The 48,178-nt window shown below is 49.1% G+C and carries 44 protein-coding genes, 2 tRNA genes, 1 pseudogene and 1 other annotated feature; of the genes and pseudogenes, 36 read left to right on the forward strand and 11 right to left on the reverse strand.

The window, feature by feature from the left end:
* The 11 genes and pseudogenes from RTV33_RS10000 to RTV33_RS10050 form a co-directional block, all read left to right on the forward strand.
* A pseudogene (locus tag RTV33_RS10000) lies at positions 1-592 on the forward strand (tRNA uridine-5-carboxymethylaminomethyl(34) synthesis enzyme MnmG); the annotation flags it as partial.
* On the forward strand, positions 573-1,286 hold the full coding sequence (gene rsmG, locus RTV33_RS10005; RefSeq protein ID WP_312643906.1) for a 16S rRNA (guanine(527)-N(7))-methyltransferase RsmG: 714 nt from the start codon (positions 573-575) through the stop codon (positions 1,284-1,286). The pseudogene RTV33_RS10000 and the gene rsmG, both read left to right, overlap by 20 nt.
* Positions 1,287-1,482: 196 nt before the next feature.
* Positions 1,483-2,337 (forward strand): ParB/RepB/Spo0J family partition protein, encoded by an 855-nt coding sequence (locus tag RTV33_RS10010; RefSeq protein ID WP_312643908.1) that lies wholly within the window; start codon positions 1,483-1,485, stop codon positions 2,335-2,337.
* 246 nt (positions 2,338-2,583) lie between these two features.
* Entirely contained in the window at positions 2,584-3,348 is a 765-nt protein-coding gene (locus RTV33_RS10015) for an AAA family ATPase (protein WP_312643911.1), read from the forward strand.
* Between the two features lie 14 nt (positions 3,349-3,362).
* A complete protein-coding gene (locus RTV33_RS10020) occupies positions 3,363-4,232 on the forward strand; it encodes a ParB/RepB/Spo0J family partition protein (protein ID WP_312643913.1) in 870 nt (289 codons plus the stop codon).
* Between the two features lie 113 nt (positions 4,233-4,345).
* Positions 4,346-5,617, forward strand: a complete 1,272-nt coding sequence (serS, locus tag RTV33_RS10025; RefSeq protein ID WP_312643915.1) for a serine--tRNA ligase — start codon at positions 4,346-4,348, stop codon at positions 5,615-5,617.
* A gap of 35 nt (positions 5,618-5,652) precedes the next feature.
* Positions 5,653-6,387: an acyl-ACP thioesterase domain-containing protein gene (locus tag RTV33_RS10030; RefSeq protein ID WP_312643917.1), complete on the forward strand. Its 735-nt coding sequence runs from the start codon at positions 5,653-5,655 to the stop codon at positions 6,385-6,387.
* A gap of 12 nt (positions 6,388-6,399) precedes the next feature.
* Positions 6,400-6,918, forward strand: a complete 519-nt coding sequence (locus RTV33_RS10035) for a flavin reductase family protein (RefSeq protein WP_312643918.1) — start codon at positions 6,400-6,402, stop codon at positions 6,916-6,918.
* 232 nt (positions 6,919-7,150) lie between these two features.
* Positions 7,151-8,626: an IMP dehydrogenase gene (gene guaB, locus RTV33_RS10040; protein WP_312643919.1), complete on the forward strand. Its 1,476-nt coding sequence runs from the start codon at positions 7,151-7,153 to the stop codon at positions 8,624-8,626.
* 183 nt (positions 8,627-8,809) lie between these two features.
* A tRNA-Met gene (locus RTV33_RS10045) sits at positions 8,810-8,886 on the forward strand.
* Positions 8,887-8,927: 41 nt separating this feature from the next.
* Positions 8,928-9,002, forward strand: a tRNA-Glu gene (locus tag RTV33_RS10050).
* A 107-nt stretch (positions 9,003-9,109) separates the two neighbouring features.
* Here the strand turns inward: RTV33_RS10050 and RTV33_RS10055 are convergent.
* The 3 genes from RTV33_RS10055 to RTV33_RS10065 all read right to left on the reverse strand — a co-directional run bounded on the left by RTV33_RS10055 (position 9,110) and on the right by RTV33_RS10065 (position 14,001).
* Positions 9,110-9,514: a hypothetical protein gene (locus RTV33_RS10055; protein WP_312643920.1), complete on the reverse strand. Its 405-nt coding sequence runs from the start codon at positions 9,512-9,514 to the stop codon at positions 9,110-9,112.
* A 146-nt stretch (positions 9,515-9,660) separates the two neighbouring features.
* Positions 9,661-11,511, reverse strand: coding sequence for a glycoside hydrolase family 13 protein (locus tag RTV33_RS10060; RefSeq protein ID WP_312643921.1), 1,851 nt, complete (start codon positions 11,509-11,511; stop codon positions 9,661-9,663).
* Positions 11,512-11,607: 96 nt separating this feature from the next.
* Positions 11,608-14,001: a glycogen/starch/alpha-glucan phosphorylase gene (locus RTV33_RS10065; protein ID WP_312643922.1), complete on the reverse strand. Its 2,394-nt coding sequence runs from the start codon at positions 13,999-14,001 to the stop codon at positions 11,608-11,610.
* A gap of 411 nt (positions 14,002-14,412) precedes the next feature.
* Between RTV33_RS10065 and RTV33_RS10070 the strand changes: the two genes are divergently transcribed.
* The 15 genes from RTV33_RS10070 (at position 14,413) to RTV33_RS10140 (ending at position 29,797) form a co-directional block, all read left to right on the forward strand.
* Complete coding sequence (locus RTV33_RS10070; protein ID WP_312643923.1) at positions 14,413-14,763, forward strand: cell division protein ZapA; 351 nt, start codon at positions 14,413-14,415, stop codon at positions 14,761-14,763.
* Entirely contained in the window at positions 14,764-16,884 is a 2,121-nt protein-coding gene (locus RTV33_RS10075; RefSeq protein WP_312643924.1) for a DUF3656 domain-containing protein, read from the forward strand.
* Positions 16,885-16,907: 23 nt separating this feature from the next.
* On the forward strand, positions 16,908-17,546 hold the full coding sequence (gene udk, locus RTV33_RS10080) for a uridine kinase (protein ID WP_312643925.1): 639 nt from the start codon (positions 16,908-16,910) through the stop codon (positions 17,544-17,546).
* Between the two features lie 44 nt (positions 17,547-17,590).
* On the forward strand, positions 17,591-18,043 hold the full coding sequence (dut, locus tag RTV33_RS10085; RefSeq protein ID WP_312643927.1) for a dUTP diphosphatase: 453 nt from the start codon (positions 17,591-17,593) through the stop codon (positions 18,041-18,043).
* A 49-nt stretch (positions 18,044-18,092) separates the two neighbouring features.
* Positions 18,093-18,362: a DUF4321 domain-containing protein gene (locus RTV33_RS10090; protein WP_312643928.1), complete on the forward strand. Its 270-nt coding sequence runs from the start codon at positions 18,093-18,095 to the stop codon at positions 18,360-18,362.
* A 71-nt stretch (positions 18,363-18,433) separates the two neighbouring features.
* Positions 18,434-19,003 carry a Maf family protein gene (locus RTV33_RS10095; protein ID WP_312643929.1) on the forward strand — a complete coding sequence of 190 codons (570 nt, stop codon included), beginning with the start codon at positions 18,434-18,436 and terminating at the stop codon, positions 19,001-19,003.
* A gap of 157 nt (positions 19,004-19,160) precedes the next feature.
* Positions 19,161-20,183 carry a rod shape-determining protein gene (locus tag RTV33_RS10100; protein WP_312643930.1) on the forward strand — a complete coding sequence of 341 codons (1,023 nt, stop codon included), beginning with the start codon at positions 19,161-19,163 and terminating at the stop codon, positions 20,181-20,183.
* 206 nt (positions 20,184-20,389) lie between these two features.
* Positions 20,390-21,346, forward strand: a complete 957-nt coding sequence (mreC, locus tag RTV33_RS10105; protein ID WP_312643931.1) for a rod shape-determining protein MreC — start codon at positions 20,390-20,392, stop codon at positions 21,344-21,346.
* Positions 21,343-21,864, forward strand: coding sequence for a rod shape-determining protein MreD (locus RTV33_RS10110; RefSeq protein ID WP_312643932.1), 522 nt, complete (start codon positions 21,343-21,345; stop codon positions 21,862-21,864). The genes mreC and RTV33_RS10110 overlap by 4 nt, the downstream gene beginning before the upstream one ends.
* A 111-nt stretch (positions 21,865-21,975) precedes the next feature.
* The gene (locus RTV33_RS10115) at positions 21,976-23,994 is read left to right on the forward strand and encodes a penicillin-binding transpeptidase domain-containing protein (protein ID WP_312643933.1); all 2,019 of its coding nucleotides are present in this window, start codon (positions 21,976-21,978) and stop codon (positions 23,992-23,994) included.
* Between the two features lie 131 nt (positions 23,995-24,125).
* Complete coding sequence (locus tag RTV33_RS10120) at positions 24,126-24,863, forward strand: P-loop NTPase (RefSeq protein WP_312643934.1); 738 nt, start codon at positions 24,126-24,128, stop codon at positions 24,861-24,863.
* A gap of 55 nt (positions 24,864-24,918) precedes the next feature.
* The gene (locus RTV33_RS10125) at positions 24,919-25,338 is read left to right on the forward strand and encodes a methylglyoxal synthase (protein WP_312643935.1); all 420 of its coding nucleotides are present in this window, start codon (positions 24,919-24,921) and stop codon (positions 25,336-25,338) included.
* Positions 25,339-25,402: 64 nt separating this feature from the next.
* Positions 25,403-25,637 (forward strand) — a binding site (T-box leader).
* 100 nt (positions 25,638-25,737) lie between these two features.
* Positions 25,738-27,048, forward strand: coding sequence for a histidine--tRNA ligase (gene hisS, locus RTV33_RS10130; protein ID WP_312643963.1), 1,311 nt, complete (start codon positions 25,738-25,740; stop codon positions 27,046-27,048).
* Position 27,049: 1 nt separating this feature from the next.
* Positions 27,050-28,846 carry an aspartate--tRNA ligase gene (gene aspS / locus RTV33_RS10135; RefSeq protein ID WP_312643936.1) on the forward strand — a complete coding sequence of 599 codons (1,797 nt, stop codon included), beginning with the start codon at positions 27,050-27,052 and terminating at the stop codon, positions 28,844-28,846.
* Between the two features lie 225 nt (positions 28,847-29,071).
* Positions 29,072-29,797 carry an AAA family ATPase gene (locus RTV33_RS10140; RefSeq protein WP_312643965.1) on the forward strand — a complete coding sequence of 242 codons (726 nt, stop codon included), beginning with the start codon at positions 29,072-29,074 and terminating at the stop codon, positions 29,795-29,797.
* An 81-nt stretch (positions 29,798-29,878) separates the two neighbouring features.
* Here the strand turns inward: RTV33_RS10140 and nifJ are convergent, their stop codons facing one another.
* Positions 29,879-33,427: a pyruvate:ferredoxin (flavodoxin) oxidoreductase gene (gene nifJ / locus RTV33_RS10145; RefSeq protein WP_312643937.1), complete on the reverse strand. Its 3,549-nt coding sequence runs from the start codon at positions 33,425-33,427 to the stop codon at positions 29,879-29,881.
* 218 nt (positions 33,428-33,645) lie between these two features.
* Here nifJ and RTV33_RS10150 point away from each other — a divergent pair, with 218 nt between their 5' ends.
* From RTV33_RS10150 to aroF, 3 genes are all read left to right on the forward strand, one after another.
* Entirely contained in the window at positions 33,646-33,801 is a 156-nt protein-coding gene (locus RTV33_RS10150) for a hypothetical protein (RefSeq protein WP_312643938.1), read from the forward strand.
* A gap of 159 nt (positions 33,802-33,960) precedes the next feature.
* Positions 33,961-35,292: a hemolysin family protein gene (locus RTV33_RS10155; RefSeq protein WP_312643939.1), complete on the forward strand. Its 1,332-nt coding sequence runs from the start codon at positions 33,961-33,963 to the stop codon at positions 35,290-35,292.
* Positions 35,293-35,490: 198 nt separating this feature from the next.
* Positions 35,491-36,501 carry a 3-deoxy-7-phosphoheptulonate synthase gene (gene aroF, locus RTV33_RS10160; RefSeq protein ID WP_312643940.1) on the forward strand — a complete coding sequence of 337 codons (1,011 nt, stop codon included), beginning with the start codon at positions 35,491-35,493 and terminating at the stop codon, positions 36,499-36,501.
* A 50-nt stretch (positions 36,502-36,551) separates the two neighbouring features.
* On the opposite strand, the gene RTV33_RS10165 is transcribed toward aroF, so the two are convergent.
* The 6 genes from RTV33_RS10165 to RTV33_RS10190 form a co-directional block, all read right to left on the reverse strand.
* Positions 36,552-36,737: a hypothetical protein gene (locus tag RTV33_RS10165; protein WP_312643941.1), complete on the reverse strand. Its 186-nt coding sequence runs from the start codon at positions 36,735-36,737 to the stop codon at positions 36,552-36,554.
* Positions 36,738-36,810: 73 nt separating this feature from the next.
* The gene (locus tag RTV33_RS10170; protein ID WP_312643942.1) at positions 36,811-37,509 is read right to left on the reverse strand and encodes a PHP domain-containing protein; all 699 of its coding nucleotides are present in this window, start codon (positions 37,507-37,509) and stop codon (positions 36,811-36,813) included.
* Entirely contained in the window at positions 37,509-37,841 is a 333-nt protein-coding gene (locus RTV33_RS10175; RefSeq protein WP_312643943.1) for a DRTGG domain-containing protein, read from the reverse strand. The genes RTV33_RS10170 and RTV33_RS10175 overlap by 1 nt, the downstream gene beginning before the upstream one ends.
* 61 nt (positions 37,842-37,902) lie before the next feature.
* Positions 37,903-39,228: a [Fe-Fe] hydrogenase large subunit C-terminal domain-containing protein gene (locus tag RTV33_RS10180; RefSeq protein ID WP_312643944.1), complete on the reverse strand. Its 1,326-nt coding sequence runs from the start codon at positions 39,226-39,228 to the stop codon at positions 37,903-37,905.
* A gap of 40 nt (positions 39,229-39,268) precedes the next feature.
* The gene (locus tag RTV33_RS10185; RefSeq protein WP_312643945.1) at positions 39,269-39,697 is read right to left on the reverse strand and encodes an anti-sigma regulatory factor; all 429 of its coding nucleotides are present in this window, start codon (positions 39,695-39,697) and stop codon (positions 39,269-39,271) included.
* Positions 39,694-40,047: a DRTGG domain-containing protein gene (locus RTV33_RS10190; protein WP_312643946.1), complete on the reverse strand. Its 354-nt coding sequence runs from the start codon at positions 40,045-40,047 to the stop codon at positions 39,694-39,696. The genes RTV33_RS10185 and RTV33_RS10190 overlap by 4 nt, the downstream gene beginning before the upstream one ends.
* 391 nt (positions 40,048-40,438) lie before the next feature.
* On the opposite strand from RTV33_RS10190, the gene RTV33_RS10195 reads away from it, so the two are divergent.
* The 6 genes from RTV33_RS10195 (at position 40,439) to RTV33_RS10220 (ending at position 46,749) form a co-directional block, all read left to right on the forward strand.
* The gene (locus tag RTV33_RS10195) at positions 40,439-40,933 is read left to right on the forward strand and encodes an NAD(P)H-dependent oxidoreductase subunit E (RefSeq protein ID WP_312643947.1); all 495 of its coding nucleotides are present in this window, start codon (positions 40,439-40,441) and stop codon (positions 40,931-40,933) included.
* 6 nt (positions 40,934-40,939) lie between these two features.
* The gene (locus RTV33_RS10200; RefSeq protein WP_312643948.1) at positions 40,940-41,497 is read left to right on the forward strand and encodes an ATP-binding protein; all 558 of its coding nucleotides are present in this window, start codon (positions 40,940-40,942) and stop codon (positions 41,495-41,497) included.
* Positions 41,494-41,865, forward strand: a complete 372-nt coding sequence (locus tag RTV33_RS10205) for a (2Fe-2S) ferredoxin domain-containing protein (protein WP_312643950.1) — start codon at positions 41,494-41,496, stop codon at positions 41,863-41,865. The genes RTV33_RS10200 and RTV33_RS10205 overlap by 4 nt, the downstream gene beginning before the upstream one ends.
* A gap of 13 nt (positions 41,866-41,878) precedes the next feature.
* The gene (gene nuoF / locus RTV33_RS10210; RefSeq protein WP_312643952.1) at positions 41,879-43,666 is read left to right on the forward strand and encodes an NADH-quinone oxidoreductase subunit NuoF; all 1,788 of its coding nucleotides are present in this window, start codon (positions 41,879-41,881) and stop codon (positions 43,664-43,666) included.
* Positions 43,667-43,684: 18 nt separating this feature from the next.
* Entirely contained in the window at positions 43,685-45,427 is a 1,743-nt protein-coding gene (locus tag RTV33_RS10215) for an NADH-dependent [FeFe] hydrogenase, group A6 (RefSeq protein WP_312643954.1), read from the forward strand.
* 392 nt (positions 45,428-45,819) lie between these two features.
* A complete protein-coding gene (locus tag RTV33_RS10220) occupies positions 45,820-46,749 on the forward strand; it encodes a CPBP family intramembrane glutamic endopeptidase (RefSeq protein ID WP_312643956.1) in 930 nt (309 codons plus the stop codon).
* 53 nt (positions 46,750-46,802) lie between these two features.
* Here RTV33_RS10220 and sleB read toward each other — a convergent pair whose 3' ends face one another.
* Complete coding sequence (gene sleB, locus RTV33_RS10225) at positions 46,803-47,516, reverse strand: spore cortex-lytic enzyme (RefSeq protein ID WP_312643958.1); 714 nt, start codon at positions 47,514-47,516, stop codon at positions 46,803-46,805.
* A 173-nt stretch (positions 47,517-47,689) separates the two neighbouring features.
* Between sleB and RTV33_RS10230 the strand changes: the two genes are divergently transcribed.
* Positions 47,690-47,995 (forward strand): hypothetical protein, encoded by a 306-nt coding sequence (locus RTV33_RS10230; RefSeq protein WP_312643960.1) that lies wholly within the window; start codon positions 47,690-47,692, stop codon positions 47,993-47,995.
* Positions 47,996-48,178: the final 183 nt, after the last annotated feature.

The raw sequence follows: 48,178 nt of genomic DNA on the forward strand, positions 1-48,178 counted from the left end.
CTTAATTTTACGGCAGGACAATGCAGACATCCGCCTTATCCCCATTGGGCATGAGGTAGGGCTGATTTCAGAGGAGCGGTATCAGCGCTATCTGCGCAAGCAGGAGCAAAAGAATGCTGAGATTAAGAGGCTTGAGAACACCGTCATTCCGCCAAGCAAGGAGCTCAACGAAATGCTTGTTTCACGTGAAACAGCCGCAGTGATTACCGGTGTACATCTTGCAGACTTGATTCGCCGCCCTCAAATTACCTACAACGATCTTGCACCGTTCGATAAAGAGCGGCCGATACTCGGGACCGATGTGGTGGAGCAGGCAGAGGTTGAAATTAAATATGCGGGTTACATTAAAAAACAGCTGGCCCAAGTAGAAGAAATGCGCCGTCTGGAGTGCAAGCCGCTGCCGCATAACATCGATTATAAAGCGATTGCAGGCTTACGGTTGGAGGCACGCGAAAAGCTGGAAAAGGTACAGCCGATTAATGTAGGGCAGGCATCGCGTATTTCGGGGGTAAGCCCCGCAGATATTTCGGTACTGCTGATTTATTTGGAGCAGCGGGGAGGAAAAAGAGAACATGAACATACCCAAGGATAGTTTAAAGAGCCAAGCTGCCGAATACGGCATTGATTTAACCGAGGAGCAGCTTGATAAACTGGAGTGCTATGCAAATACCTTGGTAGAGTGGAATGAAAAGATTAACCTGACCGCAATTACACAGCCAAATGAAATTGCCACGAAGCATTTTTTAGACAGCTTATTGCTGCTGCATGCCATAGAACTGCCGCAGAATGCCTCGCTGATTGATGTAGGCACCGGTGCCGGATTTCCTTCTGTACCCTGCAAGCTTGTGCGAAGTGATATCAATTTGACACTGCTCGATAGCCTCAATAAACGCATCAACTTTTTAAATGCCTTATGCGAGGCGTTGGAAGTAAAGTCTACCAACATCCATGCCAGGGCAGAAGAGGGCGGACGAAACCCCGGCCTTCGTGAGCAGTTTGATGTTGCAACGGCGCGTGCAGTGGCAAATTTGCGCGAGCTTGCAGAATATTGCCTGCCGTTTGTAAAGGTTGGCGGCTTATTTGTGGCCCTAAAAGGTTACGAAATTGACGATGAGTTGGATACAGCAAAAAAGGCAATCAAAGAGCTTGGCGGAAAGGTGCTAGAGGTAAAGAAATATATTTTACCCGATGACAGCAAAAGGTCAATTATTGTTATCAAAAAAATATCGCAAACTCCGGCAAAATATCCGCGACAATCCGCTAAAATATCAAAATCTCCACTTTAATAGAGTGAAAAGCATCAGTATTTGACGAATATTGGTGCTTTTTTTGGATGTAAAATACTGGAAATACATGTAAACCTGTGCTATATTATAGCTACAGACGGCATACAAGGCTTAAACACCTCTGTAAAACCTTCCGTCAGTTTTACAAAGGGGACAAGCCTTGTATGCTGCGGCAGTTGAATTAGGAGGTGGCGCTTTGATTTTTACCAAAAATCGCAGCGGCGAGCAGGTGGTTCTGTTGCCGGTTGAGTGCGTTGTCCCTAATCCAGCGCAGCCCCGTACTGTTTTTGACAGTGCAGAGTTGGACAAGCTCGCCCAGAGTATCCGACAAAACGGGCTTCTGCAACCAATTACCGTTCGCAAGCTTTCCAACGAGCGTTATGAACTGATTTCGGGAGAAAGAAGGCTCAAAGCCTGCAAACAGCTTGGAATGGACAAAATAAAGGCAATTGTCGCAAATTTAGATGATAAGCAATCTGCGGTATTTGCTCTTATTGAAAATCTGCAGCGCGAGGACCTCAACTTTTTTGACGAAGCGCGGGGAATTTACGAGCTGATTTACCAGTGGAGCATTACACAAGAAGAAGCGGCATCTAAGCTTGGAATGGCACAGTCTACTTTGGCAAACAAACTGCGTATTTTACGTTTACCGGCCGAGGTTCAGCAAAGGATTGCAGAAAGTGGGCTTACCGAGCGCCATGCACGAGCGCTGCTTAAGCTAAAAATTTCCGAGCGCCAACAGGCGGCCATTGAGATAATTACAAAGAAAAGCTTAAATGTTGCCCAAACAGAACGCATGATTGATGACATGCTGGCCGGAAAGCCTAAACCACCTAAGAGGCTGCTGATTGTTAAAGATTTGCGAATCTTTATCAACACAATAGACCGCGCAATCAGCACCATGAAGCAGGCGGGTATTGATGCGGTGGTGGATCAGAATGATTACAACGATTACATTGAATACACCGTCAAAATCCCCAAAACATCTGCTTACCAACAAAAAAGGCGGCCGCCAAATAACAGCACTACCCTTTTTAAGGTTAGTATATAGATGTTCCCCTAGCTGATTGCCAAGAAGCCACCCGAGAGGGTGGCTTCTTGGCGTATAAAAAATATGTTTCCCCAAAAAGATGAGTGCAACAAGAAACTGCTGAAATGTTTAACAGCAATGTTTCACGTGAAACATTGCAAAGTGTGCGGTTAGATTGGTGTGCATTGGCGGAAAACGTTGAAATATCCTGAAATTGTGCTATAATCAAAAGGTATAGTAGGTAATATTGAGTGAAGAGGTAAAAAAATGGGAAAGATTATAGCAATGGCAAACCAAAAGGGCGGCGTTGGTAAAACAACCTCAGCTGTCAATATTGCGGCATGGATTGGTTTGTTCGGAAAAAAAGTGCTTTTGGTGGATATTGACCCGCAGGGAAACACCACCAGTGGGCTGGGCGTTAACAAACGTGAGGTAAAGAAGTCTACTTACGAGCTGCTTATTGGAGATGCCAAGGTTCAGGATGTAATTGTACACTCTGCCTTTCAGAATGTGGACGTGCTTCCCTCAAATATCGACCTTGCAGCGGCAGAGATTGAGCTGGTAGAGCTGGAAAACCGAGCAAGCCGGTTGAAAAATGCACTGGCAAGCATCAAAGCGGGCTATGATTTTATTTTTATTGATTGCCCTCCGTCACTCGGGCTGATTACGCTCAACGCACTGACCGCATGCGATACACTGATTGTACCGATTCAGTGTGAGTATTACGCACTGGAGGGGCTGTCTCAGCTGATGTCCACAGTGCGCAATGTAAAGCGCCTGTACAACCCCCAGATTGAAATTGAAGGCGTATTGCTCACAATGTACGATGCACGACTGAATCTTACCATCCAAGTGGTGGAGGAGGTTAAAAAATATTTCCCCCAAAAGGTATACAAAAGCGTGATACCGCGCAATGTGCGGCTTTCAGAGGCCCCAAGCTTTGGGCAGCCGGTGGTGTATTTTGACCGCACCTCAAAGGGTTCGCAGGCTTATGAAGAGCTTGCAAAAGAGATTATGAACAAAAACAAATAAAGGAGGCAGCTGCCGTGGCAGGAAGAAAAGGTGGTTTGGGCAAAGGGCTTGACGCTTTGTTTGCAGACAATAATACCACCAGCAGCAATGTGCTGACGCTACGCATCTCCGAGATAGAGCCGAACAAGGCACAGCCGCGTAAAGATTTTGATGAGGCTGCTCTTGCCGATTTGGCAGATTCCATTCGCGAACATGGCGTCATTCAGCCACTTTTGGTGCGCCCGTTGCCTACGGGTAGCTATCAGCTGGTTGCGGGGGAGAGGCGTTGGCGTGCATCACGCATGGCGGGGCTTACAGAAGTGCCCGTTGTTGTGCGCGAAATGGACGACATGGAGACAATGGAAATAGCGCTGATTGAGAACCTGCAGCGCGAAGACTTAAACGCAATTGAAGAATCGCTCGGATATAGGGCGCTGGCAGATCAATACAACATGACACAGGAGCAGATTGCAAAAAGCGTTGGAAAATCAAGGCCTGTAATTGCAAACTCCCTTCGACTGCTAAATTTGCCCTCAAAAGTAGTGGATATGGTGCGCCGTGATGAAATTTCGGTAGGGCATGCACGATCTTTGCTCTCACTCGAGAATAAAAAAGCAATAGAAGAAATGGCCGACCGTATTGTAAAGCAGAATTTGACGGTTCGTGACGTTGAAAAACTCACCAGTTTGCAAAAAGCAGGGAAAGAGGCCACTGTGCTCAAGGCAAAACCTTTGGTGCGTGATACTTTTTACGAGGAACTGGAGCTTGCGGCTACCCAAGAGTTTGGGAGAAAAGTAAAGATAAACCACAAAAAGGACAAAGGCAAGCTGGAGATCGAGTTTTTCAGCAAGCAGGATCTTGCCGACATAATGGAAAGGCTTACCGGCGAAAAACTAAACTGGTAGCGGTAATGCTCAATAAAACGGTATAAAAATATTTAAAAAACCTAAATGGAACGCCAATAAAAGCAATAAAGAGTTTTAAGAGAAACAAACTTACAAAAGGAAGTGCGCGCAAAATGTTAGATATCAAAAGAATCAGAACCAACCCCGATGAGGTAAAAGAGGGAGTAAAACGCCGTGGTAAGGATTTGGATAGCGTTGTGGACGAAATCCTTGAGATTGACGTTAAACGCCGTGAGATCAGCACCAAGGCAGACAATATGAAATCGCAGCAGAACAAGGCGTCCAAAGAAATTCCTACATTAAAAAAAGAGGGAAAAGACACCACAGCGCTGATGGCTGAGATGAAGCTGCTTTCGCAAAGCATCAGTGAGTGCGACGCGGAAATATCCGTATTAGAGGAAAAACAGCGCGAGTTGCTGCTTTCTATCCCCAATATTCCGCATGAATCGGTACCCGCAGGCACAGACGACAGCGAAAATAAAGAGATTCGCACTTGGGGTACTCCGCGCGAGTTCCCCTACGAGCCAAGACCACATTGGGACATCGGCTCAAACCTCGACATCCTCGATCCGGAGCGTGCCGCTAAGGTTACCGGAAAGCGTTTCCACTTCTACAAAGGGCTTGGTGCACGCCTTGAGCGCGCCGTCATCAACTTCTACCTTGATAACCACACAGCAAACGGCTACGTTGAGGTGTTGCCCCCCTTTATGGCAAATACCGCATCCATGACCGGAACAGGACAATTGCCGAAGTTTGGCGAGGACATGTTTAAGTTGGAGGGACTGGATTACTATCTGATTCCAACCGCCGAGGTGCCGGTTACCAACCTGTACCGCGATGAGATTCTCGACGGCGCCAAGCTGCCCATTAAGCACTGTGCATATTCCGCCTGCTTCCGTGCCGAGGCGGGTTCTGCGGGCAGAGATACTCGCGGTCTTATCCGCCAACACCAGTTCAATAAGGTGGAACTGGTGAAATTCAGCCACCCCGAGAACAGCTATGAGGAGCTGGAAAGCCTCACTCATGATGCAGAAACCAAGCTGCAGATGCTGGGCCTGCCGTATCGGGTGGTTGCTCTGTGCGGCGGCGATTTAGGCTTCTCCAGTGCGAAAACCTACGATATTGAGGTTTGGATGCCTTCCTACGGCAGATATCTTGAAATTTCGAGCTGCTCCAATTTCGAGGATTATCAAGCGCGCCGTGCCAACATCAAATTTAAAGACAGCCCCAAGGACAAAGCTCAGCTGGTGCACACCTTGAACGGTTCGGGCCTTGCCATAGGTAGAACGGTTGCCGCAATTTTGGAAAACTATCAGAATGATGACGGCAGTGTCACAGTTCCCGAGGCGCTCAGACCGTACATGGGTGTAGATTTAATTAGATAATATACTAAACGTATAAAAAGTGGTGAAACAGACAGATGCAAAACTATGAATTCCATAAAAAAATTAAGCTGACCTACCCTGAATGTGATATTCGCAACCAGATTAAGCTGAGCGGCATGATGCGCCATATTCAGGAGGTAAGCGGAGAACACCTTGAAGAGCTTGGATTAAGCCATGTCATGCTATGGAACGAGGGCTTTGTATTTTTGCTCACCAAGGTGGCGTTGCAGGTGAAACGCCGCCCTGGCGCACTCGAAAAGCTGACGATTGTTACCAAACCGCGAGCACCTAAGGGCGTGCAGAGCATGCGTGATGTGTATTTTTACGATGAAGCAGGGGAGGAGATTATCTACGCGCAAACAGCGTGGGTACTCACCGACCCCATTGAGCATAAGATTCGCCGCCCCAACGAGTTGCCGTACACCATTCCGCTTGAGCCTGTGGCAGTAGATTATGAACTGCTGAGAGCAAAAAACAAACGCCCCAAGGACGCACAGCCGGTGGGAAAGCGCGTCGTTCGTTACAGTGACATTGACTGCAACATGCATATGAACAATGCGGTTTATTCTGATATTGTCTGTGACTATCTGCCGCTTGAGCAGCACCGCAGCCGCGATGTTGCGCAGTATAACATCAGTTTTGTGGGTGAGGCTAAATTTGGCGATGAGCTCACGGTTTTTCGTGCACAGCTTGATGAAAACACCTATTACATCGGCGCAGACCGCCCCGCGGGGGACAGCTGCTTTGAATGTATCATTAAATTTAAATAGGGGGAAGCTCGAATGTTGGATATTACGGCGCTTTTTAAACTCAGTTACGGAATTTATCTGATCACCGCGCACGACGGCGACAAAAATGCGGGGTGTCTTGTAAATACAGTGTTCCAGATTACCGCCGAGCCTGTTCGTGTGGGTGTGAGCGTTTCGAAAGAAAACCAAACCCACTGCTATATTAGGGCAGGCGGCACTATTGCGGTAAATGTGGTGGATGAGAAGGCGGCAAGCCCGCTTTTGGGTAAATTCGGTTATCGCACTGGCAGAGACATCGACAAGTTTGCCGAGACCAAATGCCATAAAGATATCCACGGAGATATGTATATTGACGAGGGTGTTGTGTCACAGTTCAGCTGTAAAGTGGTAAAAGAGGTGGATATGGATACACACACCATCTTTATTTGTGATGTAGTAGATTCCAACATTGTTTGTGACGGGGCACCGATGACCTACAACTATTACCGAGAGGTAAAAAAGCTGCAATCCAGCAAGTTTGCGCCAACCTATGTCAACCTCGCCAAGCATTAAAGCTTCCGCGGCAGGGCAGAATAAATCTGTCCTGCTGCTTATTTTTTGTTTATTTTTCAGATTATAGCCCGCAACCTCATATCTTTCCACAACACCAACAAAAGCATGTGAAAAAGTTTGAAAATTCTCTTCTGAAAAATCCTTGCTTAGCAGAGTAATAAGTGATAGAATAGAAAAAATATCAACGTGGAGACTGTGTAGAAAGAAATGATTCTTATAGGAGGAAGAGCTGATGCTGAATACAAACTATGGTGAGAAATTTGTTAAAGAGGGCTTAACCTTTGACGATGTTTTGCTAATTCCTGCGAAATCAGATGTTCTGCCCAAGGACATTAATGTTTCAACTAAATTGGCAAAAGACATTTACCTCAACTCTCCGCTGATGACCGCGGCGATGGATACCGTAACCGAATCGCTGATGGCGATTGCGATTGCGCGTGAGGGTGGTATCGGTATCATCCATAAAAATATGTCCATTGAAAAGCAGGCGGATGAAGTGGACAAGGTAAAGCGTTCGGAGAATGGGGTTATTGTCAACCCGTTTTACCTTTCTCCCGAGCATTTTGTGTTTGATGCAGATGAATTGATGAGCAAATATCGTATCAGCGGTGTGCCAATTGTAGACGAAGACAATAAGCTGGTAGGAATTTTGACCAACCGAGACTTACGCTTTTTGAGCGATTTTAACTTAAAGATAAAAGAGGTTATGACCAAAGAAAACCTCATTACCGCTCCGGTAGGAACCGATTTAAAGGGTGCGCAAGAAATTTTGCGCATGCACAAGATTGAAAAGTTGCCCATTGTGGATGAAAAGGGAAGACTCAAAGGGCTTATTACCATTAAAGATATTGAGAAGGCTGTACGTTACCCAAACTCGGCACGCGATAAAAACGGCAGATTGCTGTGTGGTGCCGCCATTGGTGTTACCAGTGATGTACTTGACCGCGCAAAAGCTCTGGTCGATGCGCAGGTGGACGTGCTGGTACTGGATTCGGCGCATGGGCATAGCCACGGTATTTTGGATTGCGTGCACAAAGTCAAAGAGGCATTCCCTGATGTAGCGCTGATTGCAGGCAATATTGCCACTGCAGAGGCGGCGGAAGACCTCATTAAGGCGGGTGCGGACGCAATCAAAGTCGGCATTGGGCCCGGTTCTATCTGCACCACCCGTGTTGTCGCAGGCATTGGTGTACCTCAGATCACCGCAATTTACGATGCTGCCTGTGTTGCACAGAAATATAATATTCCCGTCATTGCAGATGGCGGTATTAAATACTCGGGTGATATCGTCAAAGCGCTTGCGGCAGGTGCTTCGGCCGTAATGCTTGGTTCACTGCTGGCAGGGTGTGAAGAAGCGCCCGGCGACAGCGAAATTTACCAGGGCAGACGCTTTAAGGTTTACCGTGGCATGGGTAGCCTTGGTGCAATGGCTTGCGGCAGCAAGGATCGTTACTTCCAAGAGGACAACAAAAAGCTGGTACCCGAGGGCGTTGAGGGACGCGTGCCGTACAAGGGCCCTGTTGCCGATTCAGTATTCCAGTTGCTCGGCGGAATTAAATCCGGTATGGGCTACTGCGGCTGCCCGTCTATTTCCGATATGCACACAAAGGCGCAGTTTGTGCGCATTACAGGGGCGGGTTTAAAAGAGAGCCACCCGCACGATATTTATATCACCAAAGAGGCACCAAACTACTCGATTAACCCTTGATTTTAGTATAAAACTTAATTTTAATACTAAAAGTATAACAAAAAACAAAATTCCCCGCCGATTATATTGGTTAACGGCGGGGAACCATAATTTTGTAGAAAAAAGCGTAAAAAGCATTGACAACACTGGGTGTATGTAGTATAATTAATTTCGCCTGATAAAACAGGCAGGTATCATTTTTATGGCGGCATAGCTCAGTTGGCTAGAGCATTCGGTTCATACCCGAAGTGTCGTAGGTTCAAATCCTATTGCCGCTACCATTTTAATAAATACCCTGCAAAGGGTTTTTATATATAAGTGAGGCCCGTTGGTCAAGCGGTTAAGACACCGCCCTTTCACGGCGGTATCACGGGTTCGATTCCCGTACGGGTCACCAATTATAAAAGCAACCGTTTTTAAGCGGTTGCTTTTTTCATGCATAAAAAAGCATGTAGCTATAGCTTATAGCCACATGCGAATATGTAAACTTTATTACGCGGTGAATTATGCAGTGCGGTCATCAATTTTCTTTACCTTAATATCAATGCCGTCCACCCAGTCATACAGTACATTGACCTGCCTTTTCACATCTTTGACGTCGCTCTTTATCACATCAATATCACCTTGCATGGCGTCAAGGCGTTGCTCCACACCGCTAAAGCGTTGCTCCATACCGTCAAGGCGTTGCTCCATACCGCTAAAGCGCTTCTCCACACCGTCAAAGCGTTGCTCCATACCGTCAAGGTGTTGCTCCATACCGTCAAGGTGTTGCTCCATACCGTCAAGGCGTTGTTCCACACCGTCAAAGCGTTGTTCCACACCGTCAAAGCGCTTCTCTATACCGTCGAGACGTTCACCAATGGGGTTTAGCATGGCTTGCATGGCCTGCAAAATTTCTTTCTCTGTCATAACACTCCACCACCTTGCGGGTATTATAACATAGCTTGTATTTTGACTTCAAGTGTGGACTACGATTAATTTTCCCTCTTGCTAGACGGGCGAATAAAAACCCTCGCCGGTTTTCAACGGTGAGGGTTTTTATTGTTGAAAAGTATTTAGATTTTACCGATAATGAACGATTGGGCGGCAAGTATACCATCGGAGAAGTTTCCTGCAAGCACCTCGGGTTCAAAAGGCAGTGTAAGCCTGCGGCTGCCATCACCGCGGTTTACCACAACAAGCAGCCCCTCACCGTTCCTCATGCGGGTAAACGCATAAACGTCATTGTCAAAAATAGTTGGTACAAAGGGTGCGTCGGCAAGTAGGGCACTGTACTCTCGGCGCAGTGCACATAGAGTTTTGGTAAACTCCAGCAGTTCGCTATCGCCGCTTTCCCACGGGTAGGTGCAGCGGTTGAACGGGTCGCGGTAACCGGTCATACCCACCTCATCACCGTAGTACAAGCAGGGCACGCCGGGCAAAAAGAACTGCAGTACCTGCGCAAGCATAAAAAGCTGCCTGCCGCGTTGATAATCGCCTTCGCTGAGGAAGTGGTGGCGCATCTGCCATGGGCGGTCGTGGTCATCCAGCGGTTCGCCCGCAAGCTTGGTGATGGCGCGCTCCACGTCATGGGTGCTCAGCGAATTCATCAGCACATCCACCACGGGCTTGGGGTAGTTTTCTAAAATCGAAAGCACCGTGTTGTTAAGTTCGCCGCCGCCCCCGTAGCGAATAAACGACAAAATGGCATCCTTAAATGGGTAGTTCATCACACTGTCCAGCTGCGCGCCGCCAAAGTAACGCTTGCGCACACCGTACGCCACCTTATTCGAAGCATCCTCCCACACCTCGCCAATGATAACCGCCTGCGGGTCGTAGGCTTTTACCGAGGCGGTCAACGCATCGAGGAACTTGTCGGGTAGTTCGTCCGCAACGTCAAGGCGGTACCCGCTAACACCCAGCGAAAGCCAGTAGTGCAGCACCCCCCCCTCACCGCAGATAAACTCGATGTAATCATCATTGGTTTCATCCACATTGGGCAGGGTATCAAAACCCCACCAGGAACTGTATTTGTCAGGCCACTGCGAAAAATCGTACCAATGATAATAGCGGCTGTCTTTCGAGTTGTAAGCGCCCTGCGTGGGGTAGCGGTTTTTGCGGTTGAAGTACAAGCTATCGTCGCCGGTGTGTGAAAAAACACCGTCTAAAACAACGCGGATGCCAAGCTCCCTGCCTTTGGCGCACAGCTCACGCAGGTCGTTTTCGTCCCCAAGCAGGCAGTCGATCCTACGGTAGTCTGCGGTGTTGTAGCGGTGGCTGGAGTGTGCCTCAAACACGGGGTTGAGGTAGATGCATGAGATATGCATGCTGTGCAGATAGTCCATTTTGCTTATAATACCCTGTAAATCGCCGCAAAAATAATCGGTGTTGGTGATTTTACCGTCCTCATCAGGCAGGTAATCGGGCATCTCATACCAGTTTTGGTGCAGCTTACGGTCGGGGGGCACGCTGTGCTTCGGTTTTCCGCTGCAGAAAAATCGGTCGGGAAAAATCTGATACATGATGCCGCCTTTTAAGAAATCCGGTGTTTCAAACCCGGAGTTATAAACAGTAAGCTGCCAAAGCTGCGGGGGCGAATCGGTAAACGCACCGGTGTTGCCGGCAGTGCGCGAAAGCTTTTTGCAGCTCCCGTTTTGCTCTGCTTCAAAGCAATAAAAATAAAGCTGGGGCAGGGGCAGCGAAAGCTTGCATGAAAAAACATTGCAGGTAAGTTCGGCTTTGATAAAGCTCATTTCGATTACCTGCGGGGTATCCCACGCATCGGCCTTGTAAAGCAGCATGCGTGGGTTTGTAAACTCCCCGTTCTTGGGTAGGTGCAGGCGAAACTCCGCCTGCTCACCGGTTCCCAGTGCGCCGAACGGTTTTTTAAACTGCGTACTGTGGCTATCGTAAAAGATAAAAGACATAGAAATAACTCCCTTAACCTTACAGCAATTCCACTGATAAGATAAATCTGCTTGCGTGCTCAAAGGCAGATCTAATCGCGATGGCTGATTTCAACATCAGCGGAGTTCCCAGATGTTTTGTGCGTATTCACAAGTTGCACGGTCGGCACAAAAAAAGCCGGACTGTGCAATGTTGCGCAGCGACATGGCCTGCCATTTGTATTGGTCGGCGTAGGTACTCATTACAAGACGATGCGCCGCCGCGTAGGAGTCGTAATCTTTGAGCACCATGTACGGGTCACGGTCTACCAGTGAATGGAAGATATCGGGGAAGGTACTGCCGCCAATTCCTTTGCTTAGCTGGTCAAGCGCATCTTTGAGCACCGGGTTGTCGCGGTAAATCGATCGGGGGTCGTAAGAGGCCTTCTCGCGGGCGACATCTTCAGTGCGCATGCCAAAGATAAACATGTTTTCTTCGCCGACATGCTGTGCAATTTCTACATTGGCGCCGTCGTAGGTGCCAAGAGTGAGTGCCCCGTTCAGCATCAGCTTCATGTTGCCGGTTCCCGAGGCCTCGGTGCCTGCAAGCGAAATTTGCTGCGACACCTCGGCAGCAGGCATCAGCAGCTCGCTGAGCGTGACGCGGTAATCCTCAAGGTATACAATGCGCAGCTTTTCACGGATGACAGGGTCTTTCTCAATTTCATCCCGCAGGGTGCAGATCAGCTTGATAATCTGCTTGGCAAGAAAATAACCGGGTGCCGCTTTTGCCCCAAAAATATAGGTGTGCGGGGTAAACTCGGCGTTCGGGTTTTGCTTGAGCCACTGGTAGGTGGTGAGGATGTGCAGGGCGTTGAGGTGCTGGCGCTTGTATTCGTGCAGGCGTTTGACCTGCGCGTCAAAAATAGAGTTCGGGTCAAGCACCACGCCTGTGGTGCGCTCAATGTAAGCGCAAAAACTCTGCTTATTTTCCAGCTTCACTGTGGCAAGGGTATCCAGCACGTTTTTATCATCGACGAATGGATTAAATTTCTCCAGTTGGCCCATATCGCGCAAAAAGCCGTCGCCAATTGTCTCTTTCAGTAGACGGGTAAGGCCCTCATTGCTCTGGTACAGCCAGCGGCGCGACGCAATGCCGTTGGTGACGTTGGTAAATTTGTGGGGCATAATGCGGTAAAACTGCTGGAACACATCTTTTTTGATGATCTCACTATGCAGCGCAGATACACCATTTACGCTGTGACAGGCCATCACACATAGGTTTGCCATGTGAATCGTACGGTTTGAAATAATCGCCATCTGCTCCACGGTGGGGTAATCGAGATGATAGGTATTGTACAGGTCGTAGGTGAAGCGGTTGTTCATCTCTTTTATAATCTGATAGATGCGCGGCAACAACGAAGCAAACAGGTCTTCGTTCCATTTCTCCAGCGCCTCGCTCATAACGGTGTGGTTGGTGTAGGCAAACACCTGCGTCACGGTATTCCATGCAACATCCCAGCTGTAGCCGCAGTCATCCAATAAAATGCGCATCAGCTCGGGAATAGCGAGGGTAGGGTGGGTGTCGTTGATGTGGATGGCGACCTTTTCGGCAAGGTTATCCAGCGTGCCGTAGGTTGCCATATGGCGGTTGATGATGTCGCCCACCGAAGCAGCCACCATAAAGTACTGCTGGCGCAAGCGCAGGCTTTTGCCCTCGTTGTGGTTGTCGTTGGGGTAGAGCACCTTGCTGATGACCTCGGCCATGGAATTTGCACCCAGTGCACCAATGTAATCGCCGCGGTTAAAGCGTTCCATATCCAGCCCCGATGCAGTCGCCTTCCACAGGCGCAGGCGCGAAACGCCCTTGCTGTTGTAGCCGGTAACGTACATATCGTACGGCACCGCTTTTACCGTAGTATAATTTTTATAGTTGATGTGATGGTAGTTGTTGTCCCAAAATTCTTCTACCTCGCCGCCAAAGTGTACATCGACCGATTTTTCGGGTTTTGCCGAAAGCCACACTTCGCCGCCGGGCAGCCAATAATCGGGCAGTTCGGTCTGCCAGCCATCTACAATTTTTTGTTTGAAAATACCATACTCGTAGCAAATGGAGTAGCCCGTAGCGGGGTAATCTTGCGTGGCGAGTGCATCTAAAAAGCAGGCGGCCAAGCGGCCCAAGCCGCCGTTGCCCAGCCCGGCGTCGGGCTCGTAATCGTACAATTTTTCAAGTTTTACGCCATAGTCATCCAATGCGTCGCGCACGGTATCAACAATCTCAAGGTTATAAAGGCTGTTTTTCAGGCTTCTGCCCATCAAAAACTCCATGCACAGGTAGTAAACCTGCTTCTTGCCGTTGGAGTTGGTGTCAACCGAAAAACGCCTGCGTTTCTCCTGTAAAATATCCACAACCACCATCGAAAGCGCCTTATAGTAAAGTGCGTCGGATGCGGTCTCGGTATCAACGCCGAGTACATTTGCCAGCTTATTTTTTATGCTGGCCTTGAGTTCTTTTTTTGTGAGATGTTCCATGCTGTCTACCGCCGTTTCTCCGCGCTTTTAGGGTGCCTATCCGGCAAAACAGGCTCTTCTTTCTGCGCGGAACAAAAAGAGCCGTGAAAAAACAATAAAAAGGGGCAGTGTGTAAGCTGCTTACCCTTTAGATTATATACAAAAATAGGTGAAAATACAATATAATTTCCGTTTGGTTTATGGACAAAAACGCCATTCTAAAAGGAAAAACAAAAACAGAGATACATCATTCTTTTTCAGCAAGCAGAAAGAAAAACTTTAGATACCTCACTGAAACAGGTACGATATAAGAAAATTAAATTTCTGCCGTTACACACTTTCTAATTGCTGCAAAATAGATTATAATAAAATAGATTGTAAAGCGCAGTACAGCGCGGTGTAAGCCGCTAAAAATACAGGAGGGTACACAATATGGATACCATTAACAGAGTGAAGATTGAAATATACGGTGCGAAGTTTATTATCACCAGCAAAAAAGATGAGCGATACATCAAAGAGCTGGGGAACACGATAGACGCGAACGTCAAAGAACTGATGGAGAGCGCACAAAACCTTACATTTAACGAGGCACTTGCGCTTACCGCACTGAATTTTTTGGATGCTTACAAAGATGCAGAGCGCAACTCTGACCATCTGCGCGGGCAGATTAACTCCTACCTTGAAGATGCAGGCAGGGCACGCATTGAGGCAGATGAAGCGAAACGAGAGATTGCAAGACTAAAACGTGAGCTCGAAATGATTAAGCGAGGTCAAAACATATAAATGGATAAATTGGAGATTTTAGCACCCGTGGGTGCACGCGAACAGCTGACTGCCGCGGTAACCTGCGGTGCCGATGCCGTATATCTTGGCGGTGCGGCGCTCAACGCACGGCGCAATGCCGCAAATTTTGACGGCCACGCTTTGCGCGAGGCCGTAGAATACTGCCATATACGCGGGGTAAAAGTACACCTTACCCTCAACACCGTGGTGTTGGAAAAAGAAATTACCGCCGCGCTGGAGATGGTGAAAACTGCATGTGAGCTTGGAATTGATGCGGTGATTGTGCAGGATTTGGGGATTGTCAGCCTGATTCGCAAGACCGCACCCGATCTTTGCCTGCATGCCTCTACCCAATTGGCGGTGCATAACCTTGCAGGCGCAAAGCAGCTGGAGGAGCTTGGCTTTGCGCGCGTGGTGCTTGCCCGCGAAATGAGCAGGCAAGAGATTGCCGAGGTAGTGGAGGGCACTACCCTTGAAACCGAAATATTTGTACACGGCGCACTTTGCATGTGCGTGTCGGGGCAATGCTATATGAGTTCCATTATTGGCGAACGCAGCGGCAACCGCGGGCTTTGTGCCCAACCCTGCCGTCTGCCTTTTTATGTGCAAAATAAAGGTGCGTACGATCTATCGCTTAAGGATATGTCACTGGTTCAGCGCCTTGGGGAACTGCGCGATTTGGGTGTGACCTCAGCAAAAATTGAAGGCAGAATGAAGCGCCCCGAATATGTTGCCGCCGCGGTAACTGCATGTAAAAACGCTTTGAATGGCGATTTCGTGGATGTTGATAGTTTACAGGCGGTATTTTCTCGCTCTGGTTTTACCCAGGGTTATTTTGATGCCCGCCTTGGCAACGATATGTTTGGCGTACGGGGTAAAGACGATGTGGTGTCGGCAGAGGGCGTACTCAAAAACCTCGCACAGCTTTACCGCAAAGAGGTACCGCGTGTGGCGCTTTCAGGCAGCTTTGTGCTGCCAAAAGATAAGCCCGCTGTGCTCACCCTCGCCGATCAAGACGGCAACACGGCCGTTGCAACAGGCGAAAACCCGCAGCCGGCCATCAATAAGCCTACCACGCCCGATATGATTAAGCAGAGCATGGCAAAGCTGGGCGGTACGCCTTATAGCCTTGAAAAACTTGAAATTGTATACGATGCCGAAGCAGGGGACGAGCAGATTGTGGCACAAAGTGACAGCCCCGATTTACCTGAGGGCGCGGCGCGGCTCATGCTGCCGGTATCGCAGATGAATCTGCTGCGCCGTGAGGCCACCGAAACGATTACGAGTGCAAGGGCAGCGGCAAAGCCGGTTGCATTTTACCCCATTGATATCAGCACTGTAAAACAAAAGGGTGCAAAGAGCGGGCAAACACCCGCACTGCGCGGAAGGTTTGCATGCGAGCAGCAAATACCGCTTGCGGTGATAGATGCATTGGAAATTATTATACTACCGGTAAAAGAAGCTGCAAAAACAACTGATGGGAATATTTTGGACAAGCTGGTTGCGGAGCTGCCGCGCATCAATTTTGATAATTACCGCGATGTACAGCCCGCGCTGGACGCGCTTAAAGCAAAAGGAGTAACCCGTGTGCTGGCAGGCAATATTGGCGGGGTGTACGCGGCAAGGCAGCAGGGCTTTACTGTACTGGGCGATTATGCACTCAACATCACCAACAGCTATGCCCTAAACGCGTATGCCGAGCTCGGCTGTAAGGACATTACCGTGTCGTACGAGCTGAACCTAAACGACATCAAACGGCTTAACAGTTCTGTGCCGTATGGTATGCTGGCTTACGGCCACTTGCCACTGATGATTACACGCAACTGCCCCGTTAAACTGGAAAAAGACTGTGCGGGCTGCACCGGCAGCACCAAAATGTACGACCGGCTGGGCAACGGGTTTACCGTAGGCTGCGGCGGTACAAAACGCATGACCGAGGTGCTCAATCATGTTCCGCTGTATTTGGCGGACAGGTTGCCTGAGCTTACAGGGGTATCGTTTCTTACGCTGTACTTTACCGGTGAGACACAGCAGGAATGCGCACGGCTGATTTATGAATACCAGCACGGCGCAAAGCGAGAAAACATCACGCGTGGACTATACTACAGGAATATTCAATAGTAAAATATACGGAGGGTAATTGAATGGATGTTATGATCATCGGTATTGCGGGAGGTACGGGCAGCGGCAAAACAACGCTTACCGAGCGGCTGAAAGAGCGCTTTGGTGACGATGTCAGCATAGTCTACCACGATAACTACTACAAGCAGCACGACGGAATGACCTATGATGAGCGCAGCAAGCTGAACTACGATCATCCCGACGCGTTTGACACCGAGCTGATGATCAAACACATCAACCAACTGCGCAAGGGTGAGCGTGTACTGTGCCCGGTTTACGACTACACCATCCACAACCGTTCCGATAAAACCATTGAGATTCTCCCCGCAAAGGTGATTATTATAGAGGGCATTTTAATCTTTCAAAATGAACAGCTGCGCAATTTAATGGACATTAAAATTTTTGTAGATACCGACGCGGATGTGCGAATTTTGCGACGCATTATGCGTGACGTACAAGAGCGCAGGCGCACGCTCGAATCGGTAGTGAACCAGTACCTCGACGTCGTAAAACCAATGCATGAGCAGTTTGTCGAGCCCAGCAAGCGCGCGGCAGATATTATAGTGCTGGAGGGCGGACGCAATATCGTTGCACTGGATATGATTATGCAGCGTGTTCACAGCCACATTGCAGGCATGCCCGCGCAAACTACTCAGGGGTGATGCATGTACCTTTTTGCATAGTGAACACAGAAACGGAGAAAACTATGACGCTTAAAATAAAAAAACTGCGCGATGGTGCGCACATTCCGCAAAACGCTACCGACGGCAGCGCAGGCTATGACCTGCACGCCTGCATAGAGGAACCGATTACCATTGAGGCGGGACAGACCTGTAAAATCGGCACGGGTATTGCCATTGCACTGCCCGATGCAAGCTGCGCAGCCTTTGTCTATGCCCGCAGCGGGTTGGGCATTAAGCATGGCATTGTGCCCGCAAACTGTGTGGGGGTTATCGATTCCGATTACCGCGGCGAAATTATTGTGGGGCTGATCAACCAGTCTTCCGCGGCATTTACCATTAACCCGCACGACCGCATTGCGCAGATGGTAATTGCACCTGTGCTGCACCCTGAAATAGAGGAATGCACCGAGCTGGATGACACCAACCGCGGTGAGGGCGGGTTTGGCAGCACCGGCGTGGGCGGTGCACGCACCTAATTCAGACAACATTACGTTACAAAGGCAGTTACAACAGGAGGAAGACAGAATGAAGTGGAAAAAGAACTTAATGCTGATTTTTATGCTGCTCGCGGGGGTTATTGTGGGTGCACTGCTTGCAAAGGTTACTACCGATGTGCCGTTCCTCGGTTGGCTTTCTTACGGTAACAGCATCGGCATTGACGTGGCAAACCCAATGATTCTTGACCTATCGGTGCTAAAGCTGGCATTTGGTTTTGAATTCGGCATTAACATTGCGCAAATTATCTGTGTCATACTCTCCATATTCATGTACAAGGGTTTGGTAAACAGGCTGTAAACGGCCAATAATGAATTTGATATCAATACAGATACCTGTGTGCAAAAGCTTACAAAAAGGAGAAAAACAGCATGGACGTTATTTTGGCTTCGGGTTCGCCGCGGCGCAGAGAGCTGCTGGCGCATATTCATAAGGATTATCAGGTGATACCTGCAAACATTGACGAAACCATACCGCAGGGTACGCGCCCGTGCGATGTGGGCGAAACAATTGCGAAGCAAAAAACGCTGCATGTGCAGCAAACCCGCCCGAACGACCTTATCATTGGGGCAGATACCGTTGTAGTGTTACATGATGAAATTCTTGGAAAACCTAAGGATGCCGATGACGCAAAACGCATGCTGCAACTGCTTTCCGGCAAAGAGCACCAGGTATACACCGGTGTATCGCTGCGCTTAGGGGCGAAAGCGGCCTCTTTTACACAGTGCACCAAGGTGTGGTTTTACCCGCTTACCGAGTGGGAGATAGACGAATATATCGCCACCAAAGAGCCGTTTGATAAAGCGGGCGCATACGGTATTCAGGGCGAGGGCAGCGTACTGGTTGAAAAAATTGAGGGTGACTTTTTTAATGTAATGGGTTTACCCGTTGCGCGGCTCAAGCGCGAGCTTGCAGCCATAATGCCCCAAAACAAAATTTAGTGTTTGTTAACAAATAAAAATAATGGAAAACGTTGTGGAAAAGTCGTTTTAGGGGTATAATATGATGGACAATGAAAAAGTCTGTGAAAAAACGGTCTTTTACTATAAATGTTAGAATGAATCAGCTGCGGCGCCTTGCCGCGAAAGGGGTAGCCATATGTTTTCTTTTACAAAAGATATTGGTATCGATCTGGGTACAGCAAACACCCTCATCTTCATGAAGGGTAAAGGCATCATCATGCGCGAACCCTCTGTTGTTGCGGTGGATACCCGCACCGACCGCGTGAGATATGTGGGGCAGGAAGCGAAGGATGTAATCGGCAGAACGCCCGGTTCCATCGTTGCGGTTCGCCCTTTGAAAGACGGCGTTATTGCAGATTTTGACATCACCGCGAGCATGCTCGAAATCTTCATTAAAAAAGTGTTCAACAATTCCTCTTTTGCAAGACCGCGTGTTGTTATCTGCATTCCCTCCGGTGTAACTGCTGTTGAGAGGCGTGCGGTAAAAGAGGCAACCCTTAAAGCGGGTGCAAAGCAGGTTTCGATTATTGAAGAGCCTATGGCGGCTGCAATTGGTGCAGGCCTGCCTGTTGCAGAGGCAACCGGCAGCATGGTGGTGGATGTAGGCGGCGGCACCAGTGAGGTTGCGGTAATCTCGCTCGGCGGTATTGTTGCTGCTCGTTCGGTTCGCGTAGGCGGCGACGAGTTCGATCTTTCGATCATTCAATATGTTAAGAAAAAGTACAACCTCCTCATCGGTGAAAGAACCGCTGAGGCAATTAAAATCAACATTGGTTCTGCCTACCCCTACGAGGGCGAAGAGCCGATGGAAATCAAAGGCAGAAACCTGGTTGATGGTTTGCCCAAGAATATCTACATCACACCTGCCGAAATTCGCGAAGCGCTGGAAGACCCGTTGTCTGCTGTGCTGGATGCGATTAAGGTCACGCTTGAGAGAACTCCGCCGGAGCTTTCTGCAGATATCATTGACCACGGTATTACGCTTACCGGCGGCGGCGCACTGCTCAAACATCTCGACAAATTGGTGGCGGAGGAGACCGGCATGCCCGTTTACATTGCGGATAACCCGCTTGACTGCGTTGCGGACGGTACCGGCCGCGTGTTGGAGGATTTGGGCAAGCTGAGTGATGTCCTCACTGAGGATGACAGAAGATACTAACAGAATAATAAGTCGATATTTGCGGGTTGTTGTAAGGGTTTGCCGACACAACGACCCGCATTCCCGTAATAAGCCAAAGTTTTAAAAACCAAGATTTTATTTTATTGCTGTAAATTTCTTTTTGGAACTGATTTATAGATGTAAAACAACAAAGAGCGTTTCGTTTTTTGGAGCTCTGAATTTTTATAAAGCAGGAGGTGTCACTGTTGAAGGAATTTTTTTCGTCAGTACGATTCAAAATATTGATGGGCGTTGCCGTGGTGCTGGGCGCATTTATGCTGCGTGCGGCATGGACAGGCGGGTTTGGCACGGTGACTTCGAGCCTGCTGGGCGCAATTACTACACCGGTGCAAAAGCTATCGGCCGGCATATCAGGCAGCGTTACCGATTTTTTCTCTATTTTTGTAGATGCAAAGGCGATTAAAGCCGAGAATGAACAACAAAAAGAGATGATTCGCGAGCTAAACGAAAAACTGGTGGACTACGATAAGATAAAGCACCAGAACAGTGTCTACGAAGGCTTTTTGGAAATTAAAGAACGCAACCCGGAGCTGGAGTTTGAGCCCGCAGCGGTTGTCGGGCGCGACGCCTCCGACCGTTTTTATTCATTTACCATCGACAAGGGCACACTTGATGGCATTGATGTGCGCGATTCGGTTATTACAGCAGACGGGCTGGTGGGCATTGTGTCTGAGGTGGGTCTTACATATGCAAAAGTATCCACCATACTTGACCCCGCGACGAACATTGGTGTTTACGATTCTCGCACGCGCGATACCGCCCTGGTAACCGGTACGGTGGGGCTTGCGGAAAAGGGACTGTGCAAAATGTACCTGCTGCCGCGTGAAAGCGGTGCTGCGGTGGGCGACCTCGTCGTTACCTCGGGCATCAGCGGCAAATACCCAAAGGAGCAGATTGTGGGTAAAATTGCAGAAGTTGCCCCCGAAAGCCATGGTAGCTCTTTGTATGCAGTAATAGAGCCTACCGCTAACATTAAAAATGTTAAGGATGTACTGGTTATCAAATCGTTTGAGGGGCAGGGTGTTGCTTCGGCTGACCCGATTGCCGATATGCAGCCCGATCGGGAAGAATCGGCGGATGGTGCGTCGAGCGGATCTTCGGTGGCCGAGAGCGGTACGGAAGCGGGTGGTGGAACACCATGACGACGAAGAAACACATCTATTTTCTCAAATATTTCATGATGGTGATGCTTTTATTTGTACTCTATATTCTGCAAACAACTCCCGGGCTGTTTTCCATCTATGGTGTAAAGCCGATTCTGGTGGTGCCTGCCGCAGTATGCATTGCCATGTTTGAGGGCGAATTGGTGGGCGGCGTTATGGGTGCCGTCGCCGGTCTGCTGTGTGATCTTGCAAGCTTTACGATTTTTGGGTTTAACGGCATTTTGGTACTGGCAGGCTGTATCGCCGTGGGCCTGCTTACCATCCACCTCACGCAGCTGAAACTTACCAACGCACTGATGCTTGGGTTTGGCGCATTGTTTTTGCGCGGACTGATTGAGTATTTCTTTTATTTTCAGATGTGGGGCTTTGAAGATGGCTACCGCATCTTTGTGTTTTCTACCCTGCCTACGGTGCTGTACTCCACCGTAGCAATTATTCCGTTTTACTATATGACGCGAGGCATGAAAGAATTTTTCGATCAAAAGCTCAAAGTATAACCGATTGGTAAAATTAGTTTTTAAATTCTGTTCATAATGCGAACATAGCCTTTTGGTAAAATAGAAGATGATTTATCGGCTAAAAGATTTAATAGAAAGGGGCGGTAGCCTGTGAGAACAAATTTACCAAAGCGGCGTGTCACATTGCTTGCCGTTCTTTTTTTGGCGGTTGGGGTGCTGTTTGGGCTGCGCCTGATTACCATGCAGATTGTTGAGGGCGCGCAGTACAGCGAGCTTGCCAACAAGCGTTCGGAGCAGAAACAAACGGTGGCCGCGGCACGCGGTGAGATTGTTGACCGCTACGGCAGGCCCATGGTAATTAACCGTACAGGATTTAACGTTGTGTTTGATATGGCGTTTATGCAGCGTGGCAAAGAAAATGAAACGATTTTAAGGCTGATTGATATTATGAAGCAGTCGGGTGAAGACTGGATCGACAACCTGCCGCTTACCAAAAGCGCGCCCTTTACCTTTGAGGGAAGCGACAGTGATATTGCCCGCCTTAAAAAGTTTGTCAATGTTAACGCGGCGGCTACCTCCGAAGATGTATGGTACTGGCTGGTGGAACGCTACAAACTGGAGGAATACTCCTCCGAGCAGCAGCGTCTGGTTGCGGGCGTGCGTTACGAAATGGAACAGCGCGGCTTTAATTATAAGGTGCAATACACTTTTGCAGAGGATATTTCAATCTCCACGATTACGAAGATTAAAGAGAATACCTATGAGTTGCCCGGCGTTGATGTGAGAGAAAGTGCAATACGCGAATATGTCAGCGGAGACCTTGCACCGCACATTATTGGCAGGATAGGGCCGATTTTTGCCGATGAGATGGAGAAGTACAAAGAAAAAGGTTACGCTGCAAACGATGTTGTGGGCAAAGCGGGCATTGAGCAGGCGTTTGAAAGTGAACTGCGCGGCATTAGCGGCGAGCGGCAGATTACGCTGAACAATAAAGGCGCGGTGCTTGAGGTTGTGGAAACTAAGGCGCCGCAGCCCGGCAACACCGTTGTGCTCACCATCGACAAAGAGCTGCAGCGTGTAGCGCAGGAAAGCCTGGAGCGTCAGATCAAAAACCTGCAAGAAACTGCACCTGCGGGCAAGGGTAAAGAGGCCAGTGTGGGTGCGGCTGTGGTGATTCATGTGCCTACAGGCGAGGTGCTCGCGTCTGCAAGCTATCCGACCTACAATCTTTCAACCTATCAGCAGGATTATGCTGAGAACGCCAATAACCCACTGCTACCGTTCTTTAACCGCGCGTTCAATGGCAAGTATGCGCCCGGCTCCACCTACAAGCCCGCGGTTGCCTTAGGGGCACTCAACGAGGGGCTCATAGAGCGCAATACCAAAGTGCTTTGCACCGGGCGCCTGCACTTGTTTACAGATGGCTACAGCCCGAAATGCTTGGGGGTACACGGCAATATCAACGCAATTACTGCGCTTGAGCGTTCCTGCAACATCTTCTTTTACGAAACCGGCTGGAAACAAGGTATTGATAAAATTAATAAGTACAGCGAAATGCTGGGTTTGGGCGAGCCCACCGGCATCGAGCTGCCTGAGAACATTGGTCAACGTGCCAGTAAGGAATATAGTGAATCGCACGGCGAACGCTGGGAGGCTGCCAACGTAGTTATGGCGTCCATTGGGCAGGGCGGCAACGAATTTTCGCCGCTGCAGATCGCCAACTATACCGCTACCCTTGCGAACGGCGGTGTGCGTATGAAAGCACATCTGGTTAAGAGCGTTGTTTCCTATAACTTTGAACAAACAATTAAAGAAACTGAGCCTGAGGTGTTGCAAGATATGCAGCTAAAGCCGGGTGTCATCGATGTGGTAAAGGACGGCATGGTGGCTGCGGCGGGGCCGGGCGGTACTTCACTTGGTGCGTTTAACAACTACGGTGTTACCGTAGCCGCAAAAACCGGTACCCCTGAAACCAGCACTGAAACTGTAAACTCGGTTTATATCGCATTTGCCCCCGTTGAAAACCCCGAAATTGCGGTTGCAGTGGTAATTGAGGATGGTTGGCATGGTTACACAGGCGTACCTGTTGCAAAGGCAATTTTTGACCAATACTTCTTTGCGAACAAAGATTCCGAAAAGCCACAGACAGCAGAAACAATCCTTTCTTAAAAGGTGGAAAAAATTTGTCTTATTTACCAATTATTTAAAAAATAATACTTTGAATTTGGATGTATTTGTGATATGATAACAATGGGCGTAAATGGGAAAATGTGCTCATTTTGAAAGGGTATCAATAAAACATGATGGCGAAGATTATTATGATTACCTCTGGGAAAGGCGGCGTGGGCAAGTCCTCCGTCTGCTCTAGCTTAGGGTATCATTTGGCAAGGCTGGGTAAAAAGGTACTGATATTGGAAATGGACAGCGGCTTGCGCTGCCTCGATATTATGCTTGGCGTAAATGAAACCACCGTACACGATATTTCTGACGTGCTGTGCGGTAGGTGTGAGCCAATCAAGGCGATTTACGAGTCGCCCATTACACCAAACCTCGCCATGATGCCTGCGACTCTGCGCCCCGATTCGCCCTATTCGTCCGAGCTTTTTTATAAGCTTTGCAAGGGGCTATCGCATTACTACGACTATCTTTTGATTGAGACGCCAGCGGGCTTTGGCAGAATGCTTACCGATATTGCAAAGGTATCCGATTTGGCACTGCTGGTTGTTACACCCGACCCTATCTCGATGCGCGACGCAAAAATATTGTCCGATTATCTCGCTGACCGCGGGCTGAAAAAACAAAGGATCATTATCAACAAGGTGAAAACAAACCGTGGAAAACTGGAGGTTTTGCCCGACCTTGATGTGATTATTGACACGGTGCTTGAACCGCTGATAGGCGTAATACCTTACGAGCCCGAAATGGTGCGGGCGCTGTCGCAGGGGCGCATGCTGCCGGTTCGGTTTTTGGCGGGCAGGGCACTGCAAAACATTGCGCGCCGCATTACCGGCGAATTTGTTGAGCTGGCAGTGTTTTAACGGTGGGTAATAACTTTAATTTGATTACATAGAAACACAATTGGAGGGAAAACTTGTGAATATAGCAGTTACAGCACACGACTCTAAAAAAGAACTTATGGTACAGTTTTGCATCGCTTATTGCGGAGTCCTCAGCCGCCACACCATGTGCGGCACCGGCACTACCGCAAAGATGGTGTCTGAAGCGACCGGACTTGAAATAGTGGGTTTTTTAAGTGGCAGACAGGGCGGCGACCAGCAGGTTGCATCGCGCATTGCCTGCAATGAAATTGACCTTTTGCTGTTCTTCCGCGATCCGCTTACCGTAAAGCCCAATGATATTGACGAGGCACAGCTGCTTCGCCTTTGTGATGTGCACAACATTCCGGTTGCAACTAACATTGCTACCGCCGAAGCGCTCATCCATGCACTGGAGCGCGGCGACCTCGATTGGAGAAATATCGTCAACCCAAAAACCACCGGCAATATCCGCTAGGTAGCGGAGCGCCGACTCAAACTTACTGTTTACTTTTTGAGCGAAAAGTTGTACAATAGATGTGAAAAAAGCGTTTGTACCGGGAAAAGTAGCACCCGCACCCTACAGAGAGAGCGCGCCGCGGCTGAAAGCGCGTTTGTGTTATGCGAGCAGCGAACAGACCCCCGGGAGTTGACAGGGCGAAGGCAAATGATGCTGTGTAGTCCTTGTCCGTAAGCCTTGCGTTAAAAGGTTCTCGAGTGGGGCGCATCTGCGCCCAATCAGGGTGGCACCGCGGGTTATTATACTCCGTCCCTTTTTGCAGGGATAGGAGTATTTTTTTTGCAGGCAACTCCTGTGAAATGTCTCGGTTATCGGCAAATAAAATAATTTAAGATAAAGGGAGAGAACAAAATGGCATTGTTGACACAAGCGCCCAAGGGCACACAGGATGTTTTGCCGCAGGAAAGCTACAAATGGCAGTATGTTGAGCAGCTTACCATGGAGATTGCAAAGCTGTATGGCTTTCAGGAAATGAGAGTTCCCACCTTTGAGCATACCGAGCTGTTCAACCGCTCGGTGGGTGATACCACCGATGTGGTGCAAAAAGAGATGTACACCTTTTTGGATAAGGGCAACCGCTCGATCACCCTGCGCCCTGAAGGCACGGCGGGCATGGCGCGCGCCGCCATTCAAAATGGTTTGCTCAATGGTGCACTACCCGTAAAGGTGAGCTACAATGTGTCCTGCTTTCGCTACGAAAAGCCACAGGCGGGCAGGCTACGCGAGTTCCACCAGTTTGGTGCCGAGGTATATGGCTCCGATTCGCCCGCATGTGACGCGGAAGTCATCGCCATGGTGCACGAAATTTTTGAAACACTCGGCGTAAAAGATTTGGTCTTAGAGCTTAACTCCATCGGTTGCCCCACCTGCCGTGCCGAATACCACAAGGCACTGATTGCTTACTTTGAGGCGCATGCAGACAAGCTTTGTACTACTTGCAACGAACGCCTTGAGAAAAACCCCATGCGCATTCTGGACTGCAAAAACCCCGACTGCGCTGAAATTGCAAAGGATGCGCCCAAGGTGTTGGACTATATCTGCGAGGACTGCAAAACCCATTTTGAGGGGCTGAAAAAACGCCTCGATGCGCTGAATATTCCATATGTGGTGAACCCCACCATTGTGCGTGGGCTGGATTACTACACCAAGACGGTGTTTGAGTTTGTCACAAACAGCATCGGTGCGCAGGGTACGGTATGCGGCGGCGGACGTTACGACGGCATGATCGAGCAGCTTGGCGGGCCAAAGCTCGCGGGCATAGGCTTTGCAATGGGGCTCGAGCGTCTCATCAAGGTAATGGAGGTGAGCGGTGCGGAGTTCCCGCAGAGGGTTCCGTGCACCATCTACATTGGCAGCATCGGCGAGGATGCATCGGTCAAGGCTTTTGCACTGGTGAACGCACTGCGCGAAGAGGGCTTCTATGCCGAGTGCGATACCGTGGGTAGAAGTGTTAAGGCACAGATGAAATATGCCGACAAGCTCGGGTGCCAGTTCAGCTGTATTCTTGGTGACAACGAACTTGCGGCGGGCAAGGCTACCGTAAAAAATATGCAGACAGGCGAAACCAAAGAGGTTGAGTTTGATGATTTGGTGGATTTTATCTATGATGAGCAGGTGGCTGTTCTTACCAGCGGGATAGAAAACGCCGATATGAAGGAGGAAAACTGATATGGCTGAAACAATGAACGGTTTAAAGCGTACCAACTATTGTACAGAGCTTACCATTGATAATATAGGCAAAGAGGTTGTAGTTGCGGGCTGGGTACAAAAAATCCGCAACCTTGGCAACCTGATTTTTGTAGACCTGCGCGACCGCAGCGGAATTTTGCAGCTTGCTTTTGACGATGCGACTGCGCGTGAGGTGTTTGGCAAGGCCGAAACTCTGCGCGGCGAGTACGTTATTATGGCAAAAGGCGTTGTGCGCAAGCGCGAGGCTGTCAACAACGACATCAAAACGGGGCAGATTGAAATTTTTGTAGCCGAGCTGCGCATTTTAGGTAAGGCACAAACCCCTCCGTTCGAAATTACCGACACCACCAATGTAAAAGAGGAACTGCGTCTGAAATACCGCTACCTCGACCTGCGCCGCAGCGAAATGCAGCACGCAATCCAAATGCGCCACAAAATTGTAAAGGTTGCACGGGACTATTACGACGAACACGATTTTCTTGAGATTGAGACCCCCATCCTCATCAAATCTACACCCGAGGGTGCACGTGATTATCTCGTACCTTCCCGCGTGCACGAGGGCAAATTTTATGCGCTGCCTCAGTCACCCCAGCTTTACAAGCAGCTGCTCATGCTCTCTGGCTTTGACCGTTACCTGCAAATTGCGCGCTGCTTCCGCGATGAAGACCTGCGTGCAGACCGTCAGCCCGAATTTACCCAGATCGACCTTGAAATGTCGTTTGCAGATGAAGAAGATATCATGAGCACCAACGAAGGCTTTATGAAGCGCGTGATGCAGGAAGTGCTCGGCGTTGAGATTGAAACACCTTTTCGCAGAATTCCTTATTCCGAGGCAATGAACCGCTACGGCTCCGACAAGCCCGATACCCGCTTCGGTTTAGAGCTGGTTGATCTTTCCGACGTTTTGGCTAAAACTGAGTTTAAAGTGTTTTCCGGTGCTATTTCGGGCGGAGGCAGTGTCCGTGCCATCAATGTTAAGGACGGCGCGCATCAGTTATCCCGCAAAGAGATTGATAAGCTGACCGACTTTGTAAAAACCTACAAGGCAAAAGGCTTGGCTTACACCCGTCTTACCGAAGATGGCGAGACTTCCAGCTTTGAAAAATTCCTCACTGAGGGCGAAAAGAGTGCTATTCGCGAAAAGTTGGGTGCAGAAAAAGGCGACGTTCTGCTGGTAGTGGCAGATTCCAACAACAATGTGGTGTACGATTCGCTGGGTGCACTGCGCTGCGAGCTTGCGGACAGGCTGGGCCTGATTCAAAAAGGTACCTTTGACCTGCTGTGGGTAACCGACTTTCCGCTGTTTGAGTACAGCGAAGAAGAGAACCGCTACATGGCAAAGCATCATCCGTTCACCATGCCCAAGGTGGAGGACGTCGATATGGTTGAGAAAGACCCGGCTCACTGCCTCGCCAGAGCATACGACATGGTGATGAATGGCTGTGAGATTGGCGGCGGCTCGGTTCGCATCAACGACCCCGAGTTGCAGGAGCGTATGTTTAAAGCACTGGGCTTTACGATGGAGGACGCAAAGGAGAAGTTCGGCTTCCTCATCGACGCGTACAAATACGGTGCGCCGCCGCACAGCGGTATGGCATTCGGTTTGGACAGACTCGTGATGCTGATGCTTGAAAAAGACAGCATCCGCGATGTGATTGCGTTCCCCAAGGTGCAAAACGCAAGCGAGCTGATGAGCCAATGCCCCAACACTGTGGAAGATAAGAGCCTGCGTGAGCTGCACATCAAAATTGATGTGCAGGCAGAGCCGGAGGCATAGGCTGCAGCTTCTGACACAATATAATTCGAATAAAAAGCGATGTAGAGTACAAAATGTACTTTGCATCGCTTTTGTAATTTACAGATAGAGAAAAGATTATAAACTTGTTTCAACGGGAAGCCGCAAACTTGCATGGATGTAAAAATAATGATAAAATCAAGCTGGCGGTGACGATACCGTATCTGGTGGGAGGCGAGATGTTTGAATACCCAGTACATAGAAAGTATGAGCATAAGGGATTTATCAAGTGATGACTCCTATATTTCAGATTTGCCGGTAGTAAAAAACTTAATCAAGATACGAAAATTAAATTTTAATAAAAGGGTTACCTTTTTTGTAGGCGAAAACGGCACCGGAAAATCTACGCTTTTAGAGGCAATTGCTGTTAAATATGGGTTTAATGCGGAAGGCGGAACGATTAACTTTTCTTTTTCATCCAATGCTACACACTCGTCATTAAGCGATTATTTATTTTTGACCAAAGCGGCAAAGCGCCCCAGAGATGGCTTTTTTCTACGTGCTGAAAGCTTTTACAATGTAGCAAGCTATATTGACGAATTGGATAAGCAGAAGGCGGCGTCCTCCCCGATTATAAGAAGCTACGGAGGAGTATCGCTGCATGAGCAGTCACACGGGGAAAGCTTTTTGTCGCTTGTACAGAATCGGTTTGGTGGGAACGGGCTGTACATTTTAGATGAGCCTGAGGCGGCGTTGTCTCCAAGCAGACAAATGACTCTGCTTGTGCATATTCGCAATTTAGTCAAGAACAATTCGCAGTTTATTATTGCCACCCACTCACCAATACTTCTTTCTTTCCCTGGTGCAGATATTTTTGAATTGACTGAGGACGATATTAAGCAAACAGAATACCAAAAGACAGAGCACTACATTTTAACAAAACAATTTTTAAATAAGCCTGAGCAGATGCTAAAATATCTGTTTGAAGATTAAGCTTTAAAATATAAAAACGAGGTCATCTGCTAAAGCAGATGACCTCGTTTATCGTATCAGCTCTATACGCGCTGAATATAATTATTCTACGTCGTAGAGTTTGGAGAGTCTCAGCAGGTGGTTGTACTTTTCAGCGGCAACCTTCTCAGCCTTCTCAAACAGAACTTCAGCTCTCTCAGGGAATGCACGGGTGAGAGAGGTGTAACGAACTTCGTTCTTGAGGAAGTCTGCATAGCTCGCGGAAGGAGCCTTAGAATCCAGCTGGAACGGGTTCTTGCCCTGGTCGGCCAGACGTGGGTCAAAGCGGAACATATGCCAGTAACCGGCAGCAACCGCAGCCTTAATCTGAGACTGAGCATTTACCAGACCGCCCTTGATGCCGTGGTTGATACAGGGCGAGTAAGCAATGATCAGAGAAGGACCGTTGTAGCTTTCAGCCTCAACAAATGCTTTAATGCACTGGTTGTAATCAGCGCCCTGAGCAACCTGAGCAACGTAAACATAGCCGTAGCTCATTGCAATTGCAGCAAGGTCTTTCTGTTTTACTTCTTTACCAGCAGCAGCAAACTGAGCAACAGCACCTGTCGGGGTTGCCTTGGAGGACTGACCGCCTGTATTGGAGTAAACCTCGGTGTTGAACACGAGAATGTTGATGTCTTCACCGGAAGCGATGACATGATCCAAACCACCGAAGCCGATATCGAACGCCCAGCCGTCGCCGCCGAAGATCCAGTTGGATTTCTTAGCGAGGAACTCTTTGTTCTTGAGAATTTCTTTTCCATCCTCACATCCGCATTTTTCAAGAGCTGCGATGAGGTTTTTGGTAGCAACTGCATTGGCAGCGCCATCGTTAACAGAAGAGAGGTAAGCCTCGCAAGCCGCTTTCACGTCAGCATCTGCTTTCTTGGAGAGAGCAAGAATCTTTGTGATTGCCTGATTGCGCAGCGTAGCCTGAGCCAGGAACATACCGTAACCGAACTCTGCGTTGTCCTCGAACAGGGAGTTTGCCCAAGCAGGACCAAAGCCCTTCTTGTTAACGGTGTACGGTGTGGAGGGAGCGGAACCACCCCAGATAGAGGAACAGCCGGTAGCGTTTGCAATATACATTCTGTCGCCAAACAGCTGAGTAGCAAGTTTTGCGTAAGGTGTTTCACCGCAGCCGCCGCAAGCGCCGGAGAACTCGAGCAAGGGCTGTTTAAACTGGCTGCCCTTAACGGTAGTCTCTTTAAACTTCTCAAAAACTTCGGGTTTGTCAGCCAGGGTGAGGCTGTAAGCAGCACCTTCTTGTTTGTCCAGGTTATCATCCAGTGGGCCCATAACGAGTGCTTTAGCACCCTTCTTGCCCGGGCAAACATTTGCACAAGAGCCGCAGCCTGTGCAGTCCAGTACAGAAACAGTGATAGCAAATTTATAGCCGGGCATACCAACCATGTCGACGTATTTCTGAGAAGCAGGAGCGTTAGCAGCCTCTTCCTCAGTCATAACCATCGGGCGAATGACCGCATGCGGACATACATAAGCACAGAAGTTACACTGGATGCAGTTTTCAGGCTGCCATACCGGGGTATCTACCGCAATGCCGCGTTTTTCGTAAGCTGCAGAGCCCTGAGGGAAGGTACCGTCTTCAGCACCGCTAAATGCAGAAACAGGCAGCTTGTCGCCGCGCTGTGCGTTTACAGGGATCTGAATGTTGTTGATATAGTCAACCAGATCTTTTCTGGAGCCGGTTGCTACAGGAACTTTATCGCTCTCGTTATCGGGTGCATTCTTCCAATCCTCAGGAACTTTAATCTCAACCAGTGCGTCAGCGCCCATATCAATTGCAGCATGGTTCATTGCAACAACTTTCTCACCCTTTTTGCCGTAAGAAGCAGTTGCAGCGTCCTTCATATATTTGATTGCATCATCCAGAGGAATGATGTTAGCAAGTTTAAAGAATGCAGACTGCAGAACGGTATTGATTCTGGTGCCGAGGCCCAGCTCTTTACCGGCTTTTACGCCATCCAGTGTGTAGAACTTAATGTTGTGGTTTGCAATGTAACGTTTGTCTTTACCGGGCATTCTGGCGTTAATTTCGTCCATATCCCAGCCGCAGTTCAGCAGGAATGTGCCGCCGTCCTTCAAATCCTCGATCATGTCGTATTTTCCGACGTAGGAGGGGTTGTGGCAGGCAACAAAGTTTGCTTTGCTGATATAGTAGGTGGAACGGATAGGGGTATGACCGAATCTCAGGTGAGAAATGGTTACGCCGCCAGACTTTTTGGAGTCATATGCGAAGTATGCCTGTGCATACATGTCGGTATGATCGCCAATGATCTTGATGGAGTTTTTGTTTGCACCAACGGTACCGTCAGAGCCCAAGCCCCAGAACTTACAGCTGGTTGTACCGGCCGGTGTGGTATCGGGGTTCTCGGTAATGTCGAGAGACAGGTTGGTTACGTCATCGGTGATGCCGATGGTGAAGATCTTCTTGCCCTGAGCAGCAGCATTGTTGTAAACAGCAATAATCTGTGCAGGGGTAGTATCTTTCGAGCCCAAGCCGTAACGGCCGCCAAGAACGGGAACGTTGTGGAACTTGGTATCTTTCAGAGAAGCAACAACGTCGAGGTACAAAGGCTCGCCCAAAGCGCCGGGCTCTTTGGTTCTGTCAAGAACAGAAATCACCTTTGCAGTTTCGGGAATTGCAGCAAGCAAATGTGCAGCAGAGAACGGTCTGTACAGACGAACTTTGACCAAACCAACCTTCTTGCCATTTGCATTCAGGTAATCGATGGTCTCTTCAATGGTGTCACAAACAGAGCCCATAGCAATGATGACGTTGTCAGCATCGGGAGCACCGTAGTAGTTAAACAGGCTGTAGTTGGTGCCGATTTTAGCATTCACTTTGCCCATGTAATCCTCAACGATTGCGGGAAGAGCATCGTAGAATTTATTGCAGGATTCACGTGCCTGGAAGAAGATATCGCCGTTCTGAGCAGTACCGCGCAGTACGGGGTGCTCGGGGTTGAGAGCGTTCTTTCTGAATGCGTCAACAGCATCCATATCGCACATCTCTTTGAGATCCTCGTAGCTCCAAGCCTCAATCTTCTGAATCTCGTGAGAGGTTCTAAAGCCGTCGAAGAAGTTTACGAAAGGAACTCTGCCCTTGATAGCAGCAAGATGAGCGACAGCGGTGAGGTCCATAACCTCCTGTACGTTACCGCCGCAGAGCATTGCAAAACCGGTTTGACGGCAGGCATAAACGTCGGAGTGATCGCCGAAAATGTTCAGTGCGTGAGAAGCAACGGTACGAGCGGAAACGTTAATTACCGCGGGTAGCAGCTCACCAGCCATTTTGTACATGTTCGGAATCATCAGCAGAAGACCCTGCGAAGCGGTAAAGGTGGTGGTAAGGGCACCGGCAGCGAGGGAACCGTGAACGGTACCGGCAGCACCGGCCTCAGACTGCATCTCTACAACCTTTACTTTTTCCCCGAAAATGTTGAGGCGACCGTCAGCAGACCATTTGTCTGAAACCTCAGCCATAACGGAAGACGGGGTAATGGGGTAAATCGCTGCAAGATCTGTAAATGCATACGACACATGAGCGGCAGCAGTATTGCCGTCCATGGTTTTCATTTTTCTTGCCATGTTTTGATATTCCTCCTTAGAAATTTGATAGCCACTTTTGACCTAGCCTTTAAAAAAAGACTTTACTAGTAAATTCTAACACTTTTACCGCACGGTGTAAATAGCAAAACGGCTTTTTCGCCTGTTAAAAAGCTGTAAACTTGTCGGTTTTTCTGTGTACAAAAGTGCAAACTGGAATAGAGTTGTTTTTTGCGCTTAACAAAAGAAAAAGTCGCAAAATGCGAAAACAAGTTGACTTAAAAAATGCACGGTTGCAATTTGCTCAAATTGCCTCTTATACGGCAACAACAGGCGCTGTACGGGCGGCAAACGAGTTTACGCCCCGCATCATTGCGCTGGCACGGCGGCAGAGCACCGCAGCGTATGCCCATTAAATTGACAAGCAAGCCAAAAAAAGGTATATTTGAAGCAACGCCGTACTGTTTTAACAGTACGGGTAAATCGCCATAGCCGGCGGCTAACAATTAGTATATGCATGCTGTGGTACGAATATGAGGCGGCAGTTCAGCCGCAGAGGAGTTTGAATTTACATTATGGGAGATCCTGGTGGCAGTATTTGGTTTTACATTGGGCTTTTGGTGTTCTTGATTTTGAGCAACGCGTTTTTTGCGATGAGCGAGCTTGCGGTAATTGGTTTAAACGATGTTAAGCTGGCCCGCATGGCCGAAGAAGGCGACAAAAAGGCAAAAATTCTTGCACGCCTTACGGCAGAGCCGAGCAAATTTCTTTCGACCATTCAGGTGGGCATTACCCTTTCGGGAATGCTTGCTTCGGCGGTTGCGGCAGATACCTTTGCGGATATCATTGTCCGGTCGGTGTCGATACCGACTATTTCGCCCGGGGTAATCCGTGTGGTATCGCTGATCGTTATTACCATTCTGCTGTCGTTTATCACCATTGTGTTTGGCGAACTGGTGCCCAAACGCATTGCCATGCAATACCCTGAAAAGGTTGCATTCGGCGTTGCCGGTGCACTGAACATCTGCTACACGGTAGAGAAACCCTTTGTTATGCTGCTATCTGCCACCACCAACGGTTTGGTGCGCTTAGTGGGTATCGACCCGAATGCCGATGAGGAACAGGTCACCGAGGAAGAGATTCGTATGATGGTGGATGTGGGCAATGAGCGCGGCGTCATTGAACAAAGTCAGAAAGAGATGATCAATAACATCTTTGAGTTCGATGACCGCACGGCGGGCGAGGTGATGACCCACCGCACCGAAGTTACCGGTGTTGAGATGGATGCCACCATTGACGAGCTGGTCCGTCTTGCGATCGAAGACGGTTACTCTCGCATTCCGGTGTATGAGGATACCCTCGATGATATTAAAGGCATCATCTATGTGAAAGATCTGCTCACACTGGTGAAGGAGAACGCACCGCAGAATTTTAAGGTGCAGGATTATATGAGAAAGGCGCTTTTTGTGCCTGAAAGCAACCGTTGCCGCGAGCTGTTTTTAGAGTTTAAGGCGAAAAAAATCCAAATGGCAATTGTGGTGGATGAATACGGCGGAACCTCGGGTGTTGTTACGATGGAAGACCTGCTGGAGTCGATTGTAGGCAACATACAGGATGAATATGACGACGAGGAGGAAGAGGTCAGCCGCATCTCCGATACCGCATTTACGCTGGACGGCGCAATCTCTCTTGATGAGGTGGAAAATCTGATGAAGATTGACATCCCCGATAATGTGGATTACGACACCCTCGGCGGGCTTATCACCGACCTGCTCGGCAGAATTCCGTCGGAAGATGAGCACCCTAAAATTCAGATTGACGATGTGGAGTTTACAGTGCTCAAGGTGGAGGACAGACGCATTGCCAAGGTGAAAGCAGAAAAGCTGCCGGTGGAAGAAATAGAGTAGAATCCAAAGCAAAACAGCATCAATTTGTATTCGTAAAAAAGAGGCGCGGCTGCGTCTCTTTTTTTAATGGTATATGCAGTTTAATGCTTTAACGCTTTCGTGCTTTTGTGTATTAAAATATTTTTCTTTCTTTTTCTCTCCGGTTGCGTTATAATAGGTCTAAATAAGCAGTATAACGTATAAGGAGGGTACCCACCCATGATTGTGATATTAAAGAAAAACCCCGAAAAACAAAAGGTTGATCATTTGATAGAATCTTTCAAAAAGCTTGGGCTCGCCATTCACTACAGCGAGGGAACCCAGACTACCATTGTAGGTTTGGTAGGCGACACCTCGCGCGTAGATATGGATGCCATTTGCGCCAATGAAATTGTGGAAACCGTAAAGCGTATCAGCGAGCCTTACAAGGCGGCAAACCGCCGCTTTCACCCGCAGGATACCGTGGTAGAGGTGTGCGGGCGTAAGATTGGAAACGGGCATTTTGGTGTTATAGCAGGGCCCTGTTCCGTCGAAAGCGAAGAGCAGATTATTTGTGTTGCACAGCAAATTAAAAAGAGCGGTGCACAGTTTTTGCGCGGAGGTGCATTTAAACCCCGTACCAGCCCCTATGCGTTTCAAGGGCTGGAGGCAGACGGCTTAAAGCTGCTGCTGGAGGCGAAAAAGGCCACAGGGCTGCCGGTTGTCACTGAAATTATGAGCCAAACCCACATCGATCTGTTCGCCGATGTGGATATTATACAGGTTGGTGCTCGCAATATGCAGAATTTCCAACTGCTCAAAGAGTTGGGGCACAGCGATAAACCGATTCTGCTCAAGCGCGGGCTTGCCAACACTTTGGAAGAGTTTTTGATGAGCGCCGAGTACCTTATGGCAGGCGGAAACAACAACATTATTCTATGCGAGCGGGGAATACGCACCTTTGAAACCGCCACACGCAACACCCCCGACCTCACCGCCATTGCGATGATCAAGCGTCAGTCGCATCTGCCCGTCATTTTTGATCCCAGCCATGCCACCGGAATTCCATGGCTGGTTGAACCGCTCTCCAAGGCGGCTATTGCAATCGGGGCCGACGGCTTGATGATTGAGGTGCACAACAACCCTGAAGCGGCGCTGTGCGACGGTGCACAATCGCTTAACTTTGAACAATTTGATCAAGTGATGGATACCGTCAAACAACGCGTTGCCGTGGAGAAAAAGGTTCTTTAAGAGCACAAAAAGCCACCGATTTTAGATCGGTGGCTTTTTTATCGATTAATTCAAAGTCTGGCAAGTGCCATAAGCACAATGTAAACAAGCAACAGAACAAACAAAACCACCATGCCCATGCCGGTGAACCGAATCTTGTGGTTTCCGCTGGAGATACCTTTTGAGATAAAAACAATGCCCGCAACCAAAAGCAAAAGGGCGATGACGGGAAGAATTTTAAACAGTAAAACGGACATAACGATACCTCACAATCTATTAAACAACAGCTCCAGTATACCACCAACGCTGTAAAAAAGATAGGCGAAAAAGTTAAATTTTTGTGCTCAGAAAATATGCCCACAGGTCATTACAGGGCAGTTCGTTTTCTGCCTCCGAAATCTCCCACAGATAATGGGCGTCGGAGTTGTGTACAATCAGCGGCGGCGCAGAGCAGGGCAGCAGGGGCAGCATTTGCGGAAGTTTGCGCCTATCCTTAACCTCGTAAAGCGTAAAGCCGCACTCGGGCGGTACCATGCCAAGGCTGGATGTAATGCTGTACGAGGTTTTTTCGATGTGCGCGGGAAAGCAGATGCCGCCGAACTGCTCCATCAAACCGGTAAGCTCCATAATGCTGATTTCGCATGCATTGATGAGCAGCTTTGGCTCATAGCCTATGATACAGTCCTGCGCGTCGAGAATACGCTGTTCCCCGAATATGGCAGGGTCGTTTGGTACATCGGGCAGGCGCGCGTAGACGTAAGCATCAAATGCCATTGCCTGCTCCGGCGTGGGGAACAGGCACACTGCGTGAATTTCCTCTGCGGTGTTAATTTCCATTCCGCACAGCACCTTTAAACCGCTTGCCTGTGCTGCGGCCCAAAGTGCGGGGCAGTTTTTGCAGGAGTTATGGTCGGTGAGGGCAATGGTATCAAGCCCCTTGAGCACCGCCATATTGACAATATTGTTGGGGGTCATATCATTGTCACCACAGGGCGAGAGCGCCGAATGAATGTGGAGGTCGTAATACATCAGTGAATCGCCTCATGAATGGCGAGTGCCGCCTCAAAAGCAGGCTGCTCGGTACGCAAGACAGCTACACCCTGCGCGGTGGCTTTGGCAATGGCAGCTTGGTCGATTGCCGCGTTTTCTGCCAGCACAAGGCAGGAGGTATCGGCAAGTACTGCCACCGCAATGGCATTGATGTTGCCCATTACGGTGATCCAGGCGCTGTCGGCGGGCGCGCGTGCCATCGCCCAGCTGAGCAGGTCGCAGCAAAACACACCGGTAACATCACGGGTGAGCCCGTCGCCTGCACACACAACATCAAAGCCGCATTTTATCGCAACTTGTTCCACCGTCATAAAATCAGTCCTTATCTGTTAATCTGGGTTCTGCACTGCGTACGCAGCGTTATTTGGTGCGCTAAGGGGAATCGTCGCTATCGCCGACTTTAAAGCTTTGGGGAATATGCCCCTCCAACAGCGCGAGCGAGGAGGCGATCTCCTGCATATGCGTTTTAAGCCGAAAGATACAATCGTCGGTTGTGGCGTAACCGCGCACCACATCCTCGGCAAGTGCCTTGCAGCTAGGTGCACCGCATGCGCCGCAGTCAATGCCCTGGAAGGTGGATGCAATTTTTTGCAGCTCAGAAAGCTTGCTCATTGCCACCGAAACGTCGGGATCAAGCTGAAGCACCGGCTCATACTCGAGCGGGGTATCAAATTTAGAGTAGGCGGGGATATGGTCGCCAATGCGGTTGCAGGCGACGGGTAGATATTTACGGATGCGTTTTAGCTTTGCCTTGGCAATGTAGGGGTTTTCTACCGTGAGCACGCCGCCAACGCAGCCTGCCGAGCAGGCGTTGAGCTCGACAAAGTCGAGGTCGGAGTATTTTTCGTCCTCCAAATCCTCCAACACTTTAATGACGTTTTCAATGCCATCCGCTGCCAGATAGCGGTCGTTGAGAAGAGCGTAAGCTTCGCCGCCACTGCTGCCCCAGCCCACACCCACACGGCCTACCGAAACCAGCTCCTTGGGGGCTGCGGCAACAACCTTCATAGCAGAAATCAGCTTGGGGTAAAGGTCGCTAATGGCGAAAACGCCGTCGATGGCGCTTTTTTGTGTACCCAGCGGCATTTTTACCGCGGTTACTTTGGCGGGGCAGGGGGAGATGAAAAATGCCCCCACTTCATCGGGCTTGTAGCCGAGCTGCTCCACCGCGTTCTTTTTTGCCATACGCGCTGCAATTTCAACCGGTGCGAGAATTGGCAGCACATTGCCGATAAGATCGGGGAAGCGAACGCGAATCAGCCTGGAAATCGTGGGGCACGCCGAGCTGATAACCGGACGCTGCAGATTCCCTTCGCTGAACAGCTTTCGGGTTGCGTCCGATACGAGCTCTGCTGCCTTTGCCACCTCAAACACATCATCAAAACCCAGCTGAATCAGTGCAGTTAGCACAATATCAATGTCGTCGAGGTTGTTGAACTGCCCGTACAAAGCGGGAGCGGGCAGAGCAATTTTATATCGGAAGCTGTCAAGCAGCTCCATTTGGTCAAAAATAGGCTTTTTTGCATGATGCGGGCAAACACGAATGCACTCACCGCAGTCAATGCAGCGGTCGGAAAGAATCTTTGCTTTGCCGCCGCGCACCCGAATTGCCTCAGTGGGGCAGCGCTTGATGCAGTTGATACAGCCCATGCAGGCATCTTTATCCAGGGTAACCGAATGGAAAAACTTTGTTTCCAAACAAAAATCACCTCCGTCTTCACAGATTGCACAATGCAATCTACGATTTTATAAAAACACGCATTTTTACCGTAGTGCCAACACCTACCGTGCTTTCAACAATCATTTCGTCGGTGTAATTTTTCATGTTGGGCAGCCCCATGCCTGCGCCAAAACCGAGCGAGCGCACATCGTCGGGTGCGGTGCTCCAGCCCTCACGCATGGCAAGGTCAACATCCGGTATACCTGGGCCGGTGTCGGTAAGTATCATACGAATTTCATCCGAGGAAATATCAACGGTAATCTCGCCGCCGTGTGCATGTATCACCATATTAATTTCGCCCTCGTACACTGCAATGGCGACCTTACGGATAATATCGGGTGCAAGTCCAATTTGTTTAAGGGCCTTTTTAATGCTGGATGAAGCTTCCCCTGCGCGGGTAAAGTCATCACCCGGCACCGTATAATGAAATGTGATTGCCTGTGTCACGAATGATCGCAACCTCCCCGCAGTCCGTTATCAAAGAGAAGACCACAGGCGGTAAACATACGGTAAGCTGTGGCGAGCACTGTAATGCCGCGCTCCTGCGCAAGGGTGAGCACGGTGTCGTCGGGTGTCTTGCCGCGCACAAAAACAACGCAGATAATATCCATCATCTCGGCAGTGCGGATAACCTGAGGGTTGACAAGCCCGGTCAGCAGAACCGACTGGTCTTTTACAAAGGCCAGCACGTCGCTCATCATGTCGCTGCCGCAGGCGGTATTTACCTCGCGCTCCATCGACTCTCCTTCGCACAGAACCTCTGCCTTAAGAATTTGTTTGATTTCACGAATCGTCATAATATTCCCCCATTTTAAAAAATGACAAGTAGAGTATTTCCCCGCCACAATTAAATTAATATACCCATTATATCATTTCGCATATGGGGAAAGCAAACAAAACAACGCTCTGGAGAAAAACAAATTTGTACAGAAGGTCAAACAAAAATCACGAGAAATTGATAGTTTTTTAACAATAATTTAGCAAATGTGCACAATATAACTTTGGGAAACCTACGAAGAAAGTAGAAAAGAAACGAAAAATACGCAATTTTTTATAAGTTTATGCGGAAAAGCAGTAGATTTTTACAATCCGCTCTGTTATACTTTTATTTAAATATGCCACAGGTTGCACCAATGCGCTTTAGGGTTCGCGCAGGTGCGTCTTCGGCACACCAAGGAGGTTTATTTGATGGCTAAAACATGTGTTCCGTTTCAGGGTACGAAGGAACAGGAAGAAGCGCTCCTGAAAGTAATAGAAAACCACAAGGAGCAAAAGGGCGCTCTGATGCCTATTTTGCAGGAAGCACAGGGAATTTATGGCTACCTGCCCATTGAAGTTCAGAAAATAATTGCGTTGGGTCTCGATCTTCCGCTGGAAGAGGTTTACGGCGTTGTAACGTTCTATTCGCAGTTTTCGCTTAACCCCAAGGGTCAGTACAAAATATCGGTATGTCTTGGTACTGCCTGCTATGTAAAGGGTGCGGGCGATATTTACGACAAATTGATGCAAAAGCTTAACATTAAGGGCGGCGAATGTACCCCCGACGGCAAGTTTTCTCTCGAAGCGTGCCGCTGCATCGGCGCATGCGGTCTTGCCCCTGTTATGACAATTAACGAAGATGTTTACGGCCGTTTGGTTTCCGATGATATCGAAACCATTCTGGCAAAATACGCTGACAAATAAAAGGTTATGCAGGAGTTATCGCTCAATATATTGGATATAGCGCAGAACTCTGTCAAAGCGGGTGCAACCGAGATACAGATTACAGTATCCCAAAGCACGGCACAGGACAAAATGACCATTGCCATTGCCGACAACGGCTGCGGTATGACCGCAGAGGTGCTGCAGCGGGTAATTGACCCATTTTACACCACCCGTACCACCCGCAAGGTGGGGCTGGGGGTACCGTTTTTTAAGATGGCGGCAGAGATGACCGGTGGGTGGATGAGCATTCAGTCGCAGGTGGGGGAAGGAACGACCGTTACCGGTGAGTTTGTACTCTCGCACATAGACCGGATGCCGCTGGGCGATATGGCGCAAACCATGTGCTGCCTCATCAGCTGCAACCCCGACATTCAATTTGTGTATAAACACGAGACGGATGATGCAAGCTTCACCGTGAGCACGCGTGATTTTACCGAGGTGCTCGGTGATGTGCCGCTGAATACCCCGCAGGTGATGGAGTTTATCGAAAGCTATATTAGAGAAAATACCGAGAATTTGAACGGAGGTACAGTTAGCATATGAAAAATTTAGCAGAGCTTCAGGCATTGCGTGATCAGATGAAGACCAATATGGGCGTTCGTCATGACGATTTGGATAATATCAGAGTGGTAGTTGGTATGGCAACATGCGGTATTGCAGCAGGTGCTCGTCCCGTGCTTACCGCGTTTTCGGAAGAGGTTTCAAAAAGAAAATTAAGCAATGTTACCATTGCGCAAACAGGCTGCATTGGCGTTTGCCAGTATGAGCCGGTGGTTGAGATTTATGTGCCCGGCAAAGAGAAGGTTACCTATATAAAAATGGCACCAGAAAAGGTTGCTAAAATTGTCAGCGATCACATCGTAAACGGCAATCCGGTTAACGAGTACACAATCGGAGCAATTGCGAAATAAGGAGGAGCAGATTATGTATCGTTCTCATGTACTGGTCTGCGGCGGCACCGGTTGTACGTCGTCGGGCAGTGAGCAAATTATTGGCGCGCTGGAAGCTGAAATTCAGCAGGCGGGGCTTTCGGAAGAAGTAAAGGTTATCAGAACAGGCTGTTTTGGTCTGTGTGCATTGGGTCCCATTATGATTATTTATCCCGAGGGTGCATTCTATTCCAGAGTAAACCCTGAGGATATTTCCGAGATTGTTTCGGAGCATCTTGTCAAAGGCCGTATCGTGACCAGACTGCTCTACGATGAAACCGTACATAAAGATGAGATTCAGTCTTTGAATGAAACTCAGTTTTATAAAAAGCAAAACCGCGTAGCGCTAAAAAACTGCGGTGTCATCGACCCTGAAAACATCAATGAGTATATTGCTTACGACGGCTACCAGGCGCTGGGTAAGGTTCTTACCGAGATGACCCCGGATGACGTTATCCAGCTGATGAAGGATTCTGGGCTCCGCGGGCGTGGTGGCGCGGGCTTCCCCACTGGGCTGAAATGGAGCTTTGCAAAAGCTTCTGTAAATGACCAAAAATTTGTTGCCTGCAACGCTGACGAAGGCGACCCGGGTGCGTTTATGGATCGTTCGGTTCTGGAGGGAGACCCCCATGTTCTGATTGAAGCGATGGCGATTGCCGGCTATGCAATCGGTGCAAACCAGGGCTTTGTTTATGTGCGTGCCGAGTACCCCATTGCGGTGAAACGCTTGCAAATTGCAATTGATCAGGCGAAAGAGCTTGGCTTGCTCGGCAAGAACATTCTGGGCACAGGCTTTGATTTTGAGCTCGACATCCGTCTGGGTGCCGGCGCATTTGTGTGCGGCGAAGAAACTGCGCTGATGACCTCGATTGAGGGGCACCGCGGCGAGCCGAGACCTCGTCCCCCGTTTCCGGCGGTCAAAGGTCTGTTCGGCAAGCCCTCCGTGCTCAATAACGTGGAGACCTATGCAAACGTACCTCAAATCGTGCTCAACGGTGCCGACTGGTTCCGCTCCATGGGTACTGAGAAATCCGCCGGTACAAAGGTGTTCGCGGTAGGCGGCAAAATCCACAACACCGGTCTGGTTGAGGTTCCTATGGGTACCACTCTGCGTGAGATCGTCGAGGAAATCGGCGGCGGTATCCCGAACGGCAAAAAGTTTAAAGCGGCACAAACCGGCGGTCCTTCCGGCGGTTGTATCCCCGCAAGCCATCTTGATATTGAAATCGACTATGACAATCTGTTGTCCATCGGCTCTATGATGGGCTCGGGCGGTTTGATTGTTATGGATGAAGACACCTGTATGGTGGACATTGCAAAATTCTTCCTCGAGTTTACCGTGGATGAGAGCTGCGGCAAATGTACACCTTGCCGTGTGGGTACCAAACGCCTGTACGAGATTCTTGACAGAATCACAAAAGGCAAGGGTGAGATGGAAGACATTCAGCGCCTAAAGGAGCTTTCGGCGTTCATCAAAGAGAATTCGCTTTGCGGCTTGGGCCAGACTGCACCCAACCCGGTTCTTTCTACACTCAACTTCTTTGAGGATGAGTACGTCGCGCACATTCAGGAAAAGAGATGCCCGGCAGGCGTTTGCAAAGACCTGCTGCGCTACTCGATTATTGAAGATAAATGTAAGGGCTGTACCCTTTGCGTACGCGTATGTCCTGCAGACGCAATTACGGGCGAGCTAAAGAATCCGCACAAGATCGACGTCCACAAATGTGTAAAATGCGGCGCTTGTATAGAGAAATGTCGTTTTGGCGCGATTGTTAAGAAATAAGAAGGGAGTGTACCATTCATGGATATGGTTAATATTAAAATCAACGGTATGCCCTTGTCCGTGCCGAAGGATTCTACTATTCTTGAGGCTGCACGGGTTGCCGGCATCAATATCCCCACACTTTGCTACTTGAAAGAGATTAACGAGATCGGTGCATGCCGCATCTGTATGGTTGAGGTAAAAGGTGCGAGAAGCCTTGTTACCGCTTGCGTTTACCCGGTAAACGAGGGTATGGAGGTTTTTACTAACACACCCAAGGTGCTGGAAAGCAGAAAAACAAACCTGGAGCTTGTACTTTCCACCCACAATAAAAAATGTCTCTCCTGCGTACGCAGCGGCGATTGTGAGCTGCAAACACTCTGCAAAGAGTTTGGCGTGGATAACGAAAACCACTTTGACGGCGAAGTCAACGAATACGAAATTGATGCCTCGGCGGCTCATATGGTTCGCGACAACAGCAAATGTATTCTTTGCCGCCGCTGTGTAGCTGTTTGCGCACACAATCAGGGTGTTGGCGTAATCGGTGCAAATCAGCGTGGTTTTAAAACCGAAATCGGCTGTGCATTTGAGGCACCTCTTGCAAAAACCACCTGCATCTGCTGTGGTCAGTGCATCACCGTATGTCCCACCGGTGCGCTGTATGAGAAGGATGCGACCGATAAGGTTCGCAGTGCAATCGCAAACCCCGAAAAGGTGGTTTTGGTTCAGACTGCACCTTCTGTTCGTGCCACACTGGGTGAGTGCTTTGGCCTGCCCATCGGCACCGATGTGGAAGGCAAAATGGTAGCCGCGCTGCGCAGACTTGGCTTTGACGTTGTGTTCGATACCGACCTGGCTGCCGACTTTACCATTGTAGAGGAAGCGAACGAGCTGGTTGAGCGTGTTCAAAACGGCGGCGTGCTGCCCATGATTACCTCGTGCTCACCGGGTTGGGTAAAATACTGCGAGCATTACTTCCCCGAAATGATCCCCAACCTTTCCACCTGCAAATCGCCGCAACAGATGTTTGGCGCCATTGCAAAAACATGGTACGCTGAGAAAAACGGCATTGATCCGAAGAACATTGTCAGCGTGAGCATCATGCCCTGCACCGCGAAAAAGTTTGAGCTTGCGCGCAACGACCAAAAGGCAGCGGGCGTGCTTGATGTAGATATTTCGCTCACCACCAGAGAGCTTGCCAGAATGATTCAGCGTGCAGGCCTCGACTTTGTCAACCTGCCCGATGAAGATTTTGACGACCCAATGGGCGAATCCACCGGTGCGGCGGTAATCTTCGGCGCAACCGGCGGTGTTATGGAGGCTGCACTGAGAACTGCGGTTGAAACACTGACCGGTGAAGAGCTGAAAACCTTGGAGTTCACCGAGGTTCGCGGCACTGAGGGCATTAAAGAGGCTACCTATAAGGTTGGCGGCTTGGAGGTTAACGTTGCAGTTGTTTCGGGTACTGCAAACGCGAAAAAGCTTTTGGAGGCTGTGAAGAACGGCGAGAAAAACTATACCTTCATTGAAGTAATGGGTTGCCCGGGCGGCTGTGTAAACGGCGGCGGTCAGCCGCAGCAGCCGGCTTCTGTCCGCAACTTTGTGGATTTGAAGGCACTGCGTGCAAAAGCGCTGTACACCAACGACGAAAACAAAACCATTCGGAAGTCTCACGAGAATCCTTCTGTGAAGAAGATTTACGAGGAGTACTTTGGTAAACCTGGCAGCCACAAGGCGCATGAAGTGCTGCATACCTCTTATGTAGCGCGCGAGCGTTTCTAACGAATCTATTTAAAAGAGCCATCCGTGAAAAAACGGAATGGCTCTTTTTGCATTAACACTGCACTTATTTGCATCTTTACTAGATAGAGGTATATTGCTGCTTGTTGGGTACTATATTCCTTTTGGTTTTTAATCATAAATACGGTTAAACAAACATTATTAATTGGGACGATTGAAAGTGAGCGAAACGGTCTGCCGTTTTCTTTACAGAGTATACATGATATAATAACTGCATTACGGTTATTATATTTTATTGAAATGCCTTTGACTCGCCCCTTACGGGGCAACCGCCAAAATGGCGAATTATATCATAAGCGCTACGCTTTTTATGACATAATATAAGCAGATTATATTAAGGACAGACAACATCTGCAAAAGAAGGGTTTTATTATATGGAAGAAACGGATATCTTATTTGCCCAAAAGAAAATGAAAAAGGCATTCTCTCGTATCGGCTGGGGAATGACTGCACTGCTTGCGTCAACCTATCTCTCGCAATTTGGTATATCGCTGTTAGTAAGGCTGTATGCGCCCCAATTTACAAAAAGTGAAGTGCTATGGTGGGGGCTTACCACAATTCCTCTGTATGTTTTTGGTGTGGCGGCACTTTGGCTGATCACCCGCACTATGCCAGAGGGCGAAACAAAAGAGGGGATAGACCTTTCGGCAGGGCAAATCGGTGCGCTTACCTGCATCACGCTGGCTATGAGTATTGTGAGCGGATTAGCATCCCTCATGCTCAACGGCATACTCGGCATCATCAAGGGCAGCCCGGTTGCCAACCCCTCCGTCGCGATTGAGAAGATGCACATTGTTCCTACCTTTTTGGTGATATGTATTATTGCGCCGGTGGTGGAGGAGTATATTTTCCGCGGCATTCTCATTCGTAAGCTGCGGGGTTACGGCGAGGCAGTGTGCGTATTTGCCTCGGCCTTTCTTTTTGCTTTGCTCCACGGTAACAGCTATCAGCTAATCAGCACCTTTGTAATAGGGGCGGTGCTGGCATATGTTACGGTGAAAACCAATACTATTGTATATGCTATCTTAATTCACATGTCAAACAATATAGTTGCAACCATTGCCGCCCGAATAACGGCGACACAAAACATGGCGGCAGCTTCACTGTTTTCGATTGGGATGATGGCGATGATTATTTCGGGCTGTGTTTTTCTGGGCTTTGCCATCAGACGAATCAGCCTGGATAACAGCGGAAGTGATATTAGCATATGGGTGCGGCTGCGCAGCTTTGTATTAAGCCCTGGTGTAATGGTATACACTTCTTTAAATACCTTGCTTATTGTATACTCAATTTTTTTCGCATAGCAAATAAGAAAAGGAGTCTCTGTTCAGAGGCTCCTTTTTATTGCGGACAGCGGCTATTTGCAGAATAAATGCTTTCCAATGCGCTTGATGACGGGGCGGGTACGCATCCATTGGTTTGAGGTTTTATCGGGGTTATAATAGTAGATTGCGCCGCCGCTTGCATCCCATCCGTTCATTGAGTCTTTGGCGGCTCGGTAAGCACTGTCTGCCACGGGTTGGTTGATTTGGCCGTCGGTAATGGCGGTAAAAGCCCCCGGCTGATAGATAACACCTGAAAGCGTGTTGGGGAACGAGGGGTGTTTTACACGGTTGATGATGACGCCTCCAACGGCAACTTGTCCCTCGTAGGTTTCGCCGCGTGCCTCCGCTGAGATGACGCGCGCCAGCAAACGGTAGTCACTGTCGGAGTAGCCGCCGACGCCGCCTGAACTGGTGGAGCCGCCCGAGCTGCCGGACGAAGAACTAATGCCCATAGCGCGCAAGGTCTGCGGGCCTGCAATGCCATCCACGTTCAGGCCGTTTTTCTGCTGAAAGTAGCGGACGCCTTTTTCTGTCTGGGGGCCGAAGATGCCATCCACCGCTCCGGTCATATAGCCCCACTGCTTCAGCTTAGTCTGAATCTGCCGCACCTCATTGCCGCGTGAGCCTACGCGCGAGAGTGCATCCACAGAACCCATCCTGCTCGCATAGGTTACTAAGCCAATCATTAAAATGTTTAGTGCAATCAGGATCATCAGCTTCAAAATGGGAATTATCTTTCTTGTCATAGCATAACCTCCTTGAGAAAATTAGATGGTAGAAGTATTTCCAGATATCGCACTCTTATCCGTATTCGTGCAAAACGAGTTATTTTGTCACCCTTTTTAAACAAAAACATATCATAATCATGTAAATGTGTTTTGTATTTGGAATGAACGGCAAGGTAAGGAGGAGACGGTGAATGGAGCTTTGGCTGGTGATGGGGATATCGTCGGTGCTAATTGTGGTAAGCTTTTTGTTGGGTGAACGTTTGCAGGAGCGCAGGATGCTTCGTGAAGCGGGACGGGTAAGGCACCAGCGCGCAATGCGTTGTGTACAGTTTGCCGCACAGGGGATCGATACCTTAATCCGGAAAGATTTGATTCCGGCGGGCAAGCGCACCGCATGCATTGAGGAAATGGCACGTGCAGCCTATGCCTACAGCTTTGCGCAGCCGGATGCCTATATAGAGGAAGAAATTCACAAAGCAGTGAATGGGTTTGCGTAATCATGGCTATAATAAAGGCGGATGCGGTCGCATCCGCTTTTATGTTGCCAAAAACACTCCATGATGGGGGCAGATTGTGTGCAGATATGACAATACGCGTATTTCTTACAAAAAACCTGCTAAAAAACGTTGACAAACCTTTGGGGCTATGTTAATATAATAAAGCTGTCAGCGAGACAGGAA

Origin of the sequence: Hydrogenoanaerobacterium sp., assembly GCF_032017025.1 — a bacterium.
GTDB lineage: Bacteria > Bacillota > Clostridia > Oscillospirales > Ruminococcaceae > Hydrogenoanaerobacterium.

What these genes read in the sequence shown, in the direction of transcription:
- rsmG (WP_312643906.1), top strand. Translation starts at nt 573, where the DNA reads ATGAACATACCCAAGGATAGTTTAAAGAGCCAAGCTGCCGAATACGGC.
- RTV33_RS10015 (WP_312643911.1), top strand. Translation starts at nt 2,584, where the DNA reads ATGGGAAAGATTATAGCAATGGCAAACCAAAAGGGCGGCGTTGGTAAA.
- serS (WP_312643915.1), top strand. Translation starts at nt 4,346, where the DNA reads ATGTTAGATATCAAAAGAATCAGAACCAACCCCGATGAGGTAAAAGAG.
- RTV33_RS10030 (WP_312643917.1), top strand. Translation starts at nt 5,653, where the DNA reads ATGCAAAACTATGAATTCCATAAAAAAATTAAGCTGACCTACCCTGAA.
- RTV33_RS10035 (WP_312643918.1), top strand. Translation starts at nt 6,400, where the DNA reads ATGTTGGATATTACGGCGCTTTTTAAACTCAGTTACGGAATTTATCTG.
- guaB (WP_312643919.1), top strand. Translation starts at nt 7,151, where the DNA reads ATGCTGAATACAAACTATGGTGAGAAATTTGTTAAAGAGGGCTTAACC.
- RTV33_RS10055 (WP_312643920.1), bottom strand. Translation starts at nt 9,514, where the DNA reads ATGACAGAGAAAGAAATTTTGCAGGCCATGCAAGCCATGCTAAACCCC.
- RTV33_RS10060 (WP_312643921.1), bottom strand. Translation starts at nt 11,511, where the DNA reads ATGTCTTTTATCTTTTACGATAGCCACAGTACGCAGTTTAAAAAACCG.
- RTV33_RS10065 (WP_312643922.1), bottom strand. Translation starts at nt 14,001, where the DNA reads ATGGAACATCTCACAAAAAAAGAACTCAAGGCCAGCATAAAAAATAAG.
- RTV33_RS10070 (WP_312643923.1), top strand. Translation starts at nt 14,413, where the DNA reads ATGGATACCATTAACAGAGTGAAGATTGAAATATACGGTGCGAAGTTT.
- RTV33_RS10075 (WP_312643924.1), top strand. Translation starts at nt 14,764, where the DNA reads ATGGATAAATTGGAGATTTTAGCACCCGTGGGTGCACGCGAACAGCTG.
- udk (WP_312643925.1), top strand. Translation starts at nt 16,908, where the DNA reads ATGGATGTTATGATCATCGGTATTGCGGGAGGTACGGGCAGCGGCAAA.
- dut (WP_312643927.1), top strand. Translation starts at nt 17,591, where the DNA reads ATGACGCTTAAAATAAAAAAACTGCGCGATGGTGCGCACATTCCGCAA.
- RTV33_RS10090 (WP_312643928.1), top strand. Translation starts at nt 18,093, where the DNA reads ATGAAGTGGAAAAAGAACTTAATGCTGATTTTTATGCTGCTCGCGGGG.
- RTV33_RS10095 (WP_312643929.1), top strand. Translation starts at nt 18,434, where the DNA reads ATGGACGTTATTTTGGCTTCGGGTTCGCCGCGGCGCAGAGAGCTGCTG.
- RTV33_RS10100 (WP_312643930.1), top strand. Translation starts at nt 19,161, where the DNA reads ATGTTTTCTTTTACAAAAGATATTGGTATCGATCTGGGTACAGCAAAC.
- RTV33_RS10110 (WP_312643932.1), top strand. Translation starts at nt 21,343, where the DNA reads ATGACGACGAAGAAACACATCTATTTTCTCAAATATTTCATGATGGTG.
- RTV33_RS10120 (WP_312643934.1), top strand. Translation starts at nt 24,126, where the DNA reads ATGATGGCGAAGATTATTATGATTACCTCTGGGAAAGGCGGCGTGGGC.
- aspS (WP_312643936.1), top strand. Translation starts at nt 27,050, where the DNA reads ATGGCTGAAACAATGAACGGTTTAAAGCGTACCAACTATTGTACAGAG.
- RTV33_RS10140 (WP_312643965.1), top strand. Translation starts at nt 29,072, where the DNA reads ATGAGCATAAGGGATTTATCAAGTGATGACTCCTATATTTCAGATTTG.
- nifJ (WP_312643937.1), bottom strand. Translation starts at nt 33,427, where the DNA reads ATGGCAAGAAAAATGAAAACCATGGACGGCAATACTGCTGCCGCTCAT.
- RTV33_RS10150 (WP_312643938.1), top strand. Translation starts at nt 33,646, where the DNA reads ATGCGAAAACAAGTTGACTTAAAAAATGCACGGTTGCAATTTGCTCAA.
- RTV33_RS10155 (WP_312643939.1), top strand. Translation starts at nt 33,961, where the DNA reads ATGGGAGATCCTGGTGGCAGTATTTGGTTTTACATTGGGCTTTTGGTG.
- aroF (WP_312643940.1), top strand. Translation starts at nt 35,491, where the DNA reads ATGATTGTGATATTAAAGAAAAACCCCGAAAAACAAAAGGTTGATCAT.
- RTV33_RS10165 (WP_312643941.1), bottom strand. Translation starts at nt 36,737, where the DNA reads ATGTCCGTTTTACTGTTTAAAATTCTTCCCGTCATCGCCCTTTTGCTT.
- RTV33_RS10170 (WP_312643942.1), bottom strand. Translation starts at nt 37,509, where the DNA reads ATGTATTACGACCTCCACATTCATTCGGCGCTCTCGCCCTGTGGTGAC.
- RTV33_RS10175 (WP_312643943.1), bottom strand. Translation starts at nt 37,841, where the DNA reads ATGACGGTGGAACAAGTTGCGATAAAATGCGGCTTTGATGTTGTGTGT.
- RTV33_RS10190 (WP_312643946.1), bottom strand. Translation starts at nt 40,047, where the DNA reads ATGACGATTCGTGAAATCAAACAAATTCTTAAGGCAGAGGTTCTGTGC.
- RTV33_RS10195 (WP_312643947.1), top strand. Translation starts at nt 40,439, where the DNA reads ATGGCTAAAACATGTGTTCCGTTTCAGGGTACGAAGGAACAGGAAGAA.
- RTV33_RS10200 (WP_312643948.1), top strand. Translation starts at nt 40,940, where the DNA reads ATGCAGGAGTTATCGCTCAATATATTGGATATAGCGCAGAACTCTGTC.
- RTV33_RS10205 (WP_312643950.1), top strand. Translation starts at nt 41,494, where the DNA reads ATGAAAAATTTAGCAGAGCTTCAGGCATTGCGTGATCAGATGAAGACC.
- nuoF (WP_312643952.1), top strand. Translation starts at nt 41,879, where the DNA reads ATGTATCGTTCTCATGTACTGGTCTGCGGCGGCACCGGTTGTACGTCG.
- RTV33_RS10215 (WP_312643954.1), top strand. Translation starts at nt 43,685, where the DNA reads ATGGATATGGTTAATATTAAAATCAACGGTATGCCCTTGTCCGTGCCG.
- RTV33_RS10220 (WP_312643956.1), top strand. Translation starts at nt 45,820, where the DNA reads ATGGAAGAAACGGATATCTTATTTGCCCAAAAGAAAATGAAAAAGGCA.
- sleB (WP_312643958.1), bottom strand. Translation starts at nt 47,516, where the DNA reads ATGACAAGAAAGATAATTCCCATTTTGAAGCTGATGATCCTGATTGCA.
- RTV33_RS10230 (WP_312643960.1), top strand. Translation starts at nt 47,690, where the DNA reads ATGGAGCTTTGGCTGGTGATGGGGATATCGTCGGTGCTAATTGTGGTA.